Annotated in this window: 68 protein-coding genes and 2 pseudogenes (2 of these 70 cut by a window edge); 18 read left to right on the top strand and 52 right to left on the bottom strand. The window is 40.4% G+C overall.

The features are described 5' to 3' along the window. Positions 1–506: the 5' portion of a pantetheine-phosphate adenylyltransferase gene (coaD, locus tag B9L23_RS05805; RefSeq protein WP_015863337.1), read on the bottom strand. 4 nt of this gene lie to the left of the window's left edge; the window shows 506 of its 510 coding nt (coding positions 1–506); the start codon lies at positions 504–506; its stop codon lies beyond the left edge, outside the window. A 3-nt stretch (positions 507–509) separates the two neighbouring features. Next, entirely contained in the window at positions 510–1,079 is a 570-nt protein-coding gene (gene rsmD / locus B9L23_RS05800) for a 16S rRNA (guanine(966)-N(2))-methyltransferase RsmD (protein ID WP_062678279.1), read from the bottom strand. A gap of 377 nt (positions 1,080–1,456) precedes the next feature. Between rsmD and B9L23_RS05795 the strand changes: the two genes are divergently transcribed. After that, complete coding sequence (locus B9L23_RS05795; RefSeq protein WP_015863335.1) at positions 1,457–1,846, top strand: DUF7147 family protein; 390 nt, start codon at positions 1,457–1,459, stop codon at positions 1,844–1,846. A gap of 51 nt (positions 1,847–1,897) precedes the next feature. Here the strand turns inward: B9L23_RS05795 and B9L23_RS05790 are convergent, their stop codons facing one another. From B9L23_RS05790 to B9L23_RS05765, 6 genes are all read right to left on the bottom strand, one after another. After that, entirely contained in the window at positions 1,898–2,179 is a 282-nt protein-coding gene (locus B9L23_RS05790; RefSeq protein ID WP_062753515.1) for a YlbG family protein, read from the bottom strand. Positions 2,180–2,201: 22 nt separating this feature from the next. Then, a complete protein-coding gene (locus tag B9L23_RS05785) occupies positions 2,202–2,648 on the bottom strand; it encodes a YlbF/YmcA family competence regulator (RefSeq protein ID WP_015863333.1) in 447 nt (148 codons plus the stop codon). A 101-nt stretch (positions 2,649–2,749) separates the two neighbouring features. Next, a complete protein-coding gene (locus B9L23_RS05780) occupies positions 2,750–3,142 on the bottom strand; it encodes a hypothetical protein (protein ID WP_062753517.1) in 393 nt (130 codons plus the stop codon). Between the two features lie 40 nt (positions 3,143–3,182). Beyond that, entirely contained in the window at positions 3,183–3,416 is a 234-nt protein-coding gene (locus B9L23_RS05775; protein WP_015863331.1) for a YlbE-like family protein, read from the bottom strand. 11 nt (positions 3,417–3,427) lie between these two features. Next, positions 3,428–3,817 (bottom strand): YlbD family protein, encoded by a 390-nt coding sequence (locus B9L23_RS05770; protein WP_089097036.1) that lies wholly within the window; start codon positions 3,815–3,817, stop codon positions 3,428–3,430. Between the two features lie 105 nt (positions 3,818–3,922). Next, positions 3,923–4,933 (bottom strand): CAP domain-containing protein, encoded by a 1,011-nt coding sequence (locus tag B9L23_RS05765; RefSeq protein WP_062753634.1) that lies wholly within the window; start codon positions 4,931–4,933, stop codon positions 3,923–3,925. Between the two features lie 282 nt (positions 4,934–5,215). On the opposite strand from B9L23_RS05765, the gene B9L23_RS05760 reads away from it, so the two are divergent. Next, positions 5,216–5,575, top strand: coding sequence for a YugN family protein (locus tag B9L23_RS05760; RefSeq protein ID WP_015863328.1), 360 nt, complete (start codon positions 5,216–5,218; stop codon positions 5,573–5,575). A gap of 52 nt (positions 5,576–5,627) precedes the next feature. Here B9L23_RS05760 and B9L23_RS05755 read toward each other — a convergent pair whose 3' ends face one another. From B9L23_RS05755 to ctaG, 3 genes are all read right to left on the bottom strand, one after another. After that, entirely contained in the window at positions 5,628–5,921 is a 294-nt protein-coding gene (locus tag B9L23_RS05755; protein WP_081189435.1) for an Asp23/Gls24 family envelope stress response protein, read from the bottom strand. A 113-nt stretch (positions 5,922–6,034) separates the two neighbouring features. After that, on the bottom strand, positions 6,035–6,502 hold the full coding sequence (locus tag B9L23_RS05750) for a DUF420 domain-containing protein (RefSeq protein ID WP_062753520.1): 468 nt from the start codon (positions 6,500–6,502) through the stop codon (positions 6,035–6,037). A 51-nt stretch (positions 6,503–6,553) separates the two neighbouring features. After that, entirely contained in the window at positions 6,554–7,456 is a 903-nt protein-coding gene (ctaG, locus tag B9L23_RS05745; protein WP_015863325.1) for a cytochrome c oxidase assembly factor CtaG, read from the bottom strand. Between the two features lie 341 nt (positions 7,457–7,797). On the opposite strand from ctaG, the gene B9L23_RS05740 reads away from it, so the two are divergent. Then, the gene (locus B9L23_RS05740) at positions 7,798–8,241 is read left to right on the top strand and encodes a nitrilase-related carbon-nitrogen hydrolase (RefSeq protein WP_121910042.1); all 444 of its coding nucleotides are present in this window, start codon (positions 7,798–7,800) and stop codon (positions 8,239–8,241) included. A 40-nt stretch (positions 8,242–8,281) separates the two neighbouring features. Here the strand turns inward: B9L23_RS05740 and ctaF are convergent, their stop codons facing one another. The 5 genes from ctaF to cyoE all read right to left on the bottom strand — a co-directional run bounded on the left by ctaF (position 8,282) and on the right by cyoE (position 13,224). Further along, the gene (gene ctaF, locus B9L23_RS05735; protein ID WP_089097035.1) at positions 8,282–8,614 is read right to left on the bottom strand and encodes a cytochrome c oxidase subunit IVB; all 333 of its coding nucleotides are present in this window, start codon (positions 8,612–8,614) and stop codon (positions 8,282–8,284) included. A gap of 4 nt (positions 8,615–8,618) precedes the next feature. After that, positions 8,619–9,239 carry a cytochrome (ubi)quinol oxidase subunit III gene (locus B9L23_RS05730; protein ID WP_089097034.1) on the bottom strand — a complete coding sequence of 207 codons (621 nt, stop codon included), beginning with the start codon at positions 9,237–9,239 and terminating at the stop codon, positions 8,619–8,621. Next, positions 9,239–11,098, bottom strand: coding sequence for a cytochrome c oxidase subunit I (gene ctaD / locus B9L23_RS05725; RefSeq protein ID WP_089097033.1), 1,860 nt, complete (start codon positions 11,096–11,098; stop codon positions 9,239–9,241). Before ctaD ends, B9L23_RS05730 begins: the two co-directional genes overlap by 1 nt. A gap of 35 nt (positions 11,099–11,133) precedes the next feature. After that, a complete protein-coding gene (gene coxB / locus B9L23_RS05720) occupies positions 11,134–12,204 on the bottom strand; it encodes a cytochrome c oxidase subunit II (RefSeq protein WP_089097032.1) in 1,071 nt (356 codons plus the stop codon). A 90-nt stretch (positions 12,205–12,294) separates the two neighbouring features. Beyond that, a complete protein-coding gene (gene cyoE, locus B9L23_RS05715) occupies positions 12,295–13,224 on the bottom strand; it encodes a heme o synthase (protein ID WP_089097031.1) in 930 nt (309 codons plus the stop codon). Between the two features lie 455 nt (positions 13,225–13,679). On the opposite strand from cyoE, the gene B9L23_RS05710 reads away from it, so the two are divergent. Continuing rightward, positions 13,680–14,639 (top strand): COX15/CtaA family protein, encoded by a 960-nt coding sequence (locus B9L23_RS05710; protein ID WP_141103839.1) that lies wholly within the window; start codon positions 13,680–13,682, stop codon positions 14,637–14,639. A 34-nt stretch (positions 14,640–14,673) separates the two neighbouring features. Here the strand turns inward: B9L23_RS05710 and pyc are convergent, their stop codons facing one another. The 3 genes from pyc to B9L23_RS05695 all read right to left on the bottom strand — a co-directional run bounded on the left by pyc (position 14,674) and on the right by B9L23_RS05695 (position 19,837). Next, positions 14,674–18,117, bottom strand: a complete 3,444-nt coding sequence (pyc, locus tag B9L23_RS05705; RefSeq protein ID WP_089097030.1) for a pyruvate carboxylase — start codon at positions 18,115–18,117, stop codon at positions 14,674–14,676. Positions 18,118–18,180: 63 nt separating this feature from the next. Beyond that, positions 18,181–19,392 carry an FtsW/RodA/SpoVE family cell cycle protein gene (locus B9L23_RS05700; protein WP_081189623.1) on the bottom strand — a complete coding sequence of 404 codons (1,212 nt, stop codon included), beginning with the start codon at positions 19,390–19,392 and terminating at the stop codon, positions 18,181–18,183. 151 nt (positions 19,393–19,543) lie between these two features. Beyond that, a complete protein-coding gene (locus B9L23_RS05695) occupies positions 19,544–19,837 on the bottom strand; it encodes an Fpa/YlaN family protein (RefSeq protein WP_015863316.1) in 294 nt (97 codons plus the stop codon). Between the two features lie 240 nt (positions 19,838–20,077). Between B9L23_RS05695 and B9L23_RS05690 the strand changes: the two genes are divergently transcribed. Then, complete coding sequence (locus tag B9L23_RS05690) at positions 20,078–20,590, top strand: hypothetical protein (protein WP_015863315.1); 513 nt, start codon at positions 20,078–20,080, stop codon at positions 20,588–20,590. 37 nt (positions 20,591–20,627) lie between these two features. Here B9L23_RS05690 and B9L23_RS05685 read toward each other — a convergent pair whose 3' ends face one another. Further along, entirely contained in the window at positions 20,628–21,959 is a 1,332-nt protein-coding gene (locus B9L23_RS05685; protein WP_081189624.1) for a PhoH family protein, read from the bottom strand. Positions 21,960–22,093: 134 nt separating this feature from the next. Between B9L23_RS05685 and B9L23_RS05680 the strand changes: the two genes are divergently transcribed. Next, on the top strand, positions 22,094–22,693 hold the full coding sequence (locus tag B9L23_RS05680; protein WP_062753533.1) for a YhcN/YlaJ family sporulation lipoprotein: 600 nt from the start codon (positions 22,094–22,096) through the stop codon (positions 22,691–22,693). Positions 22,694–22,733: 40 nt separating this feature from the next. Here B9L23_RS05680 and B9L23_RS05675 read toward each other — a convergent pair whose 3' ends face one another. Beyond that, positions 22,734–23,189 (bottom strand): pyridoxamine 5'-phosphate oxidase family protein, encoded by a 456-nt coding sequence (locus B9L23_RS05675; protein WP_015863313.1) that lies wholly within the window; start codon positions 23,187–23,189, stop codon positions 22,734–22,736. A 115-nt stretch (positions 23,190–23,304) separates the two neighbouring features. Between B9L23_RS05675 and B9L23_RS05670 the strand changes: the two genes are divergently transcribed. After that, positions 23,305–23,505: a YlaI family protein gene (locus B9L23_RS05670; RefSeq protein WP_015863312.1), complete on the top strand. Its 201-nt coding sequence runs from the start codon at positions 23,305–23,307 to the stop codon at positions 23,503–23,505. A gap of 52 nt (positions 23,506–23,557) precedes the next feature. Here B9L23_RS05670 and B9L23_RS05665 read toward each other — a convergent pair whose 3' ends face one another. From B9L23_RS05665 to typA, 3 genes are read right to left on the bottom strand one after another with little or no spacing between them, the layout of a single operon-like run. Continuing rightward, the gene (locus B9L23_RS05665; protein WP_081189625.1) at positions 23,558–23,842 is read right to left on the bottom strand and encodes a hypothetical protein; all 285 of its coding nucleotides are present in this window, start codon (positions 23,840–23,842) and stop codon (positions 23,558–23,560) included. Positions 23,843–23,854: 12 nt separating this feature from the next. Next, positions 23,855–24,172 (bottom strand): YlaH-like family protein, encoded by a 318-nt coding sequence (locus B9L23_RS05660; RefSeq protein WP_041269843.1) that lies wholly within the window; start codon positions 24,170–24,172, stop codon positions 23,855–23,857. A gap of 12 nt (positions 24,173–24,184) precedes the next feature. Next, positions 24,185–26,026: a translational GTPase TypA gene (gene typA, locus B9L23_RS05655; protein WP_015863309.1), complete on the bottom strand. Its 1,842-nt coding sequence runs from the start codon at positions 26,024–26,026 to the stop codon at positions 24,185–24,187. 119 nt (positions 26,027–26,145) lie between these two features. Between typA and B9L23_RS05650 the strand changes: the two genes are divergently transcribed. Further along, the gene (locus B9L23_RS05650; RefSeq protein ID WP_015863308.1) at positions 26,146–26,331 is read left to right on the top strand and encodes a DUF5325 family protein; all 186 of its coding nucleotides are present in this window, start codon (positions 26,146–26,148) and stop codon (positions 26,329–26,331) included. 31 nt (positions 26,332–26,362) lie between these two features. Here the strand turns inward: B9L23_RS05650 and B9L23_RS05645 are convergent, their stop codons facing one another. The 4 genes from B9L23_RS05645 to B9L23_RS05630 form a co-directional block, all read right to left on the bottom strand. Then, positions 26,363–27,157 carry an inositol monophosphatase family protein gene (locus B9L23_RS05645; protein WP_062753537.1) on the bottom strand — a complete coding sequence of 265 codons (795 nt, stop codon included), beginning with the start codon at positions 27,155–27,157 and terminating at the stop codon, positions 26,363–26,365. A 132-nt stretch (positions 27,158–27,289) separates the two neighbouring features. After that, a complete protein-coding gene (locus B9L23_RS05640; protein ID WP_062678296.1) occupies positions 27,290–27,478 on the bottom strand; it encodes a hypothetical protein in 189 nt (62 codons plus the stop codon). Between the two features lie 147 nt (positions 27,479–27,625). Beyond that, complete coding sequence (locus tag B9L23_RS05635) at positions 27,626–27,898, bottom strand: UPF0223 family protein (protein ID WP_015863305.1); 273 nt, start codon at positions 27,896–27,898, stop codon at positions 27,626–27,628. A 17-nt stretch (positions 27,899–27,915) separates the two neighbouring features. Further along, complete coding sequence (locus B9L23_RS05630) at positions 27,916–28,875, bottom strand: NAD(P)H-dependent flavin oxidoreductase (RefSeq protein WP_015863304.1); 960 nt, start codon at positions 28,873–28,875, stop codon at positions 27,916–27,918. Between the two features lie 189 nt (positions 28,876–29,064). On the opposite strand from B9L23_RS05630, the gene B9L23_RS05625 reads away from it, so the two are divergent. Then, positions 29,065–30,537, top strand: coding sequence for an aminotransferase class I/II-fold pyridoxal phosphate-dependent enzyme (locus B9L23_RS05625; RefSeq protein ID WP_062753539.1), 1,473 nt, complete (start codon positions 29,065–29,067; stop codon positions 30,535–30,537). 149 nt (positions 30,538–30,686) lie between these two features. Here B9L23_RS05625 and B9L23_RS05620 read toward each other — a convergent pair whose 3' ends face one another. Then, positions 30,687–30,812, bottom strand: a complete 126-nt coding sequence (locus B9L23_RS05620; RefSeq protein WP_062753540.1) for a GapA-binding peptide SR1P — start codon at positions 30,810–30,812, stop codon at positions 30,687–30,689. A gap of 136 nt (positions 30,813–30,948) precedes the next feature. Beyond that, entirely contained in the window at positions 30,949–31,251 is a 303-nt protein-coding gene (locus tag B9L23_RS05615; RefSeq protein ID WP_015863301.1) for a DUF3055 domain-containing protein, read from the bottom strand. 126 nt (positions 31,252–31,377) lie between these two features. On the opposite strand from B9L23_RS05615, the gene B9L23_RS05610 reads away from it, so the two are divergent. Then, the gene (locus tag B9L23_RS05610) at positions 31,378–31,791 is read left to right on the top strand and encodes a DUF1885 family protein (protein ID WP_089097029.1); all 414 of its coding nucleotides are present in this window, start codon (positions 31,378–31,380) and stop codon (positions 31,789–31,791) included. 146 nt (positions 31,792–31,937) lie between these two features. Here B9L23_RS05610 and B9L23_RS05605 read toward each other — a convergent pair whose 3' ends face one another. The 3 genes and pseudogenes from B9L23_RS05605 to B9L23_RS20330 form a co-directional block, all read right to left on the bottom strand. Next, positions 31,938–32,180 carry a hypothetical protein gene (locus tag B9L23_RS05605; RefSeq protein ID WP_015863299.1) on the bottom strand — a complete coding sequence of 81 codons (243 nt, stop codon included), beginning with the start codon at positions 32,178–32,180 and terminating at the stop codon, positions 31,938–31,940. Positions 32,181–32,283: 103 nt separating this feature from the next. Then, positions 32,284–32,900: pseudogene (locus B9L23_RS05600) on the bottom strand (transposase); the annotation flags it as partial. 46 nt (positions 32,901–32,946) lie between these two features. Continuing rightward, positions 32,947–33,120, bottom strand: a complete 174-nt coding sequence (locus tag B9L23_RS20330; RefSeq protein WP_015863298.1) for a hypothetical protein — start codon at positions 33,118–33,120, stop codon at positions 32,947–32,949. A gap of 141 nt (positions 33,121–33,261) precedes the next feature. On the opposite strand from B9L23_RS20330, the gene B9L23_RS05595 reads away from it, so the two are divergent. Further along, the gene (locus B9L23_RS05595) at positions 33,262–33,807 is read left to right on the top strand and encodes a hypothetical protein (RefSeq protein ID WP_245842295.1); all 546 of its coding nucleotides are present in this window, start codon (positions 33,262–33,264) and stop codon (positions 33,805–33,807) included. Between the two features lie 106 nt (positions 33,808–33,913). On the opposite strand, the gene lpdA is transcribed toward B9L23_RS05595, so the two are convergent. The 5 genes from lpdA to B9L23_RS05570 all read right to left on the bottom strand — a co-directional run bounded on the left by lpdA (position 33,914) and on the right by B9L23_RS05570 (position 39,861). Continuing rightward, complete coding sequence (gene lpdA / locus B9L23_RS05590; RefSeq protein WP_015863297.1) at positions 33,914–35,326, bottom strand: dihydrolipoyl dehydrogenase; 1,413 nt, start codon at positions 35,324–35,326, stop codon at positions 33,914–33,916. A 5-nt stretch (positions 35,327–35,331) separates the two neighbouring features. Beyond that, the gene (locus tag B9L23_RS05585) at positions 35,332–36,645 is read right to left on the bottom strand and encodes a dihydrolipoamide acetyltransferase family protein (RefSeq protein ID WP_015863296.1); all 1,314 of its coding nucleotides are present in this window, start codon (positions 36,643–36,645) and stop codon (positions 35,332–35,334) included. Between the two features lie 82 nt (positions 36,646–36,727). After that, the gene (gene pdhB / locus B9L23_RS05580) at positions 36,728–37,705 is read right to left on the bottom strand and encodes a pyruvate dehydrogenase complex E1 component subunit beta (RefSeq protein ID WP_015863295.1); all 978 of its coding nucleotides are present in this window, start codon (positions 37,703–37,705) and stop codon (positions 36,728–36,730) included. A gap of 3 nt (positions 37,706–37,708) precedes the next feature. Further along, positions 37,709–38,824, bottom strand: a complete 1,116-nt coding sequence (pdhA, locus tag B9L23_RS05575; RefSeq protein WP_015863294.1) for a pyruvate dehydrogenase (acetyl-transferring) E1 component subunit alpha — start codon at positions 38,822–38,824, stop codon at positions 37,709–37,711. Positions 38,825–39,225: 401 nt separating this feature from the next. Next, positions 39,226–39,861, bottom strand: coding sequence for a YkyA family protein (locus B9L23_RS05570; protein ID WP_245842294.1), 636 nt, complete (start codon positions 39,859–39,861; stop codon positions 39,226–39,228). 108 nt (positions 39,862–39,969) lie between these two features. Here B9L23_RS05570 and def point away from each other — a divergent pair, with 108 nt between their 5' ends. After that, entirely contained in the window at positions 39,970–40,524 is a 555-nt protein-coding gene (gene def / locus B9L23_RS05565; RefSeq protein ID WP_015863292.1) for a peptide deformylase, read from the top strand. 39 nt (positions 40,525–40,563) lie between these two features. Here def and B9L23_RS05560 read toward each other — a convergent pair whose 3' ends face one another. Next, a complete protein-coding gene (locus B9L23_RS05560) occupies positions 40,564–41,340 on the bottom strand; it encodes a Cof-type HAD-IIB family hydrolase (RefSeq protein ID WP_089097028.1) in 777 nt (258 codons plus the stop codon). A gap of 192 nt (positions 41,341–41,532) precedes the next feature. On the opposite strand from B9L23_RS05560, the gene B9L23_RS20325 reads away from it, so the two are divergent. The 3 genes from B9L23_RS20325 to rnjA all read left to right on the top strand — a co-directional run bounded on the left by B9L23_RS20325 (position 41,533) and on the right by rnjA (position 43,709). Then, positions 41,533–41,670 carry a hypothetical protein gene (locus B9L23_RS20325; protein WP_167317822.1) on the top strand — a complete coding sequence of 46 codons (138 nt, stop codon included), beginning with the start codon at positions 41,533–41,535 and terminating at the stop codon, positions 41,668–41,670. Between the two features lie 159 nt (positions 41,671–41,829). Continuing rightward, positions 41,830–42,039 carry a DNA-dependent RNA polymerase subunit epsilon gene (locus B9L23_RS05555; RefSeq protein WP_015863290.1) on the top strand — a complete coding sequence of 70 codons (210 nt, stop codon included), beginning with the start codon at positions 41,830–41,832 and terminating at the stop codon, positions 42,037–42,039. A gap of 2 nt (positions 42,040–42,041) precedes the next feature. Beyond that, a complete protein-coding gene (rnjA, locus tag B9L23_RS05550; protein WP_089097027.1) occupies positions 42,042–43,709 on the top strand; it encodes a ribonuclease J1 in 1,668 nt (555 codons plus the stop codon). 89 nt (positions 43,710–43,798) lie between these two features. On the opposite strand, the pseudogene B9L23_RS05545 reads toward rnjA, so the two are convergent. The 9 genes and pseudogenes from B9L23_RS05545 to fadH form a co-directional block, all read right to left on the bottom strand. Next, positions 43,799–44,083: pseudogene (locus B9L23_RS05545) on the bottom strand (thioredoxin domain-containing protein); the annotation flags it as partial. Between the two features lie 73 nt (positions 44,084–44,156). Continuing rightward, positions 44,157–44,399 carry a YkuS family protein gene (locus tag B9L23_RS05540; protein WP_062753549.1) on the bottom strand — a complete coding sequence of 81 codons (243 nt, stop codon included), beginning with the start codon at positions 44,397–44,399 and terminating at the stop codon, positions 44,157–44,159. Positions 44,400–44,458: 59 nt separating this feature from the next. Further along, complete coding sequence (locus B9L23_RS05535; protein WP_015863287.1) at positions 44,459–45,589, bottom strand: N-acetyldiaminopimelate deacetylase; 1,131 nt, start codon at positions 45,587–45,589, stop codon at positions 44,459–44,461. A 65-nt stretch (positions 45,590–45,654) separates the two neighbouring features. After that, entirely contained in the window at positions 45,655–46,365 is a 711-nt protein-coding gene (gene dapD / locus B9L23_RS05530) for a 2,3,4,5-tetrahydropyridine-2,6-dicarboxylate N-acetyltransferase (protein WP_081189177.1), read from the bottom strand. 370 nt (positions 46,366–46,735) lie between these two features. Further along, entirely contained in the window at positions 46,736–47,200 is a 465-nt protein-coding gene (gene cbpB, locus B9L23_RS05525) for a cyclic-di-AMP-binding protein CbpB (RefSeq protein ID WP_081189176.1), read from the bottom strand. 106 nt (positions 47,201–47,306) lie between these two features. Beyond that, the gene (gene abbA / locus B9L23_RS05520; RefSeq protein ID WP_015863284.1) at positions 47,307–47,513 is read right to left on the bottom strand and encodes an antirepressor AbbA; all 207 of its coding nucleotides are present in this window, start codon (positions 47,511–47,513) and stop codon (positions 47,307–47,309) included. A 215-nt stretch (positions 47,514–47,728) separates the two neighbouring features. Further along, positions 47,729–47,959 carry a hypothetical protein gene (locus B9L23_RS05515; protein ID WP_062753554.1) on the bottom strand — a complete coding sequence of 77 codons (231 nt, stop codon included), beginning with the start codon at positions 47,957–47,959 and terminating at the stop codon, positions 47,729–47,731. Between the two features lie 53 nt (positions 47,960–48,012). Next, entirely contained in the window at positions 48,013–49,230 is a 1,218-nt protein-coding gene (locus B9L23_RS05510; RefSeq protein WP_081189175.1) for an EAL domain-containing protein, read from the bottom strand. A 316-nt stretch (positions 49,231–49,546) separates the two neighbouring features. Beyond that, positions 49,547–50,311, bottom strand: coding sequence for a 2,4-dienoyl-CoA reductase (gene fadH, locus B9L23_RS05505; RefSeq protein WP_015863281.1), 765 nt, complete (start codon positions 50,309–50,311; stop codon positions 49,547–49,549). A gap of 147 nt (positions 50,312–50,458) precedes the next feature. On the opposite strand from fadH, the gene B9L23_RS05500 reads away from it, so the two are divergent. Together B9L23_RS05500 and B9L23_RS05495 are read left to right on the top strand one after the other, a co-directional pair. Continuing rightward, the gene (locus B9L23_RS05500; protein WP_015863280.1) at positions 50,459–51,343 is read left to right on the top strand and encodes a metallophosphoesterase; all 885 of its coding nucleotides are present in this window, start codon (positions 50,459–50,461) and stop codon (positions 51,341–51,343) included. A gap of 144 nt (positions 51,344–51,487) precedes the next feature. Next, positions 51,488–51,922: a YkyB family protein gene (locus B9L23_RS05495; protein ID WP_015863279.1), complete on the top strand. Its 435-nt coding sequence runs from the start codon at positions 51,488–51,490 to the stop codon at positions 51,920–51,922. A 164-nt stretch (positions 51,923–52,086) separates the two neighbouring features. Here B9L23_RS05495 and B9L23_RS05490 read toward each other — a convergent pair whose 3' ends face one another. The 4 genes from B9L23_RS05490 to corA form a co-directional block, all read right to left on the bottom strand. Then, positions 52,087–52,992, bottom strand: coding sequence for a chemotaxis protein (locus tag B9L23_RS05490; protein WP_081189173.1), 906 nt, complete (start codon positions 52,990–52,992; stop codon positions 52,087–52,089). Positions 52,993–53,129: 137 nt separating this feature from the next. Next, a complete protein-coding gene (locus tag B9L23_RS05485) occupies positions 53,130–53,780 on the bottom strand; it encodes a glycoside hydrolase domain-containing protein (RefSeq protein ID WP_089097026.1) in 651 nt (216 codons plus the stop codon). A gap of 79 nt (positions 53,781–53,859) precedes the next feature. After that, entirely contained in the window at positions 53,860–54,414 is a 555-nt protein-coding gene (locus B9L23_RS05480) for a TIGR00725 family protein (protein ID WP_015863276.1), read from the bottom strand. A gap of 72 nt (positions 54,415–54,486) precedes the next feature. Beyond that, positions 54,487–55,464: a magnesium/cobalt transporter CorA gene (gene corA / locus B9L23_RS05475; RefSeq protein ID WP_015863275.1), complete on the bottom strand. Its 978-nt coding sequence runs from the start codon at positions 55,462–55,464 to the stop codon at positions 54,487–54,489. Between the two features lie 199 nt (positions 55,465–55,663). Here corA and B9L23_RS05470 point away from each other — a divergent pair, with 199 nt between their 5' ends. Continuing rightward, positions 55,664–55,741, top strand: the beginning of a protein-coding gene (locus tag B9L23_RS05470) for an IDEAL domain-containing protein (protein WP_089097025.1). It continues 150 nt past the right edge of the window; only the first 78 of its 228 coding nucleotides appear in the window; its start codon is at positions 55,664–55,666; its stop codon lies beyond the right edge, outside the window.

Genomic DNA, 55,741 nt, shown 5'->3' with positions numbered 1-55,741 from the left:
CTTTCATTACGTTCGTTAGAAGTAAGGGAAGCAAATTTTTTTCTCAGCGCTTCCTCTACAACAGGTGGCACTAAGTCGGAAATATTGCCATTATACTTTGCTACCTCTTTGACAATACTGGAACTTAAAAAAGCGTATTGGCTATTTGTCATCATAAAAAACGTCTCAATATTTTCATCAAGAACACGGTTCATCGACGTGATTTGCATTTCATATTCAAAGTCGGACACAGCCCGCAAACCACGCAAAATCGCACTCGCATTTTTACTGCGCGCATAATCGACAAGCAGGCCGTGAAACGATTCAACAATCACATTTGGAAACGGCCGCGTCACTTCCCGCAACAGTTCTATCCGCTCCTCAACAGAAAATAACGGCTTCTTTGAAGAATTATTAAGTACCGCTACATACACTTGATCAAACACTTTTGCCCCTCGCCTAATAATATCTAAATGCCCATATGTAACCGGATCAAAGCTTCCTGGGCAAACCGCAATGCTCGCCATGCCCTATTCTCCTTTCTGCACATCCATGTACCGGTAGATTGAAACCGCGGTAATTCCATATACTTCATGCTTCCACTTTACAAGACGACCAACTTGTTCGGCAAGATGTGTTTCGGCAGAGTGTTCCACAACGACAGCACCATCTTTTTCAAGAAGCTCATGTTCATCAATAAACGAAAGGATTGACTCCAATTTTTGTTCTTTATATGGAGGATCAAGAAAAATCAAATGAAAACGAAGCCCGCGTTTTATAATTGCCCTCAACGCTCTTTCTGCATCATTCCGATATATTTCTGCCTGTTCTAACAGTCGACACGTTGCAACATTTTTTTTGACGGTTTGCACCGCTTTTGCGTCATGGTCTACAAAAATGACTCGGTCAAGCCCGCGGCTTAATGCTTCAATTCCAAGACCGCCGCTGCCACTAAACAAGTCAAGGCCCATCCCGCCGGAAAAATACGGACCAATCATATTAAATATCGCTTCTTTCACTTTATCTGTCGTCGGTCTTGTTGATATTCCTGGAACCGCTTGCAGACGTCTACCTTTACATTTTCCTGAAATTACCCTCATTGCTTTCACCACATTTTGACACAATTTCGCAACATTATCGTATCATAAACTTTATTATAGTAAAACAGCTGAAAATTTCATAGTAACATGTATATAAAATTAGCAAACCGGCCATAATGAGTAATGGCAACATCCATGCGGATGTTGTTGCCAACCACGGAGAAGACTTACGTTTCCCCATAAGTTCTTCCTCCGGTTTCTCCTCTCCCTTTTCTTTTCCTTTAGTTTACTTGTTCCTTCCGATGCGCAAGGGGCAAGTAAACGTAAAGGACCCCTGCAGATCATAGGCTGCAGGGTTTTTTTTTATTTTTCCATTTGAAATTTTGTTAAACAATGATTAAAGTTATGTATGGACAAACATAGTAAGGGGGATATAGATGATTCAGCGTTTTATAGAGCTAGGGGAAGGTTATTCAGATATATACGAACTAATTGAACTCGCCAGAGCAAATCGGCATCGTTTGTCTGGACTTTTTGCTTTTCATACGGTGAAAAACGGCCGTCCGGTGACATCGTGTGTTGTCGTTTTGCATCCAACAGATCCAGGGGATTTTCAACCGTTGTATATTTGCCGGGAAGGAATTCCAAATCCGCGTGTGAAACCAAATAAGCGATACGATTTATTTGCCCAACTAGCGAAAGAACTAGGAATGGAGATTATTCATTTAGAAGTGAAGCCTTCGACATTTTTTGCTGAATTAGATTTATACTATCAACACTTAATTGGCATTATGCGGATGAACCGTTTTATCCCTCCGCTCCAATAGTGGCGATAAAAATAAAAATTGGCTGACTTTCCAAAGAAAATCAGCCTTTTTTTACTCCGCCGAATATCCTAATGGATAAGAGGAGTCTTTTTCTTTTTCCCCTTTTGATTCGAATTCTAGCTTTAAAAATGGTCGATAAGACGGTTCGACCCGCTTTACAAACGGCAAGGAAGCAAGCTTTTTCATCATTTCATCGACTTGCTCCATATCACAATATAAAACCGCATATTTTAACCGTTTCGAAACATAATGAATATTGCCAAATTTGCGCAGATGTTTGCTATGCTTTAATGAATGCAACCAGACAATAATCCCTTGGCGTTTTGGAAACATACCACCATTCCCCTTTTATATACTATGTGCGGCAGCCGCAGCTTCCCCCTGCTCCGCATCCTCCCGAACAGCTGATGGACAAAAAATACGGGTTCCCTGTCGGCACTTTAATTTGATCTGATACCGCTTTGCCAATTAACACGCTAATCTCATCTAACAGTTGTTGCATGGCATTTTCCGCCTTTTTAAACGCAGCAATCGTCTCATGAAAATCAAGTTCACGTTTTATTTCACGCACTTCTTTCATCACGCTATGATAATCGGGATGATATTTTCCAAAGCGCTGTACTTCCTCATAGCGCTCTTTTGCCTTTGTAAAACGAGCGATAATATCTTGAGCAACACGATCTTGTTTCAGTCGTTGAAAACATTGGCGGTATTCTTCTGCCAATTCCGATTGTACAATCATTTTTGCTAATGCTTCTGCTTTATCTAAAATCTCGAGACGCTCGAGAGTTGCAATGATCACGTTTTGGCACCTCCAATGTAATGATACCATGAGATGAATCAGAAAGGAAAGTAATGAAGTTGCGCATTAAAAAAAGTCTGACTTGCTCGTCAGACCTTTTTCTAAGAGATCGTTACTGTAAATTCTTGTGACAACCCGGTTATTTTCCCGTCATTATGCACAAGTTCAAGACGTATCACATGTTTTCCGGTCGGTAATCCTCGCAACATAAATGCCGCTGTATATACTTCATCTATTTTTTGTCCATTTATATATACGTTTATGTGTCCCCCATTCGTTCCTTTTCGAAACGGAAAATCAGCGACAATACACTCAATCAATACATCTTTCCCTTTCACAACATGCTTGACTTGAAATGATTTATTCTCCTGATTAGTCATAGCAAACGCAACATTTGGGATATTTGTTTCTGGCGCCGGTTTATCGTTTCCGCACGCTCCTAAAACGACGAAAAGAAATAAAAGCAAAATAACGAGCTGCTTTTGCAAAGACATCACTCCCCTTTAGGAAGTAGTCTTTGCTTTTTTGCAAAAATTAATCACGCATCGCTTGAAACATATGAAGCATTAATGAAACCATTTGCAAGGAATTAGCGATTTTCTCCACTTTATGTGGAATCGTCTGCTCATAATAATGAAGCGCCTCAAGTTCAAATGATGGCAGCTTATGTGGGTAGCGGGAAAGAAGGCGATACCAGCGCGGCTCTTTGCGAATAAAAGATTGCAGCATTTTTTTCGTTCGAATATATTGTATAACCTCTTTTCTCATTGGCACCCCCTCTAGTCTTTACGAAATGAAAACGGATGTTCATCTTTCGTTATCCCCATATGCTGCTTTTCATTTCCTTGAAATTGAGTAATAATGTTTTGGATTGCGTCAATCGCTTGTTGAACACTCGCGAGATGTTTTTGTACCTCATTAGCATCCATATTTTGTATTACATTTGCAATTTTTTCAATCCATCTATTACTACTTTTTTCCCTGCGTTTTATTGGCTCTTGATTTTGTTTATAGGCTTCCCAAATTTCATCATCCTCACCAAATAAATACCAATCTTCATAAAACTCTTTCCACGTTTTTTGACCATTGCGCACTTCTTGAATTATTTTCGGATGCTTTTTCACAAACTGTTTAAATTTCTCCACCGAAGGATGTAGATGCTTTTCCATTGAATACCTACTCCCCTCATCGACTCACGCCTATCTACCATATACTATTGCCTATATATGATTTACGTGCGCCCATTTTTTCTTTACATCGACAAAATCGCTATTTTATTTCCATAACCTTAAAAAATCTTGAGTATAATAATCACCAGAAACACCTACACCAAGGTAGGTAAATTGTTCGCTTAATAATGTTTCTCGATGGCTTTTGCTGTTTAGCCATCCTTCCACCGCCTCAATACCATCCATATGATGTGCGGCAATATTTTCTCCCGCCATTTCAAATTTAATATTTGCAGCCAATAGCCGATCTTTTAAATCACCATTTTTTGGAGATTTATGAGAGAAAAAGTGATGATCTTTCATATCTTTACTATGCATATAGGCAACTTTTGCTGCTTCCTCATGCCAACGAAGTGGCTTAACACGATAACGTTGGCGAATAACGTTTGTAATATCAAAAATTTGTTTTTCATTCGCTATTTCCACTTCTCGTTGTTGTTTGGAAGATAAAGGGGCTGAATTAGGTAAACTGCCACGGTAAACAAGCTCATATGGCCTCATTTTTACGAATACTTCCCCAGTCATAAGCCGAATGCTCGAAATCTTTCCGGTAAAACGATCTACATATAATTGCGCGTAGACGTTGCCAACTTTGACAATCGGCCGAGAGGCGTAATCTTGTTCTGACAGCTCAAAACGATACATTCCTGTTCTCAATTTTATTTCAACATTGGATAAAACAGGCATCGTCTTAAACACTTCTTGAAGGGGCTGACCGATGTAAAATGGTTTTACATTCACATTCTCTCCGCATACAAATGCCGTAACAACACGCCCATCCATCATTCCAATTTGAAAGTATGTGCTTGCGCTCCGATTATAGATCCACCATTCATAATCATAAGCGGAAGCATCAATTCGTGTCGGCGAGCCGAATTTCTTTTTTACATCTCTTTCTGTTTTTCCAATCATTGAAAGCATGCCGCTTTCGACTTTCGGTTCTTTTACCATATAGTCTTTCGGCTCTGTTTCTTGAGGCGGGCTAAGCGGTGGTGTACTTGGCGCAAAATAATAAAATCCAATGATTAGCAATAACACAAGAAAAAACCATTTCACACGGCAACTCTCGCTTTCCGAAAAAAGATATTCTATTGCCATTATAGCCGTTTTTCTATGGCAACAAAACGTAAAAAAAGAATTCCCCTGCTTTCCAGGGGAATTTCGTATACCAGACATTTATTCAATAAAATAATGAATGGAGGACAAAAATTTATCATAAATTGAAAATATCGCAAAATGATGAACAATTGATTGAAAGTCGTCATCTTTCATACTATTATAAATGAAGGGGCATTTTTCTTTTCCGTATACTAGGCTTTGTCGATAGGAGGAATAGATATGAAATTTGAAAATACTGGTATCGAAAACCAAACAGCGGAGCTTTCCCGTTTAGATGATCTAATGGAAAAATTTAAATTTATTAGAGCTTCTCAATGGGACTATGAACGGGTTACATACGATCGGAAATTTCAAATAAAGGGGGATATTTACTATCTTCGTGTTCAAGGATACGCCATTGAGGGAGACGTTGATTCCCGCTATGCACTCATTAAGTTACTTCCTCCAATTTTAGGAAAATATTATTATCCTCATGGCGTAGAATACGGCGACGATGAACATTTCCCTTCTTCATTGGTAAATCAATGCCAAACCATTTTATCACAAATAAAAGAAGAACTTGACAAAATTCAAGACTAATCCGAAATGCGAAAAAAAAAAACGCATGAGGGAAATCTCATGCGTTTTTTCATTACATAGCCAAATGTTTTACAACAACATGTACCTTATCGACAGTAAACGGCGTCATTGCCTCAATTTCCTCTGTAATATGTTTTTGCAATTGCTCACATAATGAAATAATCGGTACTCCCCGCTTTATTACTATCAGCGCTGTAACTGTACAGAGGCAATCTTCCTCAATGGCCACATGGACTTCGCAATCATCAATAACAATGTCGTTTAAGTCTTTCAAACACATCATAACAATAGTCAATAAGGTCGCTTGCGTTGCACTCAACTTTCGGAATCGGACGATCGTTTTCATCCCCCTCTCCCTCTTTATTAGCTTCATACGAACAATAATGTGTTTTATATGTATACGTGTTTTATCCACCTTTGTTTACTATAAGAAAAACCCGACAAATTTCGTGTCGGGTTTTAAAAACCTAAAATAGCTTTAATCATTGATGTTGTTTCCCCGCCTTTATAAAATACGTAGAGAAGCAAATATACGATGACACCGGTCGCAGCTGTAAAAAACCAAATAACGCTTGTAATCGGTCCGAGCCGCTTATGACGGGCGCGATGGTCTTTTAAACCAGTCCAAAGCGTGACAATGCCAAAAATTGCTCCAACCGTAGCCAAAATAATATGAAACACAAGAAAGATCGTATAATACACTTTCAAACTGTCAGGGCCGCCAAAACTCGTGTTCCCGATAAAAATCGTTCGCGATAGGTAAATAATAAAAAACAATAAAGCGAACACCGCTGCACTTAACATTGTCTTTTTATGGGCATCAATGTTTCTCCTCAGTATTAAATACCATCCATACGCCACTAACGCTGCGCTAATGACAATACAGCTCGTGCTAATGGTCGGTAAAATTGGCAATGAATACTCCATATCCAATTCCTTTCTATGTTTTATTGATTATTAAAACATTTCGATAAAACATTACGACTCAGAAGGTTGTGGGGATGCAACAGTTTCCAATTTTTCTTTTTCCTGCTCTTTTCGGTACCATTCCCTAAAGGCGAAAAAGAGCATTATGCCATAAATAATTTCTTGAATAATTTTCATTAATATCCCGCCAAGCTGCTGATCGTAAAGAAGCGGAACAGAAAAGAACATCTCTGGTCCTGTTAAATCGAGAGAAGCTAATGTCCCAGCGGGAACGCAAAGAGCAAGCGACTTCATCCACATTTGCGGATCGTAATAAGTCGCATATAGCGGTTTTCCAGCAAAAATAATTAAGGCACACGCCGGAGTTAATAAAGCGCCGTCTGCAAAAATGTAGCCTATCTTCTTGAGACCGCTGAGAGACTGCCAGCCCGGCATTTTATTAAGAAGAGGCCACCACATCATCCATGCAGCGACAAAAATCATCGTGGTAATTACCGCATGATAAAGCGCATTGCTGTTCGCTAAATCAAAAATAAATGGAACGTGATAAAATGAGAACAAGCTATTAAATAAAACAACCGCAATAAGCGGCTTTGTCAAAAACGTTACTGCCGCCTTTAATGGCCGAATTTCGAAAAGTCGCTCAAACAGCCAATTTGGTATTCCTAAAATAAGTAATGGTGGAGCCATAAAACTTAATATTGCCATTTGTATCATATGTGCGCTAAAAATCAAATGACCGAGCAAATCAACCGGCGAACCGAAAGAAATATAAAGCAACATGATCCCTGCGAGAAAATATGCTTTCTGCTTGCGCGTCGGTGGTCCTTCCTTTGTAAAACGAGTTCTCCAAGGCCCAACAATCATAAAATAAAGACACGTAATCAACAACAAAAACGCAAGGAAATAAGGACTCCATAACGCGACAAAACCAAACATGCTTAGCGATGCCATTTTCATATCACCTCAATTCTTTCTCTTTTCATTATACTACACTCCTATCGTTTGTCTATTGTTAAGCGCTATCAATTAACCTGTTTGCATCATACGAATTATGAAAAACTTATTTTTTCCGTTTAGCTTCGCAAATTTCTACTTCTATTGATTCTTCTCGCTTTGGACGGTGACAGTGCATCTATTCTATAATTTTTTTGATAATACTAATAAATAAAATTATTCTTAATTTATTGACTATTTAATTTATTTTTATTAATCTTATAACTAGAGGGAGTGTCAATATGACATGATTCCACGCAACGACGGAACCAGGAGATCCATGCGATTTACAGTTTGCCATCAGAGAATACGCTTTTGAATCAGGAAGCTTTGTCATCAGCGTGGCTGGTTTGTTAAGAGAACAAGACTTTGAACCTCAATATAAGCATTTTATTGATAGCCCAGAAATGGATTTCAGTTGGGCGGTAGGCGGAGCCGCTATCGTTAATCCATTTGGTGAATACATCGCCGGACCGGTTTATAACGAAGATACGATTGTTTACGCGGATTGCCATGCGAATGAGATCAAGGCGGCAAAAGTGGTGTTTGACGGATTGGGGCATTATTCCAGACCAGATGCGGTTCAGTTATTGCTGCATGATCATGAACAAAGAAATCTTCTCCGCAGCTCAAAAGGACTTTCCTACCAAGATTTGAAAAATATTTCCGAAAGCACAGAAGTGCCGCTTGAAAAACTAGAAAAAGTTCTTGAGAAGATTGAAGCAAAATTGAGTCAAAACTAGTTTAAAAAAGGAAATCAGCGAAAGCTGATTTCCTTTTTTATTACCACCAAATAATTGTCGCAAACGCCCAAATGGTCACAAAGGCAACAAGTATACCGCCATACATGAAGAGTGCTGGCATTTCATGGCCTTTATGGCTCATATGCATAAAATAATACAATTGGAACAACACTTGCACCACAGCAAGAAGAAGAATAAATGGAACGGAAAACCAAGGCGAAAATTTATCATAACCAACCGCGGCAAATGCGATTAATGTGAACAAAATCATTAATACAAAGGAAATAACTTGATGCTTCATATCCTCCGCGTTTTTTTTGCGGCGATATGCTAAATCAACGCGCTCATTTCCAGAATTTGCTTGATTCACCATATATTCACCCCACCATTCCCATTAGGTATACAACGGTAAAAATGAATACCCATACGACGTCAATAAAGTGCCAGTAAAGACTCGCCACATAAAACTTTGGCGCGTTGTAAAGGTTCAAACCACGCTTCGCGTTGCGGATCATAAGCGTTAAAATCCACGATAAACCAAATGCAACGTGGCTTCCATGCAGACCGACTAGCGTATAAAAGGCAGATGAGAAGGCACTTGTTGAAAACTTAAGGCCTTTATGCACATATTCATAAAACTCGTAAATTTCTAATCCTAAGAAGCAGAGACCTAACAATACAGTGATGCCAAACCAAAGCATCATTTTCTTAAAGTCGAAGTTTTTCATGTGATAGATGGCGTAAACGCTTGTTAAACTGCTTGTCAATAAAAGCATTGTAGCGACAAACACGAGCGGCATTTGAAACAATTCCTGCGATGTCGGTCCCCCAGCCGTTTTATCTCTAAGCGCTATGAAAGTGCCAAAGAGGGAGGCGAAAAGAACGGTCTCTCCCCCTAAGAAAACCCAAAGTCCTAAAAATTTATTTTTCCCTTCGATGGTGGCTCTTTCAGGGGATGCGGGGAATGTTTCCGCCGTTAATTTTTCTTCAACATGCATTATGCCTTAACCCCCTTTTTCTCTGCTTCGATAACTTCGTCTTTATGAATGTGGTAACCATGGTCGTCAATGATAGAACGTAAGCACATAGAACCAAAGGTAATCACTAATCCAAGAATTCCTACCGGCAACCCCCAAGAGTAATCGTTATGATACATGAAACCAAATGAAGCGATAAACAGCCCAAGTGAAATGACAAACGGCAGGAATGAAGGATTCGGCATATGGATGTCTCCAAGCGGTTCTGCCGGTGTCAAGCCTTTTTTCCCTTCCATTTTCTCTAGCCAGTAAGCATCTAAACCGCGAACAAGCGGAATTTGCGCAAAGTTGTATTCAGGTGCTGGCGAAGAAACCGCCCACTCAAGCGTACGCCCGAGTCCCCAAGCATCCGCTTCAGCTTTTTCTCCTTTGATCGTCGTGATCACAATATTGATTAAAAGAACGATAACACCTGCCGCCATCAAAAAGGCACCAATTGTACTAATCAAGTTTCCAGTTTCCAAACCTTGGCCCGGCAAGAATGTAAATACGCGGCGAGGCATACCCATTAAGCCAAGGAAGTGTTGGATAAAGAATGTTAAATGGAATCCGGTAAAGAATAACACAAATGTCAACTTACCAAGCTTTTCACTTAGCATTTTACCAAACATTTTTGGCCACCAATAATGTGTGCCGCCTAATAAAGCCAGCACTACCCCGCCAACAATGACATAGTGGAAGTGAGCAACGATGAAGTAGCTGTCATGATATTGATAGTCAGCCGGCGCTACTGCCTGCATAACCCCGGTTACTCCGCCGATAACGAAAGAAGGAATAAATCCAATAGCATATAACATCGGCGTTGTAACGCGGATGCTTCCACCCCACATTGTAAATAGCCAGTTAAAGATTTTAATACCTGTCGGGACAGCAATTGCCATTGTCGCAACCGCAAAAATTGCGTTCGCAACTGGTCCCATGCCAACTGTAAACATATGGTGCGCCCATACCATGAATCCTAAAAAGCCGATTAATACAATCGCAAATACCATGGAAGAATATCCAAATAAGCGTTTCTTAGAGAAAGTGGAGATAATTTCAGAAAAAATACCGAACGATGGTAGTATCAAGAGATATACTTCCGGGTGACCGAAAATCCAGAATAAGTGTTCATAAATAATCGTGTTACCGCCTAATGCCGCATTAAAGAAGTTGCCGCCAAATAAACGGTCCATCATTAGTAGAAGCAATCCAGCCGTTAACGGCGGGAACGCAAATAAGATTAACGCAGAAGCAACGAATGTTGCCCACGTAAACAACGGCATACGCATGTATGTCATGCCTGGAGCACGCATCGTAATGATAGTTACTATGAAGTTAATCCCACTGATTAATGTACCGAACCCGGAAACTTGCAAACCTAATACGTAAAAGTCAATTCCGTGTCCTGGTGATTCCAATGATAACGAAGCGTAAGACGTCCATCCTGCATCAGGCGCTCCGCCTAAAAACCAAGAACAGTTTAGAAAAAGCCCCCCGAAGAAGAATAGCCAAAAACCTAATGCGTTTAAAAACGGAAACGCAACGTCGCGCGCACCGATCTGAATTGGAACAATCGCATTCATCAATGCGAATAATAACGGTGTTGCTGCCAAGAAAATCATGGTCGTACCATGCATCGTAAGCATTTCATTATAAAGACCCGCGTTAACAAAATCGTTGTTAGGCACCGCAAGCTGAATACGAATAATCAGTGCCTCGATACCACCCATGATAAAGAAAATACCACCAGCAATTAAGTAAAGGATCGCAATTTTTTTATGGTCGACCGTTGTCAGGTAGTCCCATATTATGCTCTTTTTCCGAGCTGCTGTACTCACGGATTTAAACCTCCTTTTTGTAGAAATCCCGCTTGTTATTCAACCTTTAGACTCATTAAGTATTTCGTTAAAGCATCCACTTGCTCATCTGTTAATTGGCCATATGTGCCTGTCATTTTATTTCCAGGCTTCACACTTTCAGGATCTTTTAGCCATTTCTTTAAGTTTTCCTCATTGTGTTCTAAAATACCGGCAATGCGCTCGCGATCGCCGAAGTTGGCCAAGTTTGGCGCTGTACGCGCTTGTTCTGGACGTTTGTCAACTGGAGTAACAGCGTGACAGCCAATACAGCTTTTATTGAAAATCTCTTCTCCCTGCTTCGCAACCGGATCTGTTACAACCGGTTTTTTCGCGTTTTTCATTTTTTCAATCCATTGATTAAATTCTTCTCTAGGAACTGCTTTTACTTTGAAGTCCATCAATGCATGGGAAGGACCACAAAGCTCCGCGCATTTGCCATAGAAAATGTTGCCTGCTTTGTCTGCTTTCTTTTGATCAAATTCCAGCCAAAATTGGTTTTTATTTTCAATGTTTGTATCCATTTTCCCGCCAATTGCAGGAATCCAGAATGAGTGTTTTACGTCTGATGCTTTTAAGTTAAAATATACGCGCTCATCTGTCGGAACCACTAAATCTTGACTTGTAATTACGCCATAATCAGGATATTCAAACTCCCACCAGTAAAGATTTGCGCGAACATTGACAACAAGCGTATCTTTATCGCGCTTCTCTTTGTTCATTGGTGTGACATCAGCAAGATCGAACGTTGCTTTCACTGTCGGAACTGCCAAGATAATTAAAAGGATAATCGGAATGACAGTCCAAACAATTTCAAGCGTATGGTTTCCTTCCACTTGCTTTGGAATTTTGTTCTCTTCTCCTTTACGCTGCCGGAAACGAATGACAACGTATACAAAAATAATCGTTACTACAACAATAACGAGTACCATAATGGCTGTGCTAAGCAGCATAAGTGAAAGTTGCTTATCTGCTACTTCACCCGCCGGCTGAAGCGTCGATAAAAACGGCTTGCCGCAGCCAGCTAACAGAAGCGCCATCACGCTAAAAAGAGAAAATAAGCGCCAGTTACGTAGCCATTTCTTCATAGCCTAATCAAACCCCTCTTTCTATTGATGAAATAAAAAATTTTATATGAATTCTTTCTCTTTATGGAAAGAATTTTAAACGAAATCCATTTACCAAAGAGTAACGATAACCATTGCTACAAATAAAATCGTCAAATAGTTAAGGGAATAAATAAACATCCACTTTGCCCACTTTAAGTCGTCTTTCATTTTAAACCCATAAAGTCCCAATGCAAGCCATCCTACGTTTAACAACGTAGCAACAGTTAAAAACGGCACACCTAATGAGAACAAATAAAATGGCAGTGGCAATAAGCACGCAACCCATACAACGATTTGCCGCTTTGTCATCGCAAAACCATGGACGACTGGAAGCATTGGGATGCCTGCCGCTCGATACTCTTCACATCGTTTCATCGCCAATGCCAAAAAGTGCGGCGGCTGCCATATAAACATAATCAAAAATAAAACAAGAGGAACGACATGGAATTTCGGATCCACCGCAGTCCAACCAATAACCGGCGGGACAGCGCCAGAAATGCTTCCGACAACTGTGTTCAATGTATAGTTTCGCTTCGACCACATTGTATATAAAAATATATAAGTAATAGCACCAATTAATCCAACAATAGCAGCAGTGACCGTTGTCATTAACAAACTGAGCGTCCCTACTGTTATGAATATAATTCCAAGCCACAATACTCGCTTCGCTTCCATTGTCCCTGTTACTGTCGGCCGCGTTTTCGTTCTTTCCATAAACCGGTCGATGTCACGGTCAATGAAATTATTGATGCTACACGAACCAGCTATAACAAGTGCGGAACCAAACAGCGTAAAAAATACAATATGAAGATTTTCCAAAAAACCTTCTCCCATAAAATAGAGAGCTAACCATAATCCAGTGAATGTCGTAATTAGATTCGAATTAACAATTCCGATTTTCACGACAGACGAAAACTCTTTCCAAATGGATCTTATATTTGCACGCGAGCCTTCACCCGAATGAGCAGCTTGTTCATGTATTGCTTTTAAATTAGCCATTCACCCGTTCCTCCTATCGCACCGTCAACTTTTTATTACATAATAGACGGTGCCATATAACAAATTTTCTTCATCTCCATCATATCATAACACATGCAAATCATCATTGCAGGAAATTATTTCTTCCATTAGAACAAAAAAACCTATTTTCTCTTTATATTAAATCACATTTTTATGACATAATGTGAACTTTTTTTGAATAATTTGTGTCAAATTTTCGAATTACAAAAAGCGTATTATTCTCTCCATCAAGAGAAAACGCTTTTATTGCTTATCCTATTATATTTCTAGCAAACTTAATGAACTTATTCAATATGTAAATATCAGTTTGTTTTTCTTGCGTCATCATGTAAAATGATATTGGCGAAATTGCTCTTACAATTTCTTTTTTGTAAGATAAATGTATACTTATTATTGACAAAATAATGATTTCTCAATATAAGAAGGTGAAGATTTTGCAACGTTCTTTAAAATGGTTTGCATCAGTCACAACGTTGGCAATGCTATTTGTCCTCATCGGAGGGGCGCTCGTAACAAAAACCGAATCCGGCATGGGGTGCGGACGGTCATGGCCGCTTTGCCACGGTCAGCTAATCCCTTCGCAAATTACCCCTGAACTCGTTATTGAATTAAGCCACCGGCTCGTATCCGGTTTGGCTGGCATGATGGTGCTGATTTTATCCGTTTGGGCATGGCGTGCTATAGGGCATATTCGCGAAACAAAATTTTTAGCAATCGTTTCGTTTGTGTTTCTTGTGTTGCAAGGGCTAATCGGTGCCGCCGCTGTCGTTTGGGGACAATCTGATTTTGTGCTTGCATTGCATTTTGGTATTTCTCTTATTTCATTTGCTGCCGTTTTTTTATTAACATTGCTCATTTTTGAAGTGGATAAAAAATTCGATGCCCACTCATTAGTGCTTGATCGAAAAATGAAATTCCACATTTACGGCATCATCATCTACTGTTATGTCGTTGTCTATACCGGAGCATTAGTGCGCCATATGGAAGCAAGTTTAGCATGTCCTAGCTGGCCGATTTGCTCAAAAACCCGAATTATCCCTGTGCAGCTTCACGAATGGATTCAAATGGGACATCGCCTTGCCGCAGCGATTATGATCATTTGGATTTCTATCGCAACAATCCGGGCGGTGAAATATTATAAACATCAACGTGTCGTTTACTGGGGATGGATCATTTCCCTTGTCCTCGTGTTATTACAAATGATAACAGGGACACTGATCGTATTGACACAATTGGATTTGTATATTGCTTTGGCACATGCCTTCTTTATTTCTTGTTTATTCGGCGTTCTTAGCTATTTAGTGATGCTTGCTGTACGAAGCAATTATAATAAACAAAAAGCGCAAGAGGTAAGCCGCAGCACAAACACCGTTCCATCTATGTTGCTCAAATAAAAAAGCGCTTGGAATCACCCAAGCGCTTTTTTATTTATTTTGTTAATTCAATTAGTAAGTCTCCTGCCTGAATGGCATCTCCATTTTTTACATAAATATCTTTAATAATCCCAGCAAATGGTGCTTGTACAGTTGTTTCCATCTTCATTGCTTCTGTAATCATTAAATGATCGCCTTTATTCACTTTTTCACCTTTTTCCACTAACACTTTCACTACCGTTCCCGGCATCGTAGCAGCGATATGGTTAGGATTCGTACGATCCGCTTTGATCCGTTCCACGACCGCCGATTTAATGCTTTCATCGCGGATAATGACCTCGCGCGGTTGCCCGTTCAACTCAAAATAAACGACGCGTGTGCCATCCGCCTGCGGCTGTCCAATGGAAACTAGTTTGACAATGAGCGTTTTTCCTTTTTCAATTTCAACTTCGATTTCCTCTCCTAGACGCATTCCATACAGAAATGTCGGCGTATCAAGAACAGAAACATCGCCATATTTTTTGACCGTTTCCGCGTATTCTAAAAATACTTTCGGATAAAGGGCATAAGCAAGCACATCAAAATCCGTCACTTCACGGTCAAGCGCATGATATAACTCTTCTCTTAATTTATCAAAATCTACCGGTTCTAGTAATTCCCCAGGCCGAACCGTAATCGGTTCACGCCCTTTTAAAATAATGCGCTGCAATTCTTTTGGAAATCCTCCGTATGGTTGCCCTAAATATCCCTCGAAAAACTCAACTACAGAATCCGGAAAATCAAGTGTTTCGCCGCGTTCAAAAACGTCTTGTTCGGTTAAATTATTTTGTACCATATAAAGCGCCATATCACCGACAACTTTTGAGGATGGAGTTACTTTGACAATATCCCCAAACATATCGTTCACACGGCGATACATTTCCTTCACTTCGTCCCAACGGTCGCCAAGTCCAACTGCTTTTGCTTGTTGCTGCAAGTTGCTATATTGACCGCCAGGCATTTCGTGCATATACACTTCTGTATGCGGAGCGTTCATGCCGCTTTCAAACTCTTGGTAAAATTTGCGCACATCTTCCCAATAACGAGATAGCTGTTCAAGTCCTTGTATATTCATCTCCGGCGCGCGTTTTGTTCCTTCTAAAGCGTAATAAAGTGTATTGGCGCTCGGCTGCGAAGTTAAGCCTGCCATGGAGCTAACCGCAACGTCAACGATATCTACTCCAGCTTCAATCGCCTTCGCATACATATAAATGCCATTTCCGCTCGTATCGTGTGTATGAAGATGGATCGGAATATCAACGGTCTCTTTCAAAGCAGAAATAAGCACATAAGCGGCTTCTGGCTTTAATAAGCCAGCCATATCTTTAATGGCCAAAATATGTGCTCCCGCTTGCTCCAATTCTTTGGCGATTGCTTTATAATAATCAAGATTATACTTCGGACGGCTCGGATCTAAAATATCCCCTGTATAACAAACGGCCGCTTCAGCGATTTTGCCTGTTTGCCGAACGGCGTCAATGGCCACCGTCATTCCTTTTACCCAGTTTAAACTGTCAAAAATGCGGAACACATCAATTCCCGCTTGCGCTGACTTTTCAACAAATTCACGAATCACATTGTCTGGATAGTTTTTATATCCAACCGCATTCGCAGAACGCAATAGCATTTGGAACAAAATATTTGGAATTCGTTCCCGCAATTTTAACAAGCGGTCCCACGGATCTTCTTTTAAAAAGCGGTAAGCAACGTCAAACGTCGCTCCTCCCCACATCTCTAGCGAGAATAAGTTTGGCAATAAGCGCGCCGTTGGCTCAGCAATACGGACCAAATCGACTGTGCGCACGCGCGTTGCAAGCAGCGATTGATGTGCGTCGCGGAATGTCGTATCCGTCAATAATACGCGATCTTGTTCCTTAATCCATTTAACAAGCCCTTCTGCACCTTGTTTATCGAGAATTTGTTTCGTCCCGCTCGGAATTGGCTCTTTATAGCTTATTTTCGGAATGCGCGGCTTATCAAAAACTGGTTTTTTCTTTTTGCCGATGCCCGGGAAACCGTTTACTGTAACGGTACCGATATATGTCAGCATTTTTGTACCGCGGTCTTTTCGGCGCGGGAACACAAACAGTTCCGGCGCCGTATCAATAAACGATGTGTCATATTCTCCTGATAAAAACTTTGGATGTTGCACGACATTTTCTAAAAATGGAATATTTGTTTTAATTCCACGGATTCGGAACTCCCGCAAATTTCGCAACATTTTCCTTGCGGCTTGTTCAAACGTCAGCGCCCATGTAGACACTTTCACAAGCAACGAGTCGTAATATGGAGTGATGACTGCTCCTTGGAATCCGTTGCCTGCATCTAGGCGCACGCCAAACCCGCCGCCGGAACGATATGCCATAATCTTTCCTGTATCCGGCATGAAATTGTTAAGCGGGTCTTCCGTTGTTACACGCGATTGAATCGCATACCCGTTAATGCGAATATCTTCTTGTTTCGGAATGCCGACTTCTTTGCTATGAAGCGAATAGCCATCGGCGATCAAAATTTGCGATTGGACAATATCGATTCCGGTGATCATTTCCGTAATCGTATGTTCCACTTGAATGCGCGGATTGACTTCGATGAAATAAAAGTCGTTGCCAGACACGAGAAACTCTACCGTTCCCGCGTTCACATACCCTACATTTTTCATGAGTTTGACCGCAGCTTCACATATTCTCTGCCGCAATTCATCCGATAGCGAGACGCTCGGCGCCACTTCCACCACTTTTTGATGACGGCGCTGTACAGAGCAGTCACGTTCATAAAGATGGACAATATTCCCTTCATAATCGCCTAAAATTTGCACTTCAATATGTTTTGGTCTTTCAATTAGTTTTTCCACATACACGTCATCGCTGCCAAATGCGGCTTTCGCTTCCGATTTTGCTCGTTCGTACGCTTCTTTCACTTCTGATTTAGAGCGAACGATGCGCATTCCGCGTCCGCCGCCTCCTAGGGCAGCTTTAATAATAATCGGGTAACCATATGTTTCTGCAAAACGCACCACTTCTTCTAAACTATGCACCGGTCCATCGCTTCCCGGAATGACTGGAATTCCCGCTAATTCCGCTTGATGGCGTGCTTTCACTTTATCGCCAAACATATCTAAATGCTCTTCATTCGGACCGATAAAAATAATTCCTTCTTCTCTGCATCGTTTGGCAAATTGAATATTCTCCGAAAGAAAACCATATCCCGGATGAATCGCATCGACATCGTGAGCTTTGGCAATTTCAATAATCCCTTCGATATCTAAATACGCTTCAATCGGCTTTTTTCCTTCGCCGACTAAATATGCTTCATCCGCTTTATAGCGATGATAAGAGCCAGTGTCTTCCTTCGAGTAAATAGCAACGGTGCGAATGCCTAGCTCTGTGCAGGCACGGAAGACACGAATGGCGATTTCTCCACGGTTTGCGACAAGTACTTTGTTAATTCGACGCGTTTTCATAGTCTATCTTCTCCTCCTTTCTAATAAAACTATAATGGTTTTCCCTTTTTGTAAATATCTTTTCTAAAAAGTCAGACCTCTTTCTTGCAATTTTTTCACGTTTTTTCCCTTTCGTTTATAACTTTGTTCGTATTTCGTAAACATCGATATATTGACAAGCACTCCAAGGGAGGTCATAAATATCATGAGCGAGGAACCTCCATAACTAACAAGCGGCAATGGAACTCCAGTAATTGGTATCACTCCTGTCACACCACCAACATTAATAAACGTTTGAATGCCAATCATGGCAGAAATTCCGATCGCAAGAAGACTGCCAAACGCGTCATTGCATTTTCTCGCAATCCATAATCCTCTTAGCACAATAAAAGCTAAAATACCTAATGTAAATGTTACCCCAAAAAGCCCTAGTTCTTCGGCAATAATGGACATAATAAAATCGGTGTGCGACTCAGGTAAATAGCCATATTTTTGAATGCTTTTTCCAAGCCCTAATCCTTTTATTCCTCCTAATCCAATTGCCAAATAGGAATTAACAAGCTGAAAACCTTCGTCATTGGCATATTTAAACGGATCTAAAAAACTATAAATCCGTGACATTCGCTCTTCTGAAAAAATTTTATCACCGAAAAGAGGAAAAATAATTGGAGACGCCAATGCAATAACAAGGATAAAAAATAACAACTGCTTAAACAATAAGCGAAGTCTCAATCCTGACGAAAAAATTAAACAAGCAGCGATCGCCATTACAATCATCGCCGTACCAAAATCAGGCTGAATGGCGATTAAAAAACAAATAAATAACGTATAGTAAATTGGAAATAAATTACTTTTAACAGGCTCCGCCAGTCTTTTTTGTTTGTTCGCAAATACCGCTGCCAAGTAAACAATTAATCCCAGTTTCACAAGCTCCGCCGGTTGCAAGCTTAACGCCCCGATTCGAAACCAGCTTGTTGCGTTATTTGCGGTATGGCCTAGAAAAGCAACTGCTGTTAGCATCAGCGGCGATCCAAAAAAGATCACTTTTACCAATTTTTCATTCGCCCATACTTTATACGGGACAATAAGCGTAACGAAAAAACAAATAAATGATACAATGAGCCATAACTTTTGCCGCTGATAAAAATAGTCGCTTGGCACTTCAAAGCGGATAACGGCGGAAATCATGCTTGAACTATATACCATAATCAATCCAAATAGCGAAAGCATAACGACTGCAATAATAAGCGGATAATCGTAACATTTCATAATCTTTTTGATTAATTCCTTATCCATCATTCCTCTTCCTTATTCGCTAGTATAGATGTTTAATCATGATGAATAGTTATTATATTAAAATGATTCGTATTCAAACATTGTTTTCCTTCTAAAAAACAGAAAAACTCAAACGATTGCACCTTTCAACCGTTTGAGTTAGCATTTATTTTTATCGTACGCGCTTTTTTGTCACAGCCTCATGAAGCGCCGAAAGTTCCCGCTCTAATCGGTCAAGCAGCGCCTTCCCTTCCTTCTCATCCACAAGCCCGAGACGAACCGCAAAATCAATCTCCCGCGATAAACCAAACATTTGTGTATCAAGTACTTCTTCATAGAGTGGACATTTTGGCATTGTCAAGTTATCCATTTGTACTTGAATGAGTTTTACAATTTTATCCGCGTCTGCTTGAAGAAGCGCGTACGCTTTTTCACGATAGTTAATGGCATCATCTGTCACATCCATCCCTCCGTTCTCCCCTAATCCTTCTTTAAATCTTAACGTGAAATACACAATTTTGCAAGTTGAAACACTTGTCAGCGCTTATAACAAACAAATACAATATACGCCAAGTGAAGCCTCATTTATGCAATGACCACCAGGCTTTGGCGAAAAAAGAGACACATCCAGACACCTAACGCATGACAAACTATCCATTAACCATTATACTAAAAACAGCAGCTGATGTAGAGGAGAGGATGGAAAATGAGCGATATTATTCTGATAACAGGGAATGTAAAATTTACGATCACACTCGATCCAGGGGTATGGATTTTTGATGACCGCAAAATAGATTTGAACACATATTTCTTGAAACCATCTCATGAACAACTTCAAAACGAGCAACAGGAAGAAGAAGAGGAAATCAAAAAACTATCTGCTTTTTGGGATCGGGAAATTCAAGAAGGTGCCGTTTTTCCACCGACATTGAAGACAGAAAAACGTTACTTAAAAGAAAAAATTATTACAGGAACATTTGCAATGCCGCTTGCTCCATTTTTGCAAAATGCCGAACCGCTCCCGGATGCAAAGGAACTGACCATTGTGACTGAACATAATGAAGTAACCGTTTCGCTCGAACAAGCTTATAAGGCAATTCTCGGCTTTTCCAAAGATGGAAAACCGTTAAGAGAAGATGGGCCAGTTCATTTTTATTTTGGCGATGGTTCCAATCGCAAAACACCAATTACTCATATACGCCGCTTCATTGTCCGTTAACGCTGGATGTCCCAACTGATGGGACATCCAGCTTTTTTTACAATATATCAGCAGCAAGCTGCGCTAATGCGGAACGCTCTCCTTTTACAAGACGGACATGCCCGGCAATTTTTTGATCTTTAAATTTTTCAACGACGTATGTTAATCCATTATTATATTCGTCCAAATACGGATGATCAATCTGTTCCGGATCTCCCATTAAAATGATTTTACTTTTCTCACCAGCGCGCGTTAAAATTGTTTTTACTTCATGTTTCGTTAAATTTTGCGCCTCATCAATGATGATAAACTGCTCCGGCAGGCTGCGTCCGCGTATATATGTGAGCGCTTCTACTTCAATCGAGCTCATTCCTGCTAAAATCGCATCCAACTCCCCCGTTTTTTTTGTATTAAACAAATACTCCAAATTATCAAAAATAGGTTGCATCCATGGGCGCAATTTTTCTTCTTTTTCCCCAGGCAAAAAACCAATATCTTTTCCCATTGGAACGATTGGCCTCGCAATGAGCAGCTTTTTATACGTACGCAAATCTTCCGTCTGCATCAATCCTGCGGCAAGAGCAAGAAGTGTTTTTCCTGTGCCTGCTTTGCCAATCAATGTCACAAGCTGTATATCATCACGCATAAGCAGTTCAAACGCCATCGTCTGTTGTACGTTGCGCGGGCGAATTCCCCATATATGTTCATAGTGAAACGAAAGTTTTTGGACTTTTTTGCCGCCATGGTCGACAATACCGAGTGCGGAAGCGGAGCCGCCAAAAGCATCTTTCATAATAATAAATTGATTTGGGTAAAATGGATGATTGGCAATATCCGCTAAAACGAGTTCCCCCTTTTCATAAAACCGCTGCAAATGCTCGGTTCCTATGTATAGCTCGAGAAACCCAGTGTAAATATGATCAATATCGACGACACGGTCGCTTAAAAAGTCTTCTGCTTGCAGCCCAATTGCATCTGCCTTCACTCGGACAAGTGCATCCTTGCTTACTAAAATAACGGAACGGCCGTTTTCCTTTGCTTGTTCCTCGAGAGATAAGTTTTTGGCAACTGCTAAAATGCGATTATCATTCGTCTTTTCTACGAAAATTTCTTGAAGCTGATGAAATGAACGATGATTTAATTCAATGCGCAACACTCCGCCGTTTTCAAGTGGGATTTTTTCATGTAGTTTTCCATTTTCACGAAGACGATCGATAAGCTTGGATACTTGCCGCGCGTTTCTCCCTACTTCATCCATATATCGCTTTTTCGAATCGACTTCTTCTAACACAACCGCTGGAATGACAACTTCATTATCTTCAAACGAGAAGATGGAATACGGATCTTGTAATAGGACATTCGTATCTAACACATATATTTTTTCTCCCAAAATTCCGCGCCCCCCTATTTTACATTTTTTTATATTTGGACGGGATCGTTGTTATATAAGATATGAGGAAATGTATAAAGATAGAAGAATGATGACAAAATAAAATAAAAAATTAAGATAGAGGTGTAAAAGGAATGAACTGGAGCCGATATTTGCTTATAGCGATATGTATTGGTTTATTAGGTGGGTGCAATATAGGAAATGACGAAGCGGGGCGCGATGCGGATCGCTCGCTTGTCCGTGTACGAAATACGGTTGATGAAAAAGTAACGAATAAATCCGGACAAGAAATTGCCCATCGTCTAGCGAATTTAGCTAAGCGCGTTCCAAACGTAAACGATGCTACCGCTCTTGTTGTCGGAAAATACGCGATCGTTGGTATTGATATTGATGCAAATATCGACGCTTCACGTGTCGGCACAATTAAATATTCTGTCGCAGAAACGTTGCAAAAAGATCCGTATGGAGCAAATTCAATCATCATTGCCGACCCCGATTTATACACTCGGTTAAAAAATATTGTCAATCAAGTTGATAATGGGCGTCCTGTTCAAGCATTTATGAACGAAATCGCGGATATCGTCGGACGCGTCATGCCGGAAGTTCCGAGCGATTTGTTTGAAACAACGCCACCGGAACCAACCGAACAAAATGATTCGCAATTAAATAAGCGTGAGGAAGAGCAGCTTAATAACCATCAAGAAAAACAGTCCAACGAATATTTAAATAAATAAATAAGTAAGGAGCTTAGCCGTAATTAGCTAAGCTCCTTATTTATGCATTGCGAAGAGCGGTCATTACTTGATTGTCCAGTTTAGCTGCCGCTTGCGCATCGTACGTTTTTTCATATTTTGGTTCTTCTACAATTTTGGAACCGTAAAACATAACATCACGCACTTCACTAATAGTAATATCCACTAATGCCAACTTAAGCGGAACGCCCTCTATTTTCTCTGCTTTAATATGCGCTTTCCCGCTAATCGAGTAGGTTGATTCGTTAGCGATAATATTCACAACAATAGACGGATTATTACGAATGTTTTGGATAATCCGGGAACGATTGTCGACAGCAAAATAAATATGCTCTTCGTTAGGGGCGTAAATCCATGAAATCGCGCTGACATTTGGCCCTCCCGTTTCATGGTCGATAGTCGCTATAGTTACAAAACGTTCTTTTTGTAATGCTTGAAATAACGGTTCCGTTAATGCAGGTTCAACTTTATTTGGCATGATCATCCCTCCTAAGACTATTCTCCGTTTATCATACATTAAAACGGAAAAGTAAAAAACCTTTCAGATTCATGATATAATAAAAAAAAGATTGAATAAAGCGACGAGGTGTACAATGAGAGTCAAATGTGTTCTTTGCGACCGAATTGATACGATCGACGATGAATCATTGCTTGCGAAACGGCTGCGCAACCGTCCTATTCACACATACATGTGCGAGGAATGTTATCATCGGATTGCCGAAAAAACAAAGGCGCGCCTAGCAACCGGAAAATTTCGTATATATCGCTCGAAACTGCCAAACGATGAATGGTAAAAACTTTGCGTAAATCGATAAAAAACGCCGGGAGTAATCACCCGGCGTTTTTTTAGGAAGGATAATTGCGATATTTTTCAGGCGCTTCTTCTATTTGCCTAAGCATCACCTCAATCAATTCCATTGGAAAACGAGCTGATTTTTGCTCTCCGTCTCTCTCATACGCGACGATATACATATCTTCTTTTTTTACTTCCACCTTTGTTATGTTAAAATCGTGCTTTAATATTTCCCTAAAAAAGGCAACGGTTTCTTGCGCTGCTATATCATCTGGACGTGCTTCGGCCACGACATAAATAGTTAACCAATTATAAAGAGCATCTTGCAGCGACTTCATGATTCCACCGCCTTATTTTTGTTCATTTACCTCATGCTTTTTCGATTGATATAGACGAATTTTATAAATCACTAATACGAGAGCCGCAACGACCAACCCTTCCGCGACAGGTAAAAATACCGCAAAAAACGTTAAAATCGTGCAGCCTAATGCTAACAGCACATAAATAATGACATTTTTCAACAATGGCAATTTTTTCGCAAAACCAAGGCGATAAACAATAACCGATAAAATCAATATGGTAATATAAAGAAGCCACATTCCTTGTTCTGGATTTGTATGCACTTTATATAACGAAGCAAAAAAGGTAAGGCGCTCTATAACGTTCACCATCTTCCCCCCCTATTTCGCCTGCTTAGCGGCTTTCTTTTTCTTTTCCATTTTTTCTCGCTCGCTTTTGTTCAATATTTTTTTGCGCAGGCGAATCGACTTTGGTGTTACTTCACAATACTCATCATCATTTAAGTATTCCAACGCTTCTTCGAGCGTCATCAAACGCGGCTTTTTCATCGTAACGGTTTGCTCTTTTGTCGAAGAACGGATGTTTGTTACATGTTTTTCTTTACAAATGTTGACGACTAAATCGTTTTCGCGCGTATGCTCGCCAACAATCATTCCTTCGTACACTTCGGTTCCAGGCTCCACAAAAATGGTACCGCGGTCTTCCACTTGCATAATTCCATATGCCGTCGCTTTTCCTGTCTCCATGGAAATTAATACCCCTTGGCGGCGGCCGCCTACCTGTCCGCTTTGTGCCGGCGCATAATGGTCAAATGAATGGTTTAAAATTCCGTATCCGCGTGTCAATGACATAAATTCTGTTCGATAGCCGATTAAACCGCGCGAAGGCACCATAAAGATGAGACGAACTTGTCCGTTTTCGTTATGGATCATATCCACCAGCTCGCCTTTTCGCATACCGATCGATTCCATGATCGCCCCGGTATATTCTTCAGGAATATCAATGATTACCCGTTCGACCGGCTCACAAAGCACTCCGCCGATTTCTTTCATAATGACTTCCGGCTTAGATACTTGCAGTTCATAACCTTCCCGCCGCAAATTTTCAATTAAGATCGATAAATGAAGCTCTCCTCGTCCAGAAACAATCCACGCATCAGGAGAATCAGTGTTTTCCACCCGCAAGCTTACGTCCGTCTCCAATTGAGTGCGCAGGCGTTCTTCCAACTTTCTCGCCGTCACATATTTTCCTTCGCGTCCGGCAAATGGGCTATTATTGACTAAAAACGTCATTTTCAATGTTGGTTCATCAATGCGAAGCGGCGGCAACGCTTCCTGATGATCCAATGGACATACCGTTTCCCCGACGTTAATGTCTTCCATTCCCGCCACTGCAACAATATCTCCTGCTTCTGCTTCCGTGATTTCGATCCTCTTTAAGCCGATAAACCCAAATAATTTTGTTACACGAAACGTTTTGACAGAACCATCTAGTTTCATCAGCGCTACTTGTTGTCCGACTTTCATCGTGCCGCGAAAGATACGGCCAATTCCGATGCGCCCAACGTACTCATTGTAATCAAGCAACGCCACTTGAAATTGCAACGGTTCTTCCCGATTATCAATCGGTGCAGGAATATGCTTAATAATCGTTTCGAACAATGCGGTCATATCCGCTTCTTGTTTGTGAGGGTCCAAACTTGCCGTACCGTTTAATGCTGACGTGTATACAACCGGAAACTCAAGCTGATCTTCCGACGCGCCTAATTCGATAAATAAATCGATGACTTCATCGACCACTTCCTCTGGTCGCGCAAACTCCCGGTCAATTTTATTGATAACGACAATGGGAGTAAGCTGTTGTTCGAGCGCCTTTTTCAGCACAAAACGCGTTTGCGGCATACACCCCTCATACGCGTCAACGACAAGCAAAACACCATCCACAAGCCGCATAATTCGTTCTACTTCCCCGCCGAAATCGGCATGTCCTGGCGTATCTAAAATATTAATGCGCATTCCTTTATAACGAATCGCTGTATTTTTGGCTAAAATGGTAATCCCGCGTTCTCTTTCTAAATCGTTTCGATCTAATGCGCGTTCCTCGACATGTTCATTGGCACGAAACGTTCCCGATTGACGCAGCAATTGATCGACTAACGTTGTTTTACCATGATCAACGTGAGCAATAATGGCAATATTACGAAGATCTTCTCTTCTTGTCAATGTTAGTCACTCCTATACGTAAATTGCTCGTTTATTATATCATAAAGAGGATAGAAAAGCGGTATGTTTTCGTGTAGACTAAAGAAAAACCGATAAACAATATGAAAGAGGGGATTGGGATGAAACAATTTCAGCCTGTATCGTTTCTATTGGCTATATTTGCAGTAATAGCAATCATGGCCATCGGCATTTTTATTGCGGAACAAAGTATGATTGGTATTATTATTTCAATTATCGCTTTATTCATAATTATCGGCATCGGATTTGCCCGAAAAAAACGAATGCGAGAAAAAGGAATGCTTTAAAAACGGGACAACCGAATGATTTGTCCCGTTTTCAGCGATGTATATATTTTTGCAAAATTTCTTCATGCAATCCTGGCTTTGAAACAAATACAGAGTTTTTTGTAAGCAAATTAAGCGGCTCGCCGTATAAATTTGTCACGATGCCACCGACTTCTTGAACAAGCACAAGTCCGCCGGCAAAATCCCACGGCGACAACCTCATCGTAATATATGCATCTAAACGTCCCGCTGCAACGTATGCCATTTCTAACGCAGCCGATCCGTACGAACGCGTTCCCCTCGCATCTTTTACAAGCGGAGCTAATACATTTGGATCAATTCGTTTATTTTCAGTTATCCACGTTGCATTTAAGGAAATAATGGCTTCGGAAACAGATACCGGCTCTAAACGCGCCAGCGGTTGATCATTAAGAAAAGCTCCTTCTCCTTTTCGTGCCGCATATAGTTCATCATGTACGACATCGTATACATACCCAAGAACTCCTACCCCATTTTCAAAAACCCCAATTGAAATGGCAAAGTTTCGTTTTTGATGAATAAAATTCATCGTACCATCAATCGGATCGATAATCCAAACAATCCCTTGAAGCGTTGCAATTTCATCACCGAATCCCTCTTCACCTAACACGTGATGGCCGGGAAACGTTTTTCTTATTTTTTCAATAAAAAATTGCTCTACTTCGCGGTCCACATTCGTCACTAAATCATTTCGATGTGATTTTGTTTCGATCGTCAACTTTTTATCAAATGTAGCGAGAATTCTTGTTCCCGCTTCCTTTATCCATTGTCGGATACACTCATCTATTTCTTTCCATTTTTCCTGCATATTCATCCTCCTGATTTCTGCAGCGTATGTAATTAGCATATAATACATCGGAATCCCCCGTAAAGAAAAAGAGGTGCCTATATCGCTCAAGAAAAAAACGAACCGTTGGTGTGGTTCGCCTTGAATGTTCTGTTATACTTGAAGGCGCATTAACTCTTGACGTAACTTTTCTAATCTCCGTTTACACTCTTTTTTCTTTTCTTCATCGTTTTCCATCATCGCCTCATAAAGAGTCGCTAATTCATAATCTAATTCAAGACGTAATACCGCTATTCGCTTATCCCCGTCCGCACGCTTTACAGAATTCATTGTTCTTTTCATGAGCATGGGCACCCCTTTCCATATAATCCCCGAAAAACCGTCATATAAATACCTGAATTTTCTGATACTTATTTTGTTTTATATATATTATGTTAGAAAAGGGGGGTATGCAACAAATTTGTGTATTCGTCTACTTTTTTTACCATGTTATTCCATTCTAATCCAATCGCCGTTTTGTGCTTCTTTCGCTTTTTTCATGACGCGATAGGACGAATATCCGCTTGCTTGTTCAAATTCATCACATAGTTTTTTTTCTTCACTTTTACTCGGAACAATTTCTTTAAAGCGACGATAAATGTTCATAAGCTTTTCCCGTTCCATTCCTTTTTCGTAAACAGTTTCAATCGCTTCGAAAAATTTGATAACATCAATAATTTCTTGCGTTGACCAGTCATAAGAAAACGGGTACGAATAATTCATCACCGACACCTCCAGCATTAGTTTGCCCATCTGCGCCGGATTTGTTCCGCCTCGTTAATCATTCGCTCAAACAATTCTGCCACTGTTGGCACATCTTTAATTAATCCCATCACTTGTCCAGCCCATGCAAAACCTTCGTTTATTTTTCCTTCATAAATAAAACGGCGATTCGCTTCCCCACTAATATATTCTTTTAGTTGTTCATATGTCCCGCCTTGTTCTTCTATTTCTAAAATTTTTTTCGTCCATTCATTGGCAATGGCACGACCGGGTGCTCCTAAACTGCGTTTAATCACAACGGTATCATATTCAGAGCCGTTAACAAGCATCTCTTTATAGATCGGATGGGCATGAACACACTCTTTTGTAGCAATAAATCTCGTTCCCATTTCAATTCCTTCTGCGCCAAGCGCTAATGCCGCCATCAACCCGCGGCCGTCTCCGATGCCTCCCGAAGCAATAACAGGGATAGAAACGGATTCCACTACTTTTGGGACAAGAACAAATGTTCCTATATCGTATTTTCCTAAATGACCACCGCCTTCTTGACCCACTACCATGACAGCGTCCGCGCCAAGTTCCTCCGCTTTTACGGCTTGGCGAACAGCGGCAACCAGCACCAGTTTTTTCACGTTGGTTCCTTTTAGCTGTTCAAAAAACGGGGCCGGATTTCCACCTGTGACGGAAACGACTGGCACTCCTTCTTCCAATGCGGCTTCGAGCATATGTTGAAAAGGGCGGCCATGTTGTCCAATCGCAAAGTTCACTCCGAAAGGACGGTCTGTTTTTTCTTTTACTTTGCGAATTTCCTCGCGCAATCGCTCCGGGCTTTCCAGCGACATCGCCGTAATTTGTCCTAAGCCTCCGGCGTTAGAAACCGCGGCTGCTAAATCAGAGTAAGCTAAATAAGCAAGTCCTCCTTGAATAATCGGATATGTAATTCCAAGCAATTCCGTTACTCTTGTTTTCCAAATCATTTTTGTCCCTCCTTTTAATCTAGTATACTATGTTTCTTGTTGACATGCCTATTTTCCTTTTTTATTCTCAATTTATGTGTAGTAAAAAATTTCACATTCATTAATGATTAAATAATGCTTTGCAAATAAAAAAATAAATGCTATAATGCATTTGTTTTATTTTTATGCAAAAAGAGGTGTGAAAAAACATTGTCACAGTTTGAAACACCATTGTTCACTGGTCTATTAGAGCATATTAAGAAAAACCCTATTCAATTTCATATTCCTGGCCATAAAAAAGGCGCAGGGATGGACCCTGAGTTTCGTGATTTTATTGGAGAAAATGCGCTATCGATGGATTTGATTAATATCGGTCCTCTTGATGATCTTCACCACCCAAAAGGCATTATCAAGCGCGCTCAAGAGTTAGCCGCTGAGGCATTTGGGGCTGATTATACATTTTTTTCTGTCCAAGGAACAAGCGGTGCCATTATGGCAATGGTGATGTCGGTAGTTGGGCCTGGCGACAAAATCATCGTTCCGCGTAACGTGCATAAATCGATCATGTCTGCCATTGTCTTTTCTGGTGCAATACCGATTTTCATTCATCCGGAAATTGATAAGGAACTCGGGATTTCACACGGAATTACACCGGAATCAGTAGAAAAAGCACTTAAGCAACATCCCGATGCAAAAGGTGTTCTCGTTATTAATCCAACATATTTTGGTATCTCTGGCGATTTAAAGAAAATTGTTGAAATCGCTCATTCTTACCACGTTCCTGTTCTCGTTGATGAGGCGCATGGTGTCCATATTCATTTTCATGAAGATCTTCCGCTTTCCGCCATGCAGGCCGGAGCGGATATGGCTGCAACAAGCGTCCATAAACTAGGTGGCTCTTTGACGCAAAGCTCTATTTTAAACGTGCGTGAAGGGCTCGTATCCGCAAAACACGTACAAGCTATTTTAAGCATGCTAACGACAACATCTACTTCTTATTTGTTGTTAGCCTCTTTAGATGTTGCACGCAAATGGCTTGCTACACAAGGACGGGAACATTTTGAAAAAACTATTCAGCTTGCCGAAAAGACTCGGCAACAAATAAACGAAATCCCTTATCTTTATTGTGTCGGAAGAGAAATTCTAGGAACGGAAGCAACATATGATTACGATCCAACCAAGCTTACCATCTCTGTCAAAGAACTAGGCTTAACGGGATATGACGTCGAGAAATGGCTGCGCGAAATGTACAACATTGAAGTAGAATTATCCGATTTATACAACATTTTATGCATTATTACACCTGGCGACACAGAGCGGGAAACGAACGCGCTTGTTAATGCCCTTCGCCATTTATCTGAACAATTTCGCCATCAGGCGGCGAAAGGAGTAAAACCAAAAGTATTATTGCCAGACATCCCTACTCTCGCATTAACTCCGCGTGATGCATTCTACGCGGAAACGGAAATTGTCCCATTTGAAGAATCAGCAGGACGGATTATTGCTGAATTTATTATGGTTTATCCGCCAGGAATTCCGATTTTTATTCCTGGAGAAATTATTACCGAAGAAAATTTAAACTACATCAAAAAGAACTTAGAAGTCGGTCTGCCGGTGCAAGGGCCAGAGGACGATACGTTACAAACATTGCGTGTCATTAAAGAACATAAGCCAATCCGTTGAACTTCTCCCACCTTTAAGAGCGGGAGAAAGTTAAAAAAGCGTAAGCAAGTTAGCTTACGCTTTTTTGTTATCAAAAAAAATAATGCGCGCATGTGCCCCTTTCACATGCGCGCTATGTCCAAACCTTCCCCCATCGTTTGACCTTTTCTTTATTCTCCTTCTTCTTCAGCCTCGTCGCAATCGCATCCGCAGCATTTTCCGTAAAGCGTTGTCACTTTTTCATCTTCAAAATGTGCAATCGTCGCACCACATGTTTGACATACAATTGTGCCCATCCCCAAAACTCCTTTGTGATGATATATTTATTAGCTAATTCAATAGTAATATATCACATTTATGCTGTCAACACTTAATCTGTATGTCACATTTAATTTTTACTCATCAAATAAAGCGAGTAACCATACTCGCTTATTAATACTCATATTCAGGATGAACCGATGAGAATGGAAGGACAACTGAGAAGAACTCCGCTAAATCAGCAGCTTGCTCTTTCGTATCGATGCGGAAAATTTTTTGCAAATACTCGTGGTTTTCTACATCTTTTGGATCGAGGAGAGTGGAGCGGCCTGTTTGCATGCAAATAACAAGAGGTTTGCCAAAAAACATATTCGTATACACAATCCCAAAATCATAGCGAATATCCTTTGACGTAAATCCAACAAACCGAACTTTTACTTTCTCATACTCATCATATAGCCTTTCAAATAAATTCATAAAATCCCCCCTTATAAATATACTGAATATTATTATAATTCTAAAATATATTAAAATCAATAGCATCTCTTACGTAAAAATGATACAATAGAAAAAAATGGGATGTTAACAATAGAGGTGATGGCATTGGCAGCACATGCATACATAAAGCTTGTCCCAGCATCCAAACAGAAAGCGGTCACATTAGAAGAAGTAAAACAATTGTTTCAATATTATCAAGATATGATGAAAAAAACAGGCGAACAGCTTGGATGGGCGTATCAACAAGCTGCATTTCCTTATCAGCTTATAGAAACAGATGAAGGAAAAGGAAAGTGGTTTTATTTAAAAGGTGACGGGCACCGTTATCGGACGATTATCGTCGGTGTTGGATCAAATAATGGTGAAACTGATGAATCATTTATTCAAATTACATTGCCAAATGGGGCAACACACGGAGATAAAGGGAAAGCAAACGAATTTTGTAAGTTTCTAGCGAAAAAATTGGAAGGGGAACTTCACCTATTCAACGGCAGAATTATGTATTATTACAAACGGTAGCACTAGGCTATCGTTTTTTAAAACGGTGGCACTAAGCTATCGTTTTTTAAAACGGTAGCACTAGGCTATCGTTTTTTAAAACGGTGGCACCTAGCTAACGTTTTTAAAAAACGGTGGTACACAGCTGTCGTTTTTTTATTTCCCCCCTATTGAAGCGCCTCCCACACAAAATGTTGACAAGTAAAATACATTGCTGCTGTCAACGTCGTTGTCCACAATGCTTTTCGGGTGCGTAAACCGATTTTTCGGGCCAATAAAAACGCGATATATAAAAATACACAAAGCATCATCCCTTTAAAAAACGGACGGTCGCGTCCTGATAGCCATTCAATAAGCGAAAAGCTGCTCCAAATGATCATTTGCAACAAAAACGTGACATATTCTTTCATCCGTCATCCCCCGCATCTTCTTTACCATAACAATATGAGCCACCAAAGGAAAATATTATCCATTCATTGGACAAGAAGACGAGTTTATAAAAAATAGATCTTCCGTGGACAGCTGTTTCCGGATTTCTTGCCGTTGTTGTTGATTTTTCAAGGAAACGCGGATGGTTTTCGTGTCTTTGCCTTTGGCACATGCTGCTTGAAACGGGCATCCGGCACATGCTGTACAACGATACGTCCGTTTGACGATGACGTACCCGTTGCCGATCGTTTCCTTCCGTTTATACACAAACACCAGCCGTTCCCCTTTAGCGCAAATCCACTCATCCAATTTCTCATCGTACGTCATGTTCTCGATTCGGCCGATCTCTTTCGCCCACGCTTTCGTTTGTTCCCGGTCCAATGTGTTGTACTTGATCAATACGACGATCTGCTTTTTCTCGCAGTACGTGTAGTTCTCCTCACTCCCACAGGCGGAATCCGCAATCGCTCGTTTAGGCATGGGACGCCCATAGGCGGCCAATTGCTCCAAATGCGGAATGAAGCATCCGGCATCCCCCGCCCGTTGATGCACGCTAAATCCAGTGATGAATTGGTTCCCTGTCCCTATCTGCACATTATATCCCGGTTTGAGCTGGTCTTCATATGGTCGTCTTTCATCCGCATAAACATCGCATCGGGGTCCGTTTTCGAAAAACTGTTTCTTGGGACATCCTCTGCAATGGTCTGACAGTAAAATTTTTCTATTCAGAAAACACCAATAACCTTCTTAATTTTCTTTAGCGTAATACTTTATAAAACTTACAAATGAAATCAAAACTATTGCAATGACATTAGCCGTAACAGTAACCCGTTCATTCTCAACAAACACGTTAAACAACCAAACAAGAAAGAAAATGACCAACAAAATATCTTTATATTTTTGTTTAATTGTTTTTTTCATCCCACTCTTCCTTTCTTTTTTAATTTATTATATTAATTAGAAAAATTTTGAAAATATTAATTAAAAATGTTAAAAAATTGATAAACTCTGATATTAAATATATATAATTACTTTTTAACCAAATAAAGGGAGGTGATTTCAATGAACAAAACAAAAAGTTATTTATCGTTCCTCTTATCCTTTGTATTAGTTCTATCCACTTTGGGTGGTGCAGGAATTGCCCAAGCGCAAGCAGAAGAAAATTACGTGGAAGAGTGGATTGAAGAAGAATTGCCGGGATTAGATGATTACCAACAAACATTATCCATCATTGAGCAAATTCCTGAATCAGTTGTTTTAGAAGGAACTGATGCCATTATTAACTGGTACAAAGAAACTATTGATGACCCGGCTGTCTTGTCAGCAATAGAATATCAATACAACCAAACAAACCAAGGAGAATTCCGTATACAGGGAGTCATCGGATGTATTTCTGCTGTAGGAGTTGCGCTTGTCTCGTTAGCTTGGGCACCATCCAAAATTCTAAAAGTTAAGTCAGCATTAAAAGCTCTTGGAGGAACAGCAAAATTTGTCTCTACCGCTATCAATTACTATCAAAACTACAGAAAACTAAAGTATTCTCGGACTGTTGCTTGGGAACGAGCAGTGAATGCCGCCGCTTCTAATGTTGCCCCAGATTTAAAATAAAAGATGCTTTATTGAGTTTCTTTGGAATTGCTTCCATTGTTTCTGCTTGTACTGAATAGTTTACTAAAAGAGGATGTCTAAATTAGACATCCTCTTTTTTGCCATTTTATTTACTAATAATATGAATTGGAGTGCCGAGGGCAACTTCCGCAGCTTCCATCGCTATTTCACCCAATGTTGGGTGAGCATGAATCGTCAAAGCGATATCTTCCGCAGTCATTCCTGCTTCAATCGCAAGACCAAGCTCTGCAATCATGTCAGAAGCGTTTGGACCAACGATTTGCGCTCCGATCACAACGCCATCTTCTTTGCGAACGACAAGTTTCATAAAGCCGTCTGTGTCATTCAACGAAAGGGCGCGGCCGTTTGCCGCAAATGGGAATTTTGCCGTAACTACTTCTATGCCTTCATCTTTCGCTTGTTGCTCAAAATAACCGACAGATGCGCATTCAGGCTCGGAGAAGACCACTGCCGGAATAGCTAAATAATCGATTTCAGACGGTTTTCCGGCAATCGCCTCGGCGGCGATTTTTCCTTCATATGATGCTTTATGGGCAAGCGGTGGACCTTGGACGATATCACCGATGGCATAAATGTTTGGAACGCTTGTCCGGCATTGTTTGTCAATTTCAATTAAGCCGCGGTCTGTCAATTTAATGCCGATTTGTTCTAAGCCAAGCTCATCCGTGTTCGGACGGCGTCCGACCGTCACAAGCACATAGTCTGCATCAATTGTTTTCGTTTCGCCTTTTACTTCAAAGGTTACTGTCACACCGTCTTCGCGCTCTTCGACTCCCTTAGCAAGAGCGTTAGTGAAGATTTCTACCCCTTTTTTCTTTAAGCGGCGTTTAACAATTGCCGTCATTTGTTTTTCGAAACCAGATAAAATTTCATCTGCTCCTTCAATGATGGTTACTTTTGTTCCAAAGTTAGCATACGCTGTTCCTAATTCTGTTCCGATATAACCGCCGCCGATTACGACAAGCGATTTTGGAACTTCCTGCAGACTGAGCGCGCCTGTGGAATCAAGCACGCGATTGGAAAATTTAAAGCCAGGAAGTTCGATCGGACGAGAGCCTGTTGCAATAATTGCGTTTTTAAACGTATATGTTTGCGCGCTATCACCATTGATAACACGCACCGTATTCGCATCAACAAAATACGCTTCTCCGCGTACGATTTCGACTTTGTTTCCTTTTAGCAATCCTTCCACGCCGCTCGTTAATTTTTTCACGACGCTTGCTTTCCATTGTTGCACTTTAGAAAAATCAACGGTTACGTTTTCTGCTTTAATTCCGATGTCTTCTGAATGTTTCGCTTCAACATAGCGATGGCTTGCGGAGATGAGCGCTTTAGATGGAATACATCCGACATTTAAGCATACTCCGCCAAGATTTCCTTTTTCAACAATCGTTACTTTTTGCCCTAACTGTGCAGCGCGAATAGCTGCTACATAACCACCAGGACCCGCTCCAACGACAAGCGTATCCGTTTCAATTGCAAAATCGCCAACTACCATCGTTTTTACGCCTCCATTAATAATAATTCTGGGTCATTTAATAGACGTTTAATGTGATTTAATGCTTTTTGCGCTGTTGCACCGTCAATCATGCGGTGGTCAAAGCTTAATGATAATGCTAATACTGGAGCAACAACTATTTCACCGTCGCGGACAATTGGTTTTTCGGAAATGCGTCCAATGCCAAGAATAGCTACTTCTGGATGATTAATGACCGGAGTAAACCATTGGCCGCCGGCAGAACCGATATTCGTAATCGTGCAGGAAGCACCTTTCATTTCATGTGGAGCCAATTTTCCTTCACGTGCTTTTGCTGCAAGCTCATTAATCTCTTTGGCAAGGGCAAAGATCGGCTTGCGGTCCGCATGTTTAATAACAGGAACGAGCAATCCTCTGTCTGTATCAGCAGCAATACCAATGTTGTAGTAATGTTTATGAATCACTTCTTCCGTTTCATCATCAATCGATGTATTTAAAACTGGAAACTCACGCAACGCCGATGTTAAAGCTTTTACAACATACGGTAAGAAAGTAAGCTTGATTCCTTTTTCCGCTGCGATTTCTTTGAACTTTTTGCGATGCGCTACCAGTTTTGTCACATCTACTTCGTCCATTAATGTAACGTGTGGTGCTGTATGTTTCGAATTGACCATCGCTTTGGCAATCGCGCGACGGATACCGCTCATTTTCTCGCGAGTTTCCGGGAATTCTCCTTCAAGCACAACTGGTTGTTGTGCCGCAGTAGCTGCCGCTGCTTTTTCTTCTGCTTTCGCTGCAGGTGCTTCTTCTTTTTGCTCGACTGCCGTGCCACCAGCAAGGAACGCATCGATATCGCTCTTTAGGACGCGGCCATTTTTTCCTGTACCTTGAACAAGACGGATGTCGACCCCTTTTTCACGGGCATATTTGCGCACGGAAGGCATTGCGATCACGCGACGGTTTGGATCCACTTCCTGCTGCTTAGCCGGTTCTGCTTGTTTAGCTGCCGCTTCGCTCTTTTCTTCTTTCGACACTTCTTGCGGTTTTTCCTGCTGTTTTGGCTCATCTTGTTCTTGGCCTTTAAACGTCATATTCTCATATCCAGGCGCATCTAATGTGATTAACGTTTGGCCAACCGTTGCAACCGTTCCTTCTTCTACTAAAATTTCTAATACTTTACCTTTCACAGGGGACGGGATTTCTACAACCGCTTTATCGTTTTGCACTTCACACAATACATCATCTTCATTTACTTCATCGCCAGGTTTGACAAACCATTTGACGATTTCCCCTTCATGAATACCTTCACCGATATCCGGCAACTTAAATTCAAATGCCACTGTTTGTCGACCTCCTATTGTCTTTTCAAAAAAGTATGGGAAAAGAGGAAGAAGGCAATTTCCCCTTCCTCTCACCTAATGTTTAGAAGTTAATGACTTTTTTCGCTGTTTCAATGACATCTTTGAAGTTAGGCAACCATACAGACTCCGCTTGTGAGAACGGATATACCGTATCCGGAGCAGCAACGCGCAATACAGGAGCTTCTAAGCTTAAAATCGCACGTTCATTAATTTCTGCTACAACGTTTGCAGCAATTCCTGCTTGTCTTTGTGCTTCTTGTACAACGATCGCACGTCCTGTTTTTTCTACAGAACCAATGATTGTTTCAATATCTAATGGTTGAACAGTCCGCAGGTCAACCACTTCTGCGGAGATGCCTTCTTTTTCTAATTCAGCAGCTGCTTTTAACGATTCGTGCACCATTGCACCATAAGCGATAATCGTGATATCTTTTCCTTCGCGTTTAATATCTGCTTTACCGATCGGAATCGTATATTCTCCTTCTGGTACTTCTTGGCGGAACGAACGATACAGCTTCAAGTGCTCTAAGAAAATAACTGGATCGTTGTCACGGATCGCAGAAATAAGCAATCCCTTCGCATCATAAGGAGTAGAAGGAATGACTACTTTTAACCCAGGTTGTTGCGCAACTAAGCCTTCTAAGCTATCAGAGTGCAATTCCGGTGTATGCACGCCGCCGCCAAATGGTGAGCGAATCGTAATCGGGACATTATAACGACCGCCAGTGCGGTAGCGGATACGCGCCATTTGACCGCAAATGGCATCCATTACTTCATATACAAAACCAAAGAATTGAATTTCTGGAACAGGACGGAATCCTTGCAACGCCAACCCGATGGCAAGACCGCCAATTCCCGATTCGGCAAGAGGTGTATCGAAAACGCGGTCTTCCCCAAACTCAGCTTGCAATCCTTCTGTTGCCCGGAATACGCCGCCGTTTACTCCAACGTCTTCCCCAAATATTAATACATTTGGGTCATTTTTTAGTTCGATGCGCAACGCATCCGTGATTGCTTGAATCATTGTCATTTGCGCCATGGCTTACTTCGACTCCTTCTCTTTGTAAATTTCATACTGTTCTTTCAAGTTAAATGGCAATTCTTCATACATGATGCTAATCAAATCGGTTACTTTTTGTTTTGGTGTTTCGTCCGCTTTTTTAATCGCCTCTTTAATTTCTTCTTTTGCTTGTTCAATCACTTTGTTTTCTTCTTCTTCACTCCATAAGCCTTTGTTTTCTAAAAACTTACGGAAACGAACAAGCGGGTCTTTTTTCTCCCATTCATTTTCCAATTCTTTCGTGCGATAACGAGTAGGATCGTCTCCTGACATCGTATGCGGACCGTAACGGAAACATAAAGTTTCAATAAGCGTTGGACCTTCGCCGTTAATCGCACGCTCGCGAGCAGCACGTACAGCTACATATACGGCTAATGGGTCCATACCGTCAACTTGAATGCCAGGAATTCCAGCCGCCACCGCTTTTTGAGCAAGTGTTTTCGCTACTGTTTGTTTTTCAACAGGAGTAGAAATAGCAAAGCGGTTGTTTTGGACAACGAAAATCGCCGGTGCTTTAAATGCTCCAGCAAAGTTGATTCCTTCGTAGAAATCTCCTTGCGATGTACCGCCGTCACCTGTGTATGTAATTGCTACTGCCTTTTTGCCGCGTTTTTTCAATCCTAAAGCAACACCTGCTGCTTGAATGTATTGGGCACCGATAATAATTTGTGGCGGCAATGCGTTTACCCCTTCCGGAATTTGGTTGCCGTGGAAGTGCCCACGTGAGAATAAAAACGCTTGATAAAGCGGAAGTCCGTGCCAAATAAGTTGCGGAACATCACGGTATCCAGGCAAAATGAAATCTTCTTTCTCTAACGCAAAATGGCTCGCAATTTGGCTCGCTTCTTGCCCTGCCGTTGGTGCGTAAAAGCCTAAACGCCCTTGGCGGTTTAATGAAATAGAACGTTGGTCAAGAACGCGTGTGTATACCATGCGGCGCATCAATTCTTTTAGTTGATCATCGCTTAAGTCCGGCATTGCCGCTTCGTTTACTACTTCCCCTTCTTCATTTAAAATTTGAAATGTCGGAAATTGTTCCTCAATTTTTTCAAGCTGTTCCTTAAAATTAAACTTAAATTGGGATTTTTTTGCACCCATTTGATCCACCTCTACCTTTCATAATTTAAAAAATAAAGTCAACTCATAACATTGGTCCATACAGCATTAATTTACCCAAAATCATGAATAAATAAAAAGCGGTAACCTTTGTTCCACGGCATAAACGGAAAAAATGTCGTTAGAGTACCTGTATTAATCATTTGATCATTTTTATTAGTACAATTCCATCTACATGTTTAAGTTTACACCTTCTTTACCTAGACGTCAATCACTTTGATTTATCGATATTTTTTCAATGTCAAATGGATATTTTTAGTATAAAAAACAACTACACAAATCCTGTTATATTACAACGGTTTAATCTGTATTATATCTGTTTTATATTTTTTTCATAAAATAAAAAAGGCTATGAAAATATAGCCTTCTATCGCAACAAACATTTATTTCCACACGTTATATAATCGCTTCTTTTCTTTATTATATTTTTCCGTATATTCATTAAACTGATCGTTTATACTAACCAATTCTTTATATTGTTCATTTATACGATTAATTTGTTGTTGTAACTGTTCCGGTGTCACATATTTATTTTGTAATAAAGTATAAAGCTCTTTTTCCAATGAAAGCAATTCTTTATAATGAAGATACAAATTGCCATATGTTTCATAACGTTTCTCCGCAATGTTTACTAAACGGTTTACTTGTCTTCTTATATTTTCATCACGAAGTTGGTCAATATTTTTCTTGATCGTATTTATTTGTTGTTTTGCTGATTGAATCGTTTTATATTCTTTTTCAATATGTTTGTCCCGTTCTTCTATTAGCTCCAATGATTCTTTCGATAATTGCACCACCTTTGTAAACCGCTTTATCCCATACGACATAATACGATCATACAACTGGTTTTGTTTTTGTTCTAATCCGCTCAGTTTTTCTTGTTGCTCGACTACACTGTTTTCATACTTGCCTATCTTTTGAAAAGCTGATAAAACTTCCTCGTTGGCAAGTTCATTGCAGCTAGTAACCAAAAATAACACCACGGTTAACCAAACACACCGCTTTATTGCTTTGAACAACGTTTCTCCTTCCTTTCGGGCACATCCATTTTCATTTTAGTTTACGTTCAAAGTCGATTTTTGTTAGACTTAATTCAGACATCAACGTCTACAAGGAGTGAAAACGTGATGATTACCATGAAAGATATTATTAAAGAAGGGCATCCAACGCTACGAAAAGTGGCTGAACCTGTTTCTCTTCCTCCATCAGAAGAAGATAAACAAGTTTTACAAAGCCTTCTTGATTATGTAAAAATGAGCCAAAACCCTGAGCTTGCAGAAAAATATGGATTACGCCCGGGAATTGGGCTGGCAGCTCCACAAATTAATGTATCAAAACGAATGATTGCCGTCCATGTAACGGATGAAAAAGGTACTTTATATAGCTATGCGTTATTTAATCCAAAAATTGTGAGCCATTCTGTTCAACAATGCTATTTAACGAGCGGAGAAGGATGTTTATCTGTCGATCGGAACGTTCCAGGATATGTGCCGCGCTATGCCCGCATTACCGTAACAGGGACAACGCTTGAAGGTAAAGAAGTAACACTTCGGTTAAAAGGGCTGCCTGCCATTGTATTTCAACACGAAATCGACCACTTAAACGGCATCATGTTTTATGATCATATTGATCCAAAAAATCCGTTTAAAGTACCTGACAACGCGATCCCTATCGAACGATAAATGAAAAGAAGGGCTATATCCCGCACCGGGATATGCCCCTTATTTAATTAATTCAAGCTGCTTTAATCCGTATAATATTCCTTCCTCTCCGACCGATTTCGTAACGAAGTCGGCCACTTTTTTTGCTTCTTCGTGCGCATTGCCCATCGCAACACCAGTTCCAACAAACTTCAACATTTCTATATCGTTCAACCCATCTCCAAACGCGTATACATCTTCTTTCGCAATGTCGAGTTTCTCGATCATTCGCCGAATTCCTTCAGCTTTCGACCCTCCTACTGGCAGCACATCAGTTGACACATTATGCCAACGGACAAAACGAAATTCCGGATATGCTTTTACATACATTTGTTCTTCTTCCGCTTTGCAAAATAAGAGCGCTTGATAAATGTCCTCATTTTCGTAATAAAGCGGATCAAACGGAGGATGAGGAAATTTCAAGCTCCCCATACTGTTGTGAATATATGGATGATCTTCCATGCTTGCTTTCATTTCATTCACATTCATAAAAACGAGCGGATGACCATTTCTATGCGCTTCTTCCTTTAGCTCATGCAATTTTTGCCGATGAAGTGGATGTTTATAAATGACATTCCCTTCAAATACTACGTATTGGCCGTTAAAACTGACAAAAGAATCAATTCCTAGCTGCTTTCGCAAATTGGCAAACATAAATGGCGCTCTTCCCGTGGCAATCGCTACATAAACACCAGCTTTTTTCAACTCTTGAACCGCTCTTACTGTCGAAACAGGAAGATTTTTTTGTTCATCAAGCAGCGTTCCATCAATATCAAAAAATACTATTTTCTTTTTCACAATCTCTTCCCCTTAATGCAAAATCTCATTTTTTTCACCCTTACCGTACTGAAAAAAACCGAAAATGTCAAATCACTTCTCGGCTTCATTCCACTTTTATCCGCGAAAAACAAGCCTTTGTTAACATATAATATAATATAGGAAGAACATTTACTTTCGCCAAGAAATGAGTACAATAAGAAGTAAGGAGTGATGAAAAATGTTGAAAAAGCTGAAAAGAAAGCTTCTTCAACAATGGAAAGATTTGCTCCGAAAAAAATCGATCGCCTAACCGTTTACGATAAGAGCCCTTCTTTCATGAAGGGCTTCTTTCTAAAAACATGCGAATGAAAGGATCAAAATTCGTCAAAAATGGTAAAAGCTAATGCTTTTTTCCTATATTCCCCTTCTGTATTTTATGTTATGAAATGAAAAAACATGAAAACTGCCCTTATTTTATATATAATAAAAAAGTTAAAGAAATAATCGTTCATAAGGAGAGGTTTTAGAATGATTTTCAAAGTGTTTTACCAAGAAAATCCTGATGAAGTGCCTGTGAGAGAAAAAACAAAAACGCTATATATTGAAGCGGAATCAGAACGGGAAGTACGCCAAAAATTGCAAGGACACACCATGAATATTGAGTATATTCAGCCGTTAGAGGGCGCTCATTTAGAATATGAAAAGAAAAATCCAGATTTTAAAGTATTGGAGATTTGAGTATGAAATTTTTAAGTGATCATCAAGTTGGCGTATTTGCTCTCGGCGGATTAGGTGAAATCGGGAAAAATACATACGGCGTACAATTTCAAGATGAAATTATTGTTATCGATGCAGGAATTAAATTTCCTGAAGATGAGCTGCTCGGAATTGATTATGTCATTCCCGATTACACGTATTTAGTAAAAAACGCAGAGAAAGTAAAAGGATTATTTATTACTCATGGGCACGAGGATCATATTGGCGGAATTCCATACTTGCTAAAGCAAGTGAATATTCCAATCTACGGCGGAAAATTAGCGTTAGGGTTAATCCGCAACAAGCTTGAGGAGCATGGACTTCTCCGACAAGCGAAACTTATTGAAATTCGCGAAGACGATGTCATTCGCTTTCAAAAAACAGCGGTGACATTTTTCCGAACAACTCACAGCATTCCTGACAGTTATGGAGTTGTTGTCAAAACACCTGTAGGGCAAATTGTTCATACAGGGGACTTTAAGTTCGACTTTACACCGGTCGGTGAGCCTGCAAACTTAACCAAAATGGCGGAAATCGGCAAAAAAGGGGTCCTTTGTCTACTTTCCGACAGCACGAATAGTGAAATTCCACACTTCACCATGTCTGAACGTCGCGTTGGGGAAAGCATACATGATATTTTCCGTAAAGTGCAAGGACGGATTATTTTTGCGACATTTGCCTCCAACATTCATCGGCTGCAGCAAGTAACGGAAGCAGCCGTGATGAACAACCGAAAAATTGCTGTATTCGGAAGAAGCATGGAGGCGGCGATTGAAATCGGACAAGAGCTCGGTTACATTAAATGTCCTAAAGATACTTTTGTGGATGCAAACGAAATTAACCGCCTTCCTGCCAATCGCGTGACAATTTTATGTACCGGCAGCCAAGGCGAGCCAATGGCAGCATTATCGCGCATCGCCAATGGCACCCATCGGCAAATTCAAATTATTCCTGGCGATACGGTCGTATTTTCTTCTTCCCCAATTCCGGGCAATACGGTAAGTGTAAATCGAACGATTAATATGCTTTATCGCGCTGGCGCCGAAGTCATTCATGGCCCGCTAAACGATATTCACACATCTGGACACGGTGGACAAGAAGAACAAAAATTAATGATTCGCTTGATGAAACCGAAATATTTCATGCCGATTCACGGAGAATACCGCATGCAAAAAATGCATGCAAAGCTAGCGATCGATTGTGGAGTGCCAGAAGAAAATTGCTTTATCATGGATAATGGCGAAGTGCTTGGACTAAGTGAAAAGGACGCTCGCATCGTTGGCAAAATTCCGTCCGGTTCTGTTTATATTGATGGCAGCGGCGTCGGCGACATCGGCAACATCGTCTTGCGTGACCGCCGCATTTTGTCAGAAGAAGGTCTTGTCATCGTTGTTGTAAGCATTAATATGAAAGATTTTAAAATCGCGGCTGGTCCAGATATTATTTCGCGCGGATTTGTCTACATGCGTGAATCTAGTGATTTAATTAACGATGCACAAGCGCTCATTACGAAACATCTTGAAAAAGTGCTCGAGCGCAAAACCAATCAATGGTCGGAAATCAAAAATGAAATTACGGATACGCTTGCTCCGTTCTTATACGAAAAAACAAAACGAAGACCGATGATTTTGCCAATCATTATGGAAATATAATAAAACAGCTGTTCCCTTATTTCGGAACAGCTGTTTTAATGCAATAAAAAAGGAACGAAATCATCGTGCTTTCGTTCCTCTTTCTCCCGTTATTGTTGTGTTTTTTCGTTTTCTTCTAATACACGGTTCACACGCTTTTCTAACATTTTCATGCCGCTTCCGCCAGCTTGGAAATGGCGAAGTTTTCCTTCGGCATCAAATACATAATAAGCTGGAACATATTGATTTTCAAATGCATCTGTAATTTTATGTTCGTTATCGACTAAAATTGGTTGCGTAATGCCGTGTTCTTCCGCTACTTTTTTGACAAGTTCTATGTCTAAATCATTTTCCGAACGTGGCATATGAACCGAAACAACATTGAGTTTATCTTTGCTCGAACCAGTTGCTATCTTTTCATTCTCATCGACAAAAAACGGGCTGTTGGTACGGACAGCCCGTCAGCCATTAGCGTAATTTTTCTTCAACTTTTTGACAAATTTCTTCTGCAGTTAGACCGCTCGCTTCGATCACAGGGCCAGCTGTAACTGTATTTTGAATGCCCATGACATTAGCATCTTGGCCAGTAATTACGCAGCAATCACAGCCCTTTGCATCATTTTCCCCTCGAAGCGGGATGACTTCGTATCCTTTCGCTTTTAATGCTTCTTGTACGCTTGTTAACGAATGTTCTACACCAATTTTCGGCATAGCAATCCACCTCCTCATACACATAATGTGCCTTAAGGAAGGTGGAACTATACAATAAATTAATTGTTTCCTTTCCACGTAATGTACGATATTAAAAACGAAATCCCCTGATCAATTGCCGCTTCGTTTGGAGTCAACTTCGCATGATGCAACCCATAGGGAGAATCGACGCCAAGCCAAAACATAAATCCTGGGATTTCTGCAAGCATATACCCAAAGTCTTCTCCGGTCATCGCTTCTTTGCAGCGAATGAATCGAATCCCCTGATAATTTTCAGCAAACTGTATAAATTCCGTCGTTAACTCCGGATCATTATAAACTTGATGGTACATGGAACCGTAGTCAATTTCCGCCTCGCATTGATACGCCATTTTTATTCCACTGACCATCGCTTCAATCCGCTCTTTCACTTTTTTCATCGAATCCACCGACAATGTGCGAATCGTTCCTTCCAAGCGCGCATGCTCTGCAATCACATTTTGTACTGTACCGCCTGAAATTTTTCCAATTGTAATAACAGCACTGTCAAGCGGATCGACATTGCGCGCAACGATAGACTGAAGCTGCGTAACAAGCGAGCAGGCAGCAACAACCATATCGTTCGCCAAGTGCGGAAATGCGGCATGCCCGCCTTTTCCTTTCAAATCAATAAACAGTTCCGACGTATTGGCAAACAGCAATCCTTCTTTCGTCGCAATCGTGCCAACCGGATATTCCGGGGCGATATGTAAAGCAAGTATCATATCCGGCTTCCATACTTTCATAATCTCACTTTCAAGCATTGGTTTCGCACCGCCTGGCCCTTCCTCTGCCGGCTGGAAAATAAATAGTAAGTCATCTTGGATAGGATGCTCGGCAAAATGCGTAAGCAGCCCAAGCGCGATGCTCATATGCACATCGTGCCCGCACGCATGCATGTTTCCTTCATGCTCCGAGCTGTATGGCAATCCCGTTTCCTCTTTAATCGGCAGGCCGTCGATATCAGTGCGGTAGCCGATCATTTTTCGCGGAGCTGTTCCTTTTACTTTTACAAAAATCCCGGTTTTCCACGTTTGGATTTCCAGCCGTTCTTGCGGCAACGCATGAATGTAACGCAATAAATATTGCTGCGTCTTAAATTCTTGGAACCCTAACTCGGGAATTTTATGCAAATCGCGGCGAATCGCCACAAACGGACTGATTGATGACATCTCTATCTCCTCCATTGAAAAAAGAGCTGGCCCAAAGATGGGACAGCTTTTGTGTTTGGCTATGTTTATAACTGGCGAAGTTCTTGTTTAATTTCTGTTTTTGCTCTTGTTTTTTCATCAATTTGCTTAATCACGCGCGCCGGCACACCAGCAACAACCGTATACGGCGGCACATCTTCAACGACAATAGCGCCAGCGGCCACGACCGCGCCTTTGCCGACCGTAACGCCTTCTAAAATAACGGCATTTGCGCCAATCACTACATCGTCTTCAACGATCACTGGTTTAGCGGAAGGCGGCTCAATCACACCTGCTAAAACAGCGCCAGCGCCAACATGGCAATTCTTTCCGACCGTTGCGCGGCCGCCGAGCACTGCGTTCATATCAATCATCGTTCCTTCACCGATGACGGCACCGATATTAATGACAGCACCCATCATAATAACCGCATTATCGCCAATTTCGACTTGATCACGAATAATGGCGCCTGGCTCAATGCGCGCTTTTACTCCTTTCAAATCAAGAAGCGGAATCGCGGAATTGCGGCGATCATTTTCAATGACATAGTCCTCAATTTTTTCTTTATTGGCTTCCAATGCCGATTGAATTTCTTGCCATTCCCCAAAAACAACACCAGTATTTCCAGTAATAAACGTTTTCGCGCTTGGACCAAAATCAATTCCTTCAAGGTTTCCCTTTATGTATACTTTAACAGGTGTTGACTTTTTGCTGTTTTGAATAAAAGAAATAATTTCATTCGCATCCATCATTTTCATGACATCATCCTCCTTTTGTGCTCTTATTTTCTTACTTTAGCAAAACAAAGATGATGGTGACAAGCATAAATTCATAAAATGGAATCTTGCAGCACTTTCTATATAAATGCAACTTGATATTTGGTTCTTTGCGCTTTTTATCAAGAGATTTTTCGACTGACGAAGACAAGTCAATGACTTGCCTTCGTCACGCATAAGTGCAGTCGAAAAAATGGATCACAAGAAGTAGAATTTTCAATAACTTACATAGAAGACTTGTACTTGCGGAAGCTTCCAGCTTTACGAGCTTATAGCAAGAGTCGCGCAAAAAATAAAGCGAAAGCAGCTGCTAATCTATTGCATGCCATTACGGTCCTTCTTCTTGCGCAACTTATTTTTCATATAATTTATGGTAATGATTAAGTTGCCGCAGCTGTTTATTTAATCGCTTTAATACTTCTCGTCTTGTAAAAATTCCTTCAAAATACCCATCTTTATTTTCAACGCAAACAAACGGGTGATTTACAATAACTTCAATTCCTTTCAAAACATCATCATCCAATAAAAGGCGGGGAATGTCTTTATTCATCACTTCCTCCACTTTCATCGTTTCCAATCGTTCAAATTCAATGCGCTCCAACCCTAAAATCGCGTCCATTATCATCGTCATACTAATTAATCCATGAAGTTTATATGAAGTATCCAATACAGGAATAGCGGAATAACCAGTTTTCGTCAATACTAATAATGCATGGTCTAAATAGTTTCCGAGTTGAACGTGTGCTACTTTATCCGAAGGGATCAGAAATTGCGCAATTGTCATATGTGCAAACTCATTGTTCCCCAAACTTGTCATACCTATTTCCGCCTTTCTCTTTTAGCGTTTTCCCTTCTTCAGTTTATCATATTTTAAAGTGGTCTTCTTATTAAAAAGAACTATCGCTTATTTTGAAGCGATAGTACTACGTAAAGTCATATGTTTCTTGAAGAAGCCGATCGTATAAACGTAAAAGTTGTTGATACCGTTTTTCGTCCACTTGCTTTTCTCCATTTTCTATATCAGCAAGTTCACAACTAACAAGATCCAATGCGTATTGTTGCGTAAACAAAATATCTAGGAGCAATATTTGCTCTTCATGCGATAATGTTTGAAGTAATTGCTTTCCCATTTTTTATTCCCCCTTTGGAAACTCAATTAAATATATATTCATTGAACACGTAAAAAAGTCTTATTTCCCAAAGCTTTATATCACCGGCATATAACAACGAAGCGCATTTTGATTTTGATCATTCGTTTTTTGCTTGCTGCTCGTAAAACCAATCATCTGGCATCATCAACATAAAAAAAAGAGCACTCCCTAATAGGACTGCTCATTTTGACTCATCAATAACGTAATGCCAAATAAAAAATCGCAATCGCAGCTAATAAGACGGCCGAAATATACGCCAAAAAAATTGGGTTGCGCAAAAATACATGTTCTTGCACCTTCTCGGGGATAGGAGCATCCAATTCCTCCTGCCATTTTTGTTGTCGCCCGAGACGAAATGTGTATACGCCCCCAATAACAGCAATTAAAATTGCAATGATTGATAATGTAAATGTCAACTGTGCCATTGTTTCTTCACCTCATGCTTACTTTGCCACGAGGAAAAGAATTTTATACCATTTTAATAATGAGCATCATGCTCAAATAAATAGCTATATGATAAATCGATAAATAAATAGTGCCGATCGTCAATTGGATACGAATACGTACGAATCGTTTCCCCTGTTTCGATATCTGCATATAAATCGGAAAGAATCCCGCGTTTACGTGAACGCATCCGAATAATATTCTCTAAAAAGTATGGCCGCCAACTCCAATTTTTCATGTAATATTGCGGCTGCAATTCCCAGCAGTCATTGCGCTTAAACATATTCGCCGACTGTTGAAACCCGTCTTCATCACAAACATAAATGCGGAAACAAACATCGTTTAGCTCATTAGCTAGAAGCGAAATAAGTTCATCAAAATTAGATACTTTCTTATATTTTGCCAAAAGTGTTGCCAATCGTTTCTGAAACTGTTCAGAAATGCGATAAAGCGTTTCTAATTTTTTCTTTTCTTGCTGAATAAAATGATGACATTCTTGACGCAGACGCTCTTTCAACATATCACGCGGCACTAGCTCGGCAGATGGTTTCGCCAAATAATACCCTTGGTAATAACGTCCTCCGTTTCGCCACGCATATTGCAATTGAAACGACGTTTCGATATCTTCATATAAAAGCGTTGCTCCGATTTTACGAGCGAGCAGAGAAATGGAATAAATCACATCTTGATACGCTTGATACATGGAAGTTGTCCGCAATTGGTGCAAATCAATTTTCAAAATATCAGGTGACAATAACCCGATTCTCTCTAAGTTACTGCTATGCTCACCTATATTGTCTACCGCAATTTTAATTCCATAAGTACGAATATATGTTAATAAATGACTTAATTGCTGTAAATCTCCCTTAAAATGGTGTTCATTAATTTCTAGCACAACGCGCTCTAACGACAATCCTCTTGTTTCATATTGAAGAAGAAGCTGCAAAAATGACTCAGCACGGTCAAGCATTAATAAATTTACATCACGATTTAAAAAAATAAGCAGTGTATAGTCATCGAGGGACAGAAAATAATCAAGTGCTTTTTTTGTTACCACTTCATCCACTTCTAAACGGAACTCTTCCGGTATTGTTTCATCGCAAAAAAATGGACCGAGACTTACAACTCCCGTTTCCGATTGGTATCTTCCTAGCACTTCATATCCAATCACACAATGTTCATCTGCACTAAAAATCGCTTGATAGTACGGAAAAACATTTTGCAAATTCGCCATTACATCTAATGCATCCATCCTGCTCACCTCTTTTATACACACACCATCTTTGTCATATTATATCATACGTGCTCCCTTCGATATCTTTTTTTAACATTTTTCTCCCCCCCCTCGAAATGAAGCAAAGAGGAGGAAGAATTGGGAGTTTTTTTATAAAGATAAAAAACTCCGCCTTAAATGGAATGTAGGTGAGAGAGGTTCATATTGAAAAACTTCCATGGTAGATAGGTTTTTCATCGGTTTGGAAAGATGGCGTCGAATGAAATGGCACCGATCTGATAAAAACATGAGCGGTTTCCTAATGTTAGGAAACCGCTCATACATGTTACGTTTTTTAAAATGGATGCTGGTTGAGCCATTGTCCGCCATCCATTGTAATACATTCCCCATTAATGTAAGCGGCATCATCAGAAAGAAGAAATGCGGCAAGGGCAGCAATTTCTTCCGGTGTGCCGAGACGTCCTAATGGAACACTTTCAATGGTTCTTCTTTCCGCTTCTTCTGATTCCCAAAGCCGTTCCGCACCTCCTGTCCGCTCAATTGGCCCAGGTGCGATCGCATTGACGCGGAACCCGTATTTTCGTCCCCATTCTACCGCAAGCGTCCTCGTCATCGCCAACACTCCTGCTTTCGCACACGCGGAATGGATAACACCTGCACCAGCTCTCCAAGCATATGTAGCGACTATATTGATAATGGAACCTTTTTGACCGTTATTAATCCAATAATTTCCGACCTCACGGCTACAGTAAAATGTACCGTTTAATACGATATTAATCACACTATTCCAACCATTAATCGATAGCTTCTCCGCAGGACAAATAAAATTGCCAGCAGCATTGTTAATGAGTGCATCAATTTTGCCAAATTCCGCATCCGTGCGTTTTACCATTTCAGCGACTAATTCGGGATCACGTACATCCATTTGAATCGGAAGAACTTTTCCATTTGGAGATTCGATTTCTTTTTTCGCTTCTTCTAATGCTTCAAGCCGTCTTCCCGTAATAACGACATTCGCACCTTCTGCCACAAACCGTTTTGCCATATATTTTCCCATCCCGCTCGAACCACCAGTAATAATGATTACTTTGCCGTTCATATTTCTCCCCCTTTGTAAAAATGACTGATTACTCATTCATTTCTATCTTACTATAAATATACGAAATTTTCTAACATTATTTTTGCCCTATTGTCCTCTTTTTCTTTTTTCCATTATAATAAAGCTATTGTGAAAGGACGGCACATTATGAAACGGATGAATCGGCGAACATTTTTAAAAAAATTGATGATCACCGGCATTGGGGGAATTTTGGCAACATCATTCAGTTATGGTTACGCTCGTTTTATTGAACCAGCAAAATTAACCGTTACCCATCATATTATTTCTCACCCGCTTATTCCGAAAGAGTTTACTGGAACGAAACTTTTGCAGTTTAGCGACGTTCATTTAGGTCATTATTACGGGTTAAATCGCTTTCGTTATACAATCGAAAAAATTAACGAATTGCAGCCAGATATCGTGTTGTTTACAGGAGATTTATTAGATGAGCCAAACAAATACCCACACATTGATGCAGTTGCCAACGAGCTTTCTCGCATTCGTGCTCCACTTGGAAAATTTAGTATTTACGGAAACCACGATCACGGTGGGTATGGAACAGATATATACCGCCATATTATGGAAAAGTCGGGATTTCAAATGCTTGTCAATGAACATGTTCTCATTAAGCGACAAAACGAAAGTTTCATCGCCATTGCCGGCGTAGATGATATGATGCTCGGTAAACCAAATTTTTCTGAAATGGTAAAATCCATTCCTGATTCGACTTATACCATCGCGTTGCTGCATGAACCGGATGGTGCCATGCAAATGAGCCGTCATCCAGTTCATCTACAGCTATCAGGACATAGTCATGGCGGGCAAGTCCAGCTTCCTTTCATCGGACCGCTTATCACTCCGCCGCTTTCAGAAACATATTATGAAGGATTTTATCAAATTCATCATTTAACACTATATGTAAACCGTGGACTTGGAACAACAAGAATACCACTCCGATTTCTTTCACCGCCCGAATTGACTGTCTTTACATTGCAACACCAAGCATTAGAAAAACAACAGGACGGTTTATAAAGAAAGCCGCCAAAAATGGTTATGCGGCGTATTCCAACCGTCCTTTTCTATCATAAAAAACAAAGCAAGCAAAAAAGCTGTTTTGCAAACATATGTTCATGTTGTATAATTAAACTAAATCAATAATGAAAAGGAGACGTGCTAATGGAACCGTTAGAACCGACAATAGATAACATAGCAAAAGCGATTTTTACAGTAAACCGCCACGCAAAAACTGCGTTAAACCCATCTTTCCTATACCTTCTTAAGAAAAAAGCAATTGAAAAATTGCTGCAAGAAGGAAAAGCGAAAAAAGTTGGCTTACACTTTTCTCGCAATCCGAAATATAGCCAGCAGCAGTCTGATGTACTTGTCGCTGTCGGCGATTATTATTTTCATATTCCTCCAACAAAAGAAGACTTCGCAACCCTTCCGCATCTTGGAGCACTTAATGACTCTTACCGCAATCCTGCAACGAGAATGCCGTTGTCCAAAGCTAAAGCACTGTTACAAACATATACAGGCATCAAACCAATTCCACCAAAACAAAAAAAATCGTATCAAAAACCAGTATTTAAACGCCTTGGAGAAAGCTATTGATGGAATCTCTCCCACCTTTACATCTAGAGGTGGGAGCTGTGTCATCTCCATCGAAGAGGCTTCTGCGCATTGAATTGGCTGTTTATTATTTTAGAGACTTTGTGAAACGATCATGCACGATAATCCACTTTATATATAAATGAAAAATTCCCTGTCTCATTGATTCATAAGATATGTGCATCAATCATGTTGACGAGTTCACCAATTTCTGGTTTACTTACTTGCGCTGTTGCTCCAACTTTCTCTCCTTTGTGACGAAGATCATCGGTAATAAGAGAAGAAAAAATAATGACAGGAAGTTTCTTTAACTTATCGTCTTCGCGAATACGCTTTGTTAAATGATGCCCATCCATTTGTGGCATTTCAATATCTGTAATAACAAGCTGCACTTCATCCGCAATATCTTTTCCTGTATCAGCAATCGATTGTAAATAGTGAAGAGCATCCTCCCCATTTTCGAAAAACTCCACCGATACGTATCCTGCCTCCGCTAACGTATCTTGCAGCAATTTCCTTAATAATGGTGAATCTTCTGCCACGATGATCTTTTTTTGTGAACGTTCTCGGTTCCCTAAATTTTTTATTTTCTGTGTGTTTATTCCTAAGTCTGGGTTAATGTCGGCAATAATTTTTTCAAAGTCCAACAGCAAAATCATTTGCCCCTCTAATTTCACCACACCGATAATTTGTGCTTCTAGCCCTTGATACATTTGTGACGGTTTTTCAATCTGTTTCCACGAAATCCGATGGATACGTGTCACATCATGTACATGAAAAACAACTTTTAGTTGGTTAAACTCAGCGACAATAAATTTATCGTGCTCAGGGTTTTCGGAAGGTGGGAAATGAAGCACTTTTGCTAAATCGACAACCGGAAGCACCTCTCCGCGCAATTCAATAATCCCTTCAATATGCGGATGGGAGTGTGGAATTTTTGTGATTGGGGCAGGCTTAACAATTTCGCGTACTTTCATGACATTGATGGCAAAACGATTAGTTGCAATCAAAAATTCCACTATTTCTAGTTCGTTCGTACCACTTTCCAATAAAATGCTTGATCTTTCTTCCATTTGCCGCTACGTCCTTCCTATTTAATATGGTCTATATTTTATTATATTGTTGAATGCATAAAGAACCAATATTTTTTATATTTGTTTTGCAATTTATAAAAAATGGTTGCAGTCTTTTCTACTGCAACCTTAAAACTTTAATATAAAAAATCAAGCAATCTGCGATCGGCTAAATTCGTATCAACCGGAAATGATGCTGCATCACGGCCGTACTGCCAAACCCAAACGTTCGCTTTACAATTCGGGGCTGCCGGCTGATATTTCGGCGCTTTTTGTTCTTTTGTCGTCCCTGGTCTTGGCGCCGAACTCCAAATGATGGTTTGTACAGCGACTTGGTTATTTGCCTGGATCGCCTCACAATAAGCACTAGCAAAATCGCCTTTTGTCGGGTCAGCATACACCCCTGGACGATAACCTGTCGGATGCATCGTCTCCACCCATGCTACAATCCATGAGGCATCGATCGGAAAAAAATCTTCGATGTTTGCAAATAATACTTTATTTGTTGGAATGCCAAGACGCCGCGCATGGAATACTGCATTGCGTGCCGCCACTTGTCCGTTTGCATATCCTACAGCCTCACGAAACGCATTATAAACAGGCATCACTTTAATCCCGTAATTTCTTAAACGTGTAATTTCCTCTTTGGTTAAACCGTCGGAAACATTCGGAACATTGGTTAAATACCGCCCCCAAAATTTTGGGTAGCCAAGCTCATTTTTCACACATTGAAACAACTTTTCCGTTACTGCTTGCGCAGAATCGACACCCCAAACACCTTTTGCCATCAGCTTCCCCCTTTCCATAATGTTCTCTCTGCCATATATATGAAACTTACTGCCTGTTTCATACAATCGTTCACATCGATTAATCGCCTATTCGTCCTGTATTTCTTGTTATATCGATCGGCGCCTCGATTCGTTGAAAAGCAAGTTCTACCGCTTCTTTGGCCGAATGGCAAAACGCGATTTCCACCGTACGCCGTTCATCTAAATAGCCGCCTTCATAAGCAACTTCTTTTATTTTCGTTGCCCAACCGCCAGTCGTTTCGATAATAATAACCGGCTTTTTATTCATATATGCCGCGGATAACTCGCCCAATGTTCCGTTTCCGCCACGAATCATAATCAGCGCATCAGAGGAATGAACAAGAATAAGACTGCGGAAATCAAAATGAAGACCTGTTGTAATGGGGATATCGATATAATCATTTGCAACATCAATACGATCTCCAGCTAAGATGCCAATAACAAGTCCTCCCGCTTCTTTCGCTCCTTTCGATGCCGCTTCCATCACACCGCTTCCCCCGCCTGTTAATAAAACGGCATTTCGCTTCGCAATTTCCGCCCCTACTTCCTCCGCAACATGTCGTACCTCATCGGGGATTTCTCCTGACTGCCCAATAACAGCAATTCGCTTCATTTTATCTCTCCTTCGCATACTTTGTCCTTAATTCCATTTATACGCAGTGTAAGATTCAATCAGACGTTTCCATCATTCCTTATCTTTATAATTATTTTTAAGAAATCGGAACCATCCGTTCCGTTTAAACCAAAAAAACATCAAAATCGTAATGACCGCCATCACCCCAAGAACCATAAAATAACCGTATTTCCAATGCAATTCCGGCATATTATCAAAGTTCATTCCGTAAATACCGGCAATGAACGTTAATGGCATAAAAATCGTCGTAATTACTGTTAATGTCATCATAATCGTATTCATCTGGTTCGAGGTAAGCGACAAATAACTATCACGTATATCAGACGTAATTTCGCGATTTGTTTCAATCATTTCCACCAGTTTCAGCAGATGGTCGTAAATATCGTGAAAATATAATTGGCGCTCCTTCATACGCTGAAAACGGTCGGAATGAATAATTCGGTATAGCAAATCGCGCATCGGTACAATCGTTCTTCTTAGCTTCGATAAATCACTGCGAATATCAAATACTTTTTCGATAATGTCTTGAACCTCCTCATCGTTTGTGTTTTCCTCTAATTCATTCAATACATCTTCAATATGATAAATCGGAGGAAAATAGTCATCGACAAGCTTGTCTATAATACGGTACATCACATGGAACGGTCCTTGCTGGAAATCTTCATCGTTTTTGATTCGTGTCCATACTTCATTCACCGCATGAATCGATTGCTTATGAAAAGACACGACAAAATTTTGCCCAACAAATAAATCGACTTCCTCCGCTTCGAGCGAATTTCCATCAATGGCATGCAAAACAACAAATAAATACCGATCATAAAAATCAAGCTTTGGGCGTTGTACATATTCTAAACAGTCTTCAATCGCAAGAGGATGGAAATGGAAAAAATCAGCCAACAACTTTGCTTCATTCTCAGTCGGTTCATGAAAATCAACCCAATACCATGAAACATCTGGACTATTTACAAATGAAAGCGGAACATCATAGATAACCTCAAATTCTTTTGTAATGACACATGTCCGAATCATGCTAATCACCTTACGATCTATAATCTACTTTCCTCTACATATGATAACCGAAAATAGGCTTCATCCTAACAAAAAAGGGATATACATGATGTAGAAAATGTTAAAGAATATTTATCAAAATTTTCTTTACTTTTTGATCAAAAACAAGGATAATATAAAAAAGGGAACTTATCGTTCCCAAGTAGGGGAGGAATCACATATGTACGAAAAACAATATCCTCACGAAGGTGCTATTTTACCTAGCCAAATGGAAGAAAAAAGTAATTATGGCCCGCTG

Source organism: Parageobacillus galactosidasius, assembly GCF_002217735.1.
Taxonomy (GTDB): Bacteria; Bacillota; Bacilli; order Bacillales; family Anoxybacillaceae; genus Parageobacillus_B; species Parageobacillus_B toebii.
This window is presented reverse-complemented; position numbering and strand designations above follow the sequence as displayed.

Bases quoted from the DNA above. Each gene is read 5' to 3' on its own strand.
- rsmD (WP_062678279.1), bottom strand. From the start codon at position 1,079: ATGAGGGTAATTTCAGGAAAATGTAAAGGTAGACGTCTGCAAGCGGTT.
- B9L23_RS05795 (WP_015863335.1), top strand. From the start codon at position 1,457: ATGATTCAGCGTTTTATAGAGCTAGGGGAAGGTTATTCAGATATATAC.
- B9L23_RS05790 (WP_062753515.1), bottom strand. From the start codon at position 2,179: ATGTTTCCAAAACGCCAAGGGATTATTGTCTGGTTGCATTCATTAAAG.
- B9L23_RS05780 (WP_062753517.1), bottom strand. From the start codon at position 3,142: ATGTCTTTGCAAAAGCAGCTCGTTATTTTGCTTTTATTTCTTTTCGTC.
- B9L23_RS05775 (WP_015863331.1), bottom strand. From the start codon at position 3,416: ATGAGAAAAGAGGTTATACAATATATTCGAACGAAAAAAATGCTGCAA.
- B9L23_RS05770 (WP_089097036.1), bottom strand. From the start codon at position 3,817: ATGGAAAAGCATCTACATCCTTCGGTGGAGAAATTTAAACAGTTTGTG.
- B9L23_RS05760 (WP_015863328.1), top strand. From the start codon at position 5,216: ATGAAATTTGAAAATACTGGTATCGAAAACCAAACAGCGGAGCTTTCC.
- B9L23_RS05755 (WP_081189435.1), bottom strand. From the start codon at position 5,921: ATGAAAACGATCGTCCGATTCCGAAAGTTGAGTGCAACGCAAGCGACC.
- B9L23_RS05750 (WP_062753520.1), bottom strand. From the start codon at position 6,502: ATGGAGTATTCATTGCCAATTTTACCGACCATTAGCACGAGCTGTATT.
- ctaG (WP_015863325.1), bottom strand. From the start codon at position 7,456: ATGGCATCGCTAAGCATGTTTGGTTTTGTCGCGTTATGGAGTCCTTAT.
- ctaF (WP_089097035.1), bottom strand. From the start codon at position 8,614: ATGGTGAATCAAGCAAATTCTGGAAATGAGCGCGTTGATTTAGCATAT.
- B9L23_RS05730 (WP_089097034.1), bottom strand. From the start codon at position 9,239: ATGCATGTTGAAGAAAAATTAACGGCGGAAACATTCCCCGCATCCCCT.
- coxB (WP_089097032.1), bottom strand. From the start codon at position 12,204: ATGAAGAAATGGCTACGTAACTGGCGCTTATTTTCTCTTTTTAGCGTG.
- cyoE (WP_089097031.1), bottom strand. From the start codon at position 13,224: ATGGCTAATTTAAAAGCAATACATGAACAAGCTGCTCATTCGGGTGAA.
- pyc (WP_089097030.1), bottom strand. From the start codon at position 18,117: ATGAAAACGCGTCGAATTAACAAAGTACTTGTCGCAAACCGTGGAGAA.
- B9L23_RS05700 (WP_081189623.1), bottom strand. From the start codon at position 19,392: ATGGATAAGGAATTAATCAAAAAGATTATGAAATGTTACGATTATCCG.
- B9L23_RS05695 (WP_015863316.1), bottom strand. From the start codon at position 19,837: ATGGATGTGACAGATGATGCCATTAACTATCGTGAAAAAGCGTACGCG.
- B9L23_RS05690 (WP_015863315.1), top strand. From the start codon at position 20,078: ATGAGCGATATTATTCTGATAACAGGGAATGTAAAATTTACGATCACA.
- B9L23_RS05680 (WP_062753533.1), top strand. From the start codon at position 22,094: ATGAACTGGAGCCGATATTTGCTTATAGCGATATGTATTGGTTTATTA.
- B9L23_RS05675 (WP_015863313.1), bottom strand. From the start codon at position 23,189: ATGCCAAATAAAGTTGAACCTGCATTAACGGAACCGTTATTTCAAGCA.
- B9L23_RS05670 (WP_015863312.1), top strand. From the start codon at position 23,305: ATGAGAGTCAAATGTGTTCTTTGCGACCGAATTGATACGATCGACGAT.
- B9L23_RS05665 (WP_081189625.1), bottom strand. From the start codon at position 23,842: ATGAAGTCGCTGCAAGATGCTCTTTATAATTGGTTAACTATTTATGTC.
- B9L23_RS05650 (WP_015863308.1), top strand. From the start codon at position 26,146: ATGAAACAATTTCAGCCTGTATCGTTTCTATTGGCTATATTTGCAGTA.
- B9L23_RS05645 (WP_062753537.1), bottom strand. From the start codon at position 27,157: ATGCAGGAAAAATGGAAAGAAATAGATGAGTGTATCCGACAATGGATA.
- B9L23_RS05640 (WP_062678296.1), bottom strand. From the start codon at position 27,478: ATGAAAAGAACAATGAATTCTGTAAAGCGTGCGGACGGGGATAAGCGA.
- B9L23_RS05635 (WP_015863305.1), bottom strand. From the start codon at position 27,898: ATGAATTATTCGTACCCGTTTTCTTATGACTGGTCAACGCAAGAAATT.
- B9L23_RS05630 (WP_015863304.1), bottom strand. From the start codon at position 28,875: ATGATTTGGAAAACAAGAGTAACGGAATTGCTTGGAATTACATATCCG.
- B9L23_RS05620 (WP_062753540.1), bottom strand. From the start codon at position 30,812: ATGGGCACAATTGTATGTCAAACATGTGGTGCGACGATTGCACATTTT.
- B9L23_RS05615 (WP_015863301.1), bottom strand. From the start codon at position 31,251: ATGAATTTATTTGAAAGGCTATATGATGAGTATGAGAAAGTAAAAGTT.
- B9L23_RS05605 (WP_015863299.1), bottom strand. From the start codon at position 32,180: ATGAAAGAATATGTCACGTTTTTGTTGCAAATGATCATTTGGAGCAGC.
- B9L23_RS20330 (WP_015863298.1), bottom strand. From the start codon at position 33,120: ATGAAAAAAACAATTAAACAAAAATATAAAGATATTTTGTTGGTCATT.
- B9L23_RS05595 (WP_245842295.1), top strand. From the start codon at position 33,262: ATGAACAAAACAAAAAGTTATTTATCGTTCCTCTTATCCTTTGTATTA.
- lpdA (WP_015863297.1), bottom strand. From the start codon at position 35,326: ATGGTAGTTGGCGATTTTGCAATTGAAACGGATACGCTTGTCGTTGGA.
- pdhB (WP_015863295.1), bottom strand. From the start codon at position 37,705: ATGGCGCAAATGACAATGATTCAAGCAATCACGGATGCGTTGCGCATC.
- pdhA (WP_015863294.1), bottom strand. From the start codon at position 38,824: ATGGGTGCAAAAAAATCCCAATTTAAGTTTAATTTTAAGGAACAGCTT.
- def (WP_015863292.1), top strand. From the start codon at position 39,970: ATGATTACCATGAAAGATATTATTAAAGAAGGGCATCCAACGCTACGA.
- B9L23_RS20325 (WP_167317822.1), top strand. From the start codon at position 41,533: ATGAAAAATGTTGAAAAAGCTGAAAAGAAAGCTTCTTCAACAATGGAA.
- B9L23_RS05555 (WP_015863290.1), top strand. From the start codon at position 41,830: ATGATTTTCAAAGTGTTTTACCAAGAAAATCCTGATGAAGTGCCTGTG.
- rnjA (WP_089097027.1), top strand. From the start codon at position 42,042: ATGAAATTTTTAAGTGATCATCAAGTTGGCGTATTTGCTCTCGGCGGA.
- B9L23_RS05540 (WP_062753549.1), bottom strand. From the start codon at position 44,399: ATGCCGAAAATTGGTGTAGAACATTCGTTAACAAGCGTACAAGAAGCA.
- B9L23_RS05535 (WP_015863287.1), bottom strand. From the start codon at position 45,589: ATGTCATCAATCAGTCCGTTTGTGGCGATTCGCCGCGATTTGCATAAA.
- dapD (WP_081189177.1), bottom strand. From the start codon at position 46,365: ATGAAAATGATGGATGCGAATGAAATTATTTCTTTTATTCAAAACAGC.
- cbpB (WP_081189176.1), bottom strand. From the start codon at position 47,200: ATGACAAGTTTGGGGAACAATGAGTTTGCACATATGACAATTGCGCAA.
- abbA (WP_015863284.1), bottom strand. From the start codon at position 47,513: ATGGGAAAGCAATTACTTCAAACATTATCGCATGAAGAGCAAATATTG.
- B9L23_RS05515 (WP_062753554.1), bottom strand. From the start codon at position 47,959: ATGGCACAGTTGACATTTACATTATCAATCATTGCAATTTTAATTGCT.
- B9L23_RS05510 (WP_081189175.1), bottom strand. From the start codon at position 49,230: ATGGATGCATTAGATGTAATGGCGAATTTGCAAAATGTTTTTCCGTAC.
- fadH (WP_015863281.1), bottom strand. From the start codon at position 50,311: ATGAACGGCAAAGTAATCATTATTACTGGTGGTTCGAGCGGGATGGGA.
- B9L23_RS05500 (WP_015863280.1), top strand. From the start codon at position 50,459: ATGAAACGGATGAATCGGCGAACATTTTTAAAAAAATTGATGATCACC.
- B9L23_RS05495 (WP_015863279.1), top strand. From the start codon at position 51,488: ATGGAACCGTTAGAACCGACAATAGATAACATAGCAAAAGCGATTTTT.
- B9L23_RS05490 (WP_081189173.1), bottom strand. From the start codon at position 52,992: ATGGAAGAAAGATCAAGCATTTTATTGGAAAGTGGTACGAACGAACTA.
- B9L23_RS05485 (WP_089097026.1), bottom strand. From the start codon at position 53,780: ATGGCAAAAGGTGTTTGGGGTGTCGATTCTGCGCAAGCAGTAACGGAA.
- B9L23_RS05480 (WP_015863276.1), bottom strand. From the start codon at position 54,414: ATGAAGCGAATTGCTGTTATTGGGCAGTCAGGAGAAATCCCCGATGAG.
- corA (WP_015863275.1), bottom strand. From the start codon at position 55,464: ATGATTCGGACATGTGTCATTACAAAAGAATTTGAGGTTATCTATGAT.